This window comes from Streptomyces sp. Ncost-T10-10d, from assembly GCF_900091955.1.
In the GTDB taxonomy this organism is placed as follows: Bacteria; Actinomycetota; Actinomycetes; order Streptomycetales; family Streptomycetaceae; genus Streptomyces.
Map to the genome: position 1 here is coordinate 1 of NZ_FMDF01000099.1, position 57,671 is coordinate 57,671.

Annotated in this window: 47 protein-coding genes, 1 pseudogene and 1 riboswitch (1 of these 49 running past the window's edge); of the genes and pseudogenes, 15 read left to right on the forward strand and 33 right to left on the reverse strand. The window is 70.6% G+C overall.

The genetic code is table 11. The annotated features are described in order from the left end of the window. On the forward strand, positions 1-478 hold a 478-nt coding region (locus GA0115254_RS14560), incomplete at its 5' end, for a DUF1349 domain-containing protein (protein WP_107451333.1). 84 nt (positions 479-562) lie between these two features. Here GA0115254_RS14560 and GA0115254_RS14565 read toward each other — a convergent pair. After that, positions 563-763, reverse strand: coding sequence for a DUF397 domain-containing protein (locus GA0115254_RS14565; protein ID WP_093895696.1), 201 nt, complete (start codon positions 761-763; stop codon positions 563-565). Next, entirely contained in the window at positions 760-1,638 is an 879-nt protein-coding gene (locus tag GA0115254_RS14570) for a helix-turn-helix domain-containing protein (protein ID WP_256102580.1), read from the reverse strand. The genes GA0115254_RS14565 and GA0115254_RS14570 overlap by 4 nt, the downstream gene beginning before the upstream one ends. 129 nt (positions 1,639-1,767) lie before the next feature. Here GA0115254_RS14570 and GA0115254_RS14575 point away from each other — a divergent pair, with 129 nt between their 5' ends. Beyond that, on the forward strand, positions 1,768-2,250 hold the full coding sequence (locus tag GA0115254_RS14575; protein ID WP_093895698.1) for an ATP-binding protein: 483 nt from the start codon (positions 1,768-1,770) through the stop codon (positions 2,248-2,250). A gap of 657 nt (positions 2,251-2,907) precedes the next feature. Continuing rightward, complete coding sequence (locus GA0115254_RS14585; RefSeq protein ID WP_093895700.1) at positions 2,908-4,500, forward strand: ABC transporter substrate-binding protein; 1,593 nt, start codon at positions 2,908-2,910, stop codon at positions 4,498-4,500. Positions 4,501-4,690: 190 nt separating this feature from the next. Here GA0115254_RS14585 and GA0115254_RS14590 read toward each other — a convergent pair whose 3' ends face one another. Continuing rightward, on the reverse strand, positions 4,691-6,097 hold the full coding sequence (locus tag GA0115254_RS14590; protein WP_093895701.1) for an MFS transporter: 1,407 nt from the start codon (positions 6,095-6,097) through the stop codon (positions 4,691-4,693). 70 nt (positions 6,098-6,167) lie between these two features. Here GA0115254_RS14590 and GA0115254_RS14595 point away from each other — a divergent pair, with 70 nt between their 5' ends. Together GA0115254_RS14595 and GA0115254_RS14600 are read left to right on the forward strand one after the other, a co-directional pair. Beyond that, complete coding sequence (locus GA0115254_RS14595; protein WP_093895702.1) at positions 6,168-7,175, forward strand: GlxA family transcriptional regulator; 1,008 nt, start codon at positions 6,168-6,170, stop codon at positions 7,173-7,175. A gap of 17 nt (positions 7,176-7,192) precedes the next feature. Further along, positions 7,193-7,903 (forward strand): hypothetical protein, encoded by a 711-nt coding sequence (locus tag GA0115254_RS14600; RefSeq protein ID WP_093895703.1) that lies wholly within the window; start codon positions 7,193-7,195, stop codon positions 7,901-7,903. 104 nt (positions 7,904-8,007) lie between these two features. Here the strand turns inward: GA0115254_RS14600 and GA0115254_RS14605 are convergent, their stop codons facing one another. From GA0115254_RS14605 to GA0115254_RS14615, 3 genes are read right to left on the reverse strand one after another with little or no spacing between them, the layout of a single operon-like run. Beyond that, on the reverse strand, positions 8,008-10,761 hold the full coding sequence (locus tag GA0115254_RS14605; RefSeq protein ID WP_093895704.1) for a bifunctional YncE family protein/alkaline phosphatase family protein: 2,754 nt from the start codon (positions 10,759-10,761) through the stop codon (positions 8,008-8,010). 4 nt (positions 10,762-10,765) lie between these two features. Continuing rightward, positions 10,766-12,130, reverse strand: coding sequence for an ABC transporter permease (locus GA0115254_RS14610; protein WP_093895705.1), 1,365 nt, complete (start codon positions 12,128-12,130; stop codon positions 10,766-10,768). Further along, positions 12,127-13,068 (reverse strand): ABC transporter ATP-binding protein, encoded by a 942-nt coding sequence (locus tag GA0115254_RS14615; RefSeq protein WP_093895706.1) that lies wholly within the window; start codon positions 13,066-13,068, stop codon positions 12,127-12,129. The genes GA0115254_RS14610 and GA0115254_RS14615 overlap by 4 nt, the downstream gene beginning before the upstream one ends. Before the next feature lie 886 nt (positions 13,069-13,954). Here GA0115254_RS14615 and GA0115254_RS14620 point away from each other — a divergent pair. Together GA0115254_RS14620 and GA0115254_RS45235 are read left to right on the forward strand one after the other, a co-directional pair. Next, positions 13,955-14,674, forward strand: a complete 720-nt coding sequence (locus GA0115254_RS14620) for a DsbA family oxidoreductase (protein WP_093895707.1) — start codon at positions 13,955-13,957, stop codon at positions 14,672-14,674. A gap of 141 nt (positions 14,675-14,815) precedes the next feature. Then, entirely contained in the window at positions 14,816-15,199 is a 384-nt protein-coding gene (locus tag GA0115254_RS45235; RefSeq protein ID WP_218105544.1) for a transposase, read from the forward strand. On the opposite strand, the gene GA0115254_RS14630 is transcribed toward GA0115254_RS45235, so the two are convergent. The 4 genes from GA0115254_RS14630 to GA0115254_RS14645 form a co-directional block, all read right to left on the reverse strand. Beyond that, on the reverse strand, positions 15,132-15,719 hold the full coding sequence (locus GA0115254_RS14630; protein WP_093895708.1) for a hypothetical protein: 588 nt from the start codon (positions 15,717-15,719) through the stop codon (positions 15,132-15,134). The genes GA0115254_RS45235 and GA0115254_RS14630 overlap by 68 nt on opposite strands. Next, a complete protein-coding gene (locus GA0115254_RS14635) occupies positions 15,716-17,401 on the reverse strand; it encodes a PHP domain-containing protein (protein ID WP_256102581.1) in 1,686 nt (561 codons plus the stop codon). Before GA0115254_RS14635 ends, GA0115254_RS14630 begins: the two co-directional genes overlap by 4 nt. A gap of 206 nt (positions 17,402-17,607) precedes the next feature. Beyond that, a complete protein-coding gene (locus GA0115254_RS14640; RefSeq protein ID WP_093895709.1) occupies positions 17,608-17,889 on the reverse strand; it encodes a hypothetical protein in 282 nt (93 codons plus the stop codon). A 705-nt stretch (positions 17,890-18,594) separates the two neighbouring features. Then, positions 18,595-19,449, reverse strand: a complete 855-nt coding sequence (locus GA0115254_RS14645; protein WP_093895710.1) for a hypothetical protein — start codon at positions 19,447-19,449, stop codon at positions 18,595-18,597. 1,290 nt (positions 19,450-20,739) lie between these two features. On the opposite strand from GA0115254_RS14645, the gene GA0115254_RS14650 reads away from it, so the two are divergent. Beyond that, complete coding sequence (locus tag GA0115254_RS14650; protein ID WP_093895711.1) at positions 20,740-21,801, forward strand: aminotransferase class V-fold PLP-dependent enzyme; 1,062 nt, start codon at positions 20,740-20,742, stop codon at positions 21,799-21,801. A gap of 89 nt (positions 21,802-21,890) precedes the next feature. On the opposite strand, the gene GA0115254_RS14655 is transcribed toward GA0115254_RS14650, so the two are convergent. From GA0115254_RS14655 to GA0115254_RS14680, 6 genes are all read right to left on the reverse strand, one after another. Beyond that, a complete protein-coding gene (locus GA0115254_RS14655) occupies positions 21,891-22,913 on the reverse strand; it encodes a VOC family protein (RefSeq protein ID WP_093895712.1) in 1,023 nt (340 codons plus the stop codon). A 105-nt stretch (positions 22,914-23,018) separates the two neighbouring features. Then, positions 23,019-23,912, reverse strand: coding sequence for an ectoine hydroxylase (gene thpD, locus GA0115254_RS14660; protein ID WP_093895713.1), 894 nt, complete (start codon positions 23,910-23,912; stop codon positions 23,019-23,021). A gap of 3 nt (positions 23,913-23,915) precedes the next feature. Next, positions 23,916-24,314, reverse strand: coding sequence for an ectoine synthase (locus GA0115254_RS14665; protein WP_093895714.1), 399 nt, complete (start codon positions 24,312-24,314; stop codon positions 23,916-23,918). Positions 24,315-24,381: 67 nt separating this feature from the next. Continuing rightward, positions 24,382-25,650, reverse strand: a complete 1,269-nt coding sequence (ectB, locus tag GA0115254_RS14670; protein ID WP_093895715.1) for a diaminobutyrate--2-oxoglutarate transaminase — start codon at positions 25,648-25,650, stop codon at positions 24,382-24,384. 94 nt (positions 25,651-25,744) lie between these two features. After that, on the reverse strand, positions 25,745-26,275 hold the full coding sequence (gene ectA, locus GA0115254_RS14675; protein WP_256102582.1) for a diaminobutyrate acetyltransferase: 531 nt from the start codon (positions 26,273-26,275) through the stop codon (positions 25,745-25,747). Positions 26,276-26,603: 328 nt separating this feature from the next. Further along, a complete protein-coding gene (locus tag GA0115254_RS14680) occupies positions 26,604-27,710 on the reverse strand; it encodes a pyridoxal-phosphate-dependent aminotransferase family protein (protein WP_093895717.1) in 1,107 nt (368 codons plus the stop codon). Between the two features lie 132 nt (positions 27,711-27,842). Here GA0115254_RS14680 and GA0115254_RS14685 point away from each other — a divergent pair, with 132 nt between their 5' ends. Together GA0115254_RS14685 and GA0115254_RS14690 are read left to right on the forward strand one after the other, a co-directional pair. Continuing rightward, the gene (locus GA0115254_RS14685; protein ID WP_093895798.1) at positions 27,843-28,919 is read left to right on the forward strand and encodes an amidohydrolase family protein; all 1,077 of its coding nucleotides are present in this window, start codon (positions 27,843-27,845) and stop codon (positions 28,917-28,919) included. Between the two features lie 335 nt (positions 28,920-29,254). After that, on the forward strand, positions 29,255-30,313 hold the full coding sequence (locus tag GA0115254_RS14690) for an SCO1860 family LAETG-anchored protein (protein WP_093895718.1): 1,059 nt from the start codon (positions 29,255-29,257) through the stop codon (positions 30,311-30,313). Between the two features lie 139 nt (positions 30,314-30,452). Here the strand turns inward: GA0115254_RS14690 and cobC are convergent, their stop codons facing one another. From cobC to cobM, 6 genes are read right to left on the reverse strand one after another with little or no spacing between them, the layout of a single operon-like run. Then, on the reverse strand, positions 30,453-31,547 hold the full coding sequence (cobC, locus tag GA0115254_RS14695; protein ID WP_093895719.1) for an Rv2231c family pyridoxal phosphate-dependent protein CobC: 1,095 nt from the start codon (positions 31,545-31,547) through the stop codon (positions 30,453-30,455). After that, positions 31,531-32,442, reverse strand: coding sequence for a sirohydrochlorin chelatase (locus GA0115254_RS14700; protein WP_093895720.1), 912 nt, complete (start codon positions 32,440-32,442; stop codon positions 31,531-31,533). Before GA0115254_RS14700 ends, cobC begins: the two co-directional genes overlap by 17 nt. Then, positions 32,439-33,047 carry a precorrin-8X methylmutase gene (locus tag GA0115254_RS14705; protein ID WP_093895721.1) on the reverse strand — a complete coding sequence of 203 codons (609 nt, stop codon included), beginning with the start codon at positions 33,045-33,047 and terminating at the stop codon, positions 32,439-32,441. The genes GA0115254_RS14700 and GA0115254_RS14705 overlap by 4 nt, the downstream gene beginning before the upstream one ends. Beyond that, entirely contained in the window at positions 33,044-34,930 is a 1,887-nt protein-coding gene (gene cobJ, locus GA0115254_RS14710) for a precorrin-3B C(17)-methyltransferase (protein WP_093895722.1), read from the reverse strand. Before cobJ ends, GA0115254_RS14705 begins: the two co-directional genes overlap by 4 nt. Beyond that, positions 34,927-36,183 carry a precorrin-6y C5,15-methyltransferase (decarboxylating) subunit CbiE gene (gene cbiE / locus GA0115254_RS14715; protein WP_093895723.1) on the reverse strand — a complete coding sequence of 419 codons (1,257 nt, stop codon included), beginning with the start codon at positions 36,181-36,183 and terminating at the stop codon, positions 34,927-34,929. Before cbiE ends, cobJ begins: the two co-directional genes overlap by 4 nt. Beyond that, positions 36,180-37,028 (reverse strand): precorrin-4 C(11)-methyltransferase, encoded by an 849-nt coding sequence (gene cobM, locus GA0115254_RS14720; RefSeq protein ID WP_093895724.1) that lies wholly within the window; start codon positions 37,026-37,028, stop codon positions 36,180-36,182. Before cobM ends, cbiE begins: the two co-directional genes overlap by 4 nt. Before the next feature lie 202 nt (positions 37,029-37,230). Between cobM and GA0115254_RS47565 the strand changes: the two are divergent. Beyond that, positions 37,231-37,377: pseudogene (locus GA0115254_RS47565) on the forward strand (permease); the annotation flags it as partial. 23 nt (positions 37,378-37,400) lie between these two features. Here GA0115254_RS47565 and cobI read toward each other — a convergent pair. From cobI to GA0115254_RS14770, 9 genes are all read right to left on the reverse strand, one after another. Then, complete coding sequence (gene cobI / locus GA0115254_RS14730; protein WP_093895726.1) at positions 37,401-38,147, reverse strand: precorrin-2 C(20)-methyltransferase; 747 nt, start codon at positions 38,145-38,147, stop codon at positions 37,401-37,403. Continuing rightward, a complete protein-coding gene (locus tag GA0115254_RS14735; protein ID WP_093895727.1) occupies positions 38,144-39,601 on the reverse strand; it encodes a cobyrinate a,c-diamide synthase in 1,458 nt (485 codons plus the stop codon). The genes cobI and GA0115254_RS14735 overlap by 4 nt, the downstream gene beginning before the upstream one ends. A 10-nt stretch (positions 39,602-39,611) precedes the next feature. Next, positions 39,612-40,211 (reverse strand): cob(I)yrinic acid a,c-diamide adenosyltransferase, encoded by a 600-nt coding sequence (gene cobO / locus GA0115254_RS14740; RefSeq protein WP_093895728.1) that lies wholly within the window; start codon positions 40,209-40,211, stop codon positions 39,612-39,614. Beyond that, a complete protein-coding gene (locus tag GA0115254_RS14745) occupies positions 40,211-42,226 on the reverse strand; it encodes a putative cobaltochelatase (RefSeq protein ID WP_093895729.1) in 2,016 nt (671 codons plus the stop codon). The genes cobO and GA0115254_RS14745 overlap by 1 nt, the downstream gene beginning before the upstream one ends. Positions 42,227-42,326: 100 nt before the next feature. After that, positions 42,327-45,992 (reverse strand): cobaltochelatase subunit CobN, encoded by a 3,666-nt coding sequence (gene cobN, locus GA0115254_RS14750; protein WP_093895730.1) that lies wholly within the window; start codon positions 45,990-45,992, stop codon positions 42,327-42,329. A gap of 8 nt (positions 45,993-46,000) precedes the next feature. Further along, a complete protein-coding gene (locus GA0115254_RS14755) occupies positions 46,001-47,518 on the reverse strand; it encodes a cobyric acid synthase (RefSeq protein ID WP_093895731.1) in 1,518 nt (505 codons plus the stop codon). Beyond that, positions 47,515-48,528 (reverse strand): cobalamin biosynthesis protein, encoded by a 1,014-nt coding sequence (locus GA0115254_RS14760; protein ID WP_093895732.1) that lies wholly within the window; start codon positions 48,526-48,528, stop codon positions 47,515-47,517. The genes GA0115254_RS14755 and GA0115254_RS14760 overlap by 4 nt, the downstream gene beginning before the upstream one ends. A 144-nt stretch (positions 48,529-48,672) precedes the next feature. Beyond that, positions 48,673-48,804: riboswitch (cobalamin riboswitch) on the reverse strand. 171 nt (positions 48,805-48,975) lie between these two features. Further along, positions 48,976-49,206 (reverse strand): hypothetical protein, encoded by a 231-nt coding sequence (locus GA0115254_RS14765; protein ID WP_093895733.1) that lies wholly within the window; start codon positions 49,204-49,206, stop codon positions 48,976-48,978. Between the two features lie 35 nt (positions 49,207-49,241). After that, positions 49,242-50,507, reverse strand: a complete 1,266-nt coding sequence (locus tag GA0115254_RS14770) for an inorganic phosphate transporter (RefSeq protein ID WP_093895734.1) — start codon at positions 50,505-50,507, stop codon at positions 49,242-49,244. 446 nt (positions 50,508-50,953) lie between these two features. Here GA0115254_RS14770 and GA0115254_RS14775 point away from each other — a divergent pair, with 446 nt between their 5' ends. The 3 genes from GA0115254_RS14775 to GA0115254_RS14785 all read left to right on the forward strand — a co-directional run bounded on the left by GA0115254_RS14775 (position 50,954) and on the right by GA0115254_RS14785 (position 54,351). After that, on the forward strand, positions 50,954-51,613 hold the full coding sequence (locus tag GA0115254_RS14775) for a class II aldolase/adducin family protein (RefSeq protein WP_093895735.1): 660 nt from the start codon (positions 50,954-50,956) through the stop codon (positions 51,611-51,613). Positions 51,614-51,727: 114 nt separating this feature from the next. Continuing rightward, the gene (locus tag GA0115254_RS14780; protein ID WP_093895736.1) at positions 51,728-52,855 is read left to right on the forward strand and encodes an alpha/beta hydrolase; all 1,128 of its coding nucleotides are present in this window, start codon (positions 51,728-51,730) and stop codon (positions 52,853-52,855) included. Positions 52,856-53,040: 185 nt separating this feature from the next. Next, a complete protein-coding gene (locus tag GA0115254_RS14785) occupies positions 53,041-54,351 on the forward strand; it encodes a hypothetical protein (protein ID WP_093895737.1) in 1,311 nt (436 codons plus the stop codon). A 56-nt stretch (positions 54,352-54,407) separates the two neighbouring features. Here GA0115254_RS14785 and GA0115254_RS14790 read toward each other — a convergent pair whose 3' ends face one another. Together GA0115254_RS14790 and GA0115254_RS14795 are read right to left on the reverse strand one after the other, a co-directional pair. Beyond that, positions 54,408-54,821, reverse strand: a complete 414-nt coding sequence (locus GA0115254_RS14790; protein ID WP_093895738.1) for a VOC family protein — start codon at positions 54,819-54,821, stop codon at positions 54,408-54,410. Between the two features lie 103 nt (positions 54,822-54,924). Next, positions 54,925-55,815, reverse strand: coding sequence for a KPN_02809 family neutral zinc metallopeptidase (locus tag GA0115254_RS14795; protein WP_093895799.1), 891 nt, complete (start codon positions 55,813-55,815; stop codon positions 54,925-54,927). Positions 55,816-56,084: 269 nt separating this feature from the next. On the opposite strand from GA0115254_RS14795, the gene GA0115254_RS14800 reads away from it, so the two are divergent. Then, on the forward strand, positions 56,085-57,671 hold the 5' portion of the coding sequence (locus GA0115254_RS14800; RefSeq protein ID WP_093895739.1) for an ABC-F family ATP-binding cassette domain-containing protein. The gene runs 12 nt beyond the window's last position; only the first 1,587 of its 1,599 coding nucleotides appear in the window; the start codon lies at positions 56,085-56,087; its stop codon lies beyond the right edge, outside the window.

A 57,671-nucleotide genomic window follows, 5' to 3' on the forward strand; every position in this document is an offset into this window, starting at 1 on the left:
CGCCCTCGACAGCGTGAGCGACGCACCGCGCCTCCTCGGCCCCGCTCCCCGGGGCGACTTCCAGCTGATCGCCCGGGTGAGGGTCGGCTTCGCCGCGGCCTTCGATGCCGGAGTGCTCTACCTCCACGTCGGGGAACGGGAGTGGGCCAAGATCTGCCTGGAACTCTCCCCGGACCACCCCACCGTCTGCACGGTCGTCACCCGCGGCCACTCCGACGACGTCAACTCCTTCGTCGTGGACGGCGACAGCTGCTGGCTCCGCCTCAGCCGCACGGGGAACGCGTTCGCCTTCCACGCCTCGGCCGACGGCGAGAAGTGGACCTTCGTCCGCGTCTTCGCCCTCGGCGGGCCCGAGCAGGCGGCCGAGGCGTCGGTCGGCTTCCTGGTCCAGTCCCCGACGGGCGAGGGCTGCGAGGCGACGTTCGACCGGATCGCGTTCCGTACGACGGGACTTGAGGATCTGCGCGACGGCAGCTGACGCTCGGACGCCTTCACCGTCACCCTCGCTCTCCGGTCCGGAGGGCGAGGGTGTTCGTTTGCGGGTGTCTGGTGGTCCCTCGACTCAGGCCCCGGCCGCGTACCGCACGAAGTGCGCCCAGCCGGTGCGGGTGAGGGTCAGGTGGGGGAGGGATGTGTCTTTTGAGTCGCGGACGAGGACCGCGTGATCGGTGGTGGCGACCTCGATGCACTCGCCACCGTCGCCAGCGCTGTAGGTGCTCTTGAACCAGTTGAGCCCGTTGATCGGGGTGCGTTCGATGTTCATCGCTCTCCCAGCAACTCCTCAATCAGCGCCAGGGACTTGTGGGGACTGAGAGCCTGGCCGCGAATGCTTCCGTATCGTGCGGCCAGGATACGTACCTCTTCCGCGTCGGTGATCAGCCGGTTCACGCTCTGGACCTCGACGTAACCAACCTGCTGTCGGCCCTTGGGTGTGAGAAGGATGAACGGCCCCTCCAACGCAGTGTGGTCTTCGCAAGCCATCGGGAGCACCTGGATTGTTGTGCTGCGCAACCGCGAGAGGTGCTGCAAGTGCTTCAGCTGACCTTGACGTACGTCGTGCCCGCCCACCGCCCTGCGTAGCACGGACTCGTCAATGACCGTGCTCACCATGGGAGATGGCCATGTGGTGAGGATTTCCTGCCTTGCGAGCCGGGCGGTGGCACGCTGCTCGATCGTGGCTTCATTGAGCGGCGGCTGACGCGACATAAAGGTTGTCCTCGCGTACGCCTCTGTTTGCAGAAGTCCCGGAATGGTCAGCGTGCTGAAGAAGTTGAGCTCCACGGCCTTGCGTTCCAACTCCGCGTAGTCCTTGAACCACGCCGGGTGCTTCACCCGCGCCCGCGCCTTCGCCCGCGCCACCTCCTCCTTCGTGGCTCTCAGCAGCCCGCCCGCCTCCAGCAGGTCGTCCGCCGCGTCCAGGAACTCCGGCTGCGGTGTCCTGCGCCCCCGCTCCAGAGACCGGATCAGGTCTTCGCTGTACCCGAGCCGGTCGCCCACTTCCCGCTGAGTGAGGCCGGCCCGCTCCCGTAGCAGCCGGAGCTGGCTGCCGATCACGCGGAACAGGTCCGTGGCTCCCTCCGAGTCGTCGTCGCCACCGATCACACCGTCCAGCTCCATTGCTGCCCGCTTTCGTTCCATGGGCCGACCGCGTGCGCCGTAACGACACGGCGGACAGCCTGTACCGGTTGCCGTGCGTACTGGTACGCGCACGCTACGTACCGCTGTCGTTGCTGGTCAGCGTACGGTCACTTGGCCACGCTGAGTGGTGTGACGAGCGAATCCGTAGAGATCGAAATCCCGCAACCGGCAGCTTCCGCACCGCAGTTCACACAACTGTTCAGTGCCACCCGCCGAGGCGCCCGCCTGGCTCGCCTGCTGGCCGTGGAGCAACTGGTGGCCTGGGGATGGCCGCGTGACGGCGAGCGCACCGACGCGGCCGCGCTCGTCGTCGCCGAACTGTCGGCGAACGCGGTCACGCACGGGCGGCTGGACGGGCGGGGATTCCGCCTCGGGCTTGCTCTCCTCCCGAGCGAACGGCTGCGGATCGAGGTCACGGACCCGCGCGGCGAACACCTCCCCGCCGCGTCGCGGGAAGCCGTTGAAGGAGGCCGGGGACTGATCATCGTCGATGCCCTTGCGGCGGACTGGGGCGTACATCCGTACCCGCCGTCCGGGAAGACGGTCTGGGCAGAGGTCTTCGCGACGCGAACGGGTAGCGGATATCCGGTATTGGGCGACACCTGCCAGTGATTGCGCACTCCGCCCCGACGGTCAACGGGCCCCGGGCGGCGAGTGAGTGCACCCGCACCTCGTCGGACCGGGAAAGGTGCCCATGGTCTGCCGAGGGATTTCAGGAGCTCGCATGTTCCGTGGTTGATCCGACGATTTTCGGCCTCGATGGTGCAGTGACGGACGTGACGGCGGTCTGGAGCCGTTGGGCGGTCATGGTTTCCAGGAGGGTGGCTCGCAGTGGTGCCATGAGGCCCACGTACCGCCGCTTCGGGGCCTGTTCGCCGGTCGGTCGGGCGGGGGTGGCGACCGGGTCGGTCAGCTTGAAAACCTTGATCCGATACCAGGCATACCAGGCCAACAGCACCGGCTGTCCGGGGGCGATTTTTGGCGCACGATGCGCCACCGCGCAGTGAGGTGTACTACTAGATTGCCAACGGCACCACGTGGCCGACTATGACATGCCCCTGTCGTTCACTGCTGATGTTTTCTGACGGCCAGTCACCATGCTTGGAACTCCCGGTGCAAGCCGAGTCCAGGCAGGCTGTCGGTCCGCACCACCGCGCCCGGCCGGGCTGACAGGGCTGGACGGTCGCGGCTTTCGCAGTATTTCCCGACCTGATCCGGTTGTCCGGGGACACCCCCCATGGGGCCGGCCGAGAGTATGAGGCACGTTCTGTGAAGGTTCGTACGAGGCGGTCGAGCATTCTGATTGCCGGGGGATTAGCAGGGGTGCTGCTGACGGGTTGCGGCTCCCAGGGTGAGATCTGGCCATTCGACGAGGACAAGGGAAGGATGGTCGTCGGGATGTCCGACGGCATCCTTGCGACAGATCCGGCCGCGGGGTATGACCCAGGGTCCTGGCTGCTGTTCAACAACGTCTTCCAGTCCTTGTTGAGCTTCCCGCCCGGGAGTTCCACCCCTGTACCGGAGGCCGCCGAGGAGTGTCATTTCTCGGACGGCAGCAAGACCTACACCTGCACCCTGCGTGGCGGGTTGAAGTTCAGCAACGGCAACAGCCTCACCTCGGCGGACGTCAAGTACTCCTTCGACCGGGCGATCGAAATCAACGACCCGGCGGGCCCGGCGCCGCTGCTCTCCACCATCTCGTCGATCAGCACCCCGAGCGAGAAGACCGTCGTCTTCCACCTCAAGGTGCCCGATGCGATATTTCCCAGCAAGATCGCATCGGGTGCCGGTTCCATCGTGGACCGTCACGTCTACCCCAAGGACAGGCTGCTCAAGGGCGGCAAAACGGTTGGCTCCGGTCCCTACATGCTGGACTCCATCGACAAGTCGAAGGCCGTCTTCTCCGTCTACTCCGGCTACCACGGAACCGCCGAGGTGAAGAACTCCGGCGTGACGCTGCGACTCTTCCAGGGCGACCAGCAGGCCCTCAAATCCTCCCTGGAGAAGGGCGAGGTCGACGTCGCATACCGTGGCCTCACCGCCAAGGCGATAGCCGCCCTGGATGCCTCGCCCACCGCGGGGAAGGACGGCATCGACGTGGTCCAGGGCAGCAGCGCCGAGGTCCAGCACATGGTCTTCAACATGGCCGACCCCGTGGTCGGCAAGATCGGCGTGCGCAAGGCCATCGCCTATCTCCTCGACCGCAACGCACTGTTGAGCGAGGTCTACGAGTCCACGGCGGCGCCGCTCTACTCGATCGTCCCGGTCGGCATCACGGGCCACGGCACCTCCTTCTTCGACATGTACGGCGACGGCCCGCAGCCGCAGAAGGCGAAGGACGCCCTGAGGGACTCCGGTATCACCCGCAAGGTGAAACTCACCCTCTGGTCCACCCCGAGCCGTTATGGACCCGCTACCGACGACGAACTGCGGACCATCGCCGATCAGCTGAACAAGAGCGGACTCTTCGACGCCAGGATGGAGACTGTCCCGTTCGACCAGTACGAGAAGGACATCGCCGACGGCGTGTACGGCGTCTACGTCAAGGGATGGGTGCCGGACTATCCCGACCCCGACAACTTCACCCAGCCGTTCTTCGGTAAGGGCAACGTCCTGTCGAACCATTACGAGAACGGCGAGATAACCGATCGGATCATCCCGCAGACCTCGTCCATGACCGACCGCGCGAACACCCGGCAGAAGTTCATCGAGCTGCAGGACATCGTGGCACGCGAGCTGCCGCTCCTGCCGCTCTGGCAGGGCAAGCAGTACGCAGTCGCCCACGAGAACGTCCGGGGGCTGCAGAACTGCCTGGACACATCGACTGTCTTCCGGTTCTGGGAACTCAACACCGCGTATTAGGCACTGAGCCCCGGCAGTCCCCGTGACCGCCGGGGTTCTTCCGCGCCCGCGCTCGGGGCGAGCGGGGCGAGGCGGCCCAGCGCGGTCGGAGTGAGCAGGAGCGCTTGCGCCGGCGAGCTGTGCAGACCCTGTGCGGGGTCGGGCCCGGCCCAGTACGCGCCGTTCCGGCATTCTCGACGCTCCCGGCAGCTCAGTCGCTGTCCTTCGACGGGGCGGCCGGCCCGCCACGTGCCAGCCGGGTCGTTGCCAGTGCCGTCAGCGTCAGCAGTGCGGCGCTGATCGCCAGGCTCGTCCGGAGGCCGTCCTCGAAGCCGGTCGCGACCAGGGCGCCGAACGCCGCCACGCCCAGGCCGCCGGAGACCTGGCGGGCGGCGTTCAGGACGCCCGCGGCGACACCGGCCCGGTCCGTCGGCACGGCCTCCATCATGGCCGCGGTCAGTGGTGGCAGAGCCAGGCCCGCGCCCAGGGCCAGCGGCACGAGGAGCATGGACGTCAGGACCAGCGACGTGTCCGTGTCGACGAGCTGCAGGAGCAACAGGCCGCCGACCGCGAGCAGTTGACCGGTCAGCATCGGCAGCCGGGGGCCGTGACGGTTGGCCAGCCTGCCCGACAGCACGTTCACCACCACGAGCAGTCCGGTCATCGGCAGGAACATCAGGCCCGCGGCCAGCGCCGACTGGTCGCGCACCTGCTGGAAGAAGAGGCTGAAGACAAAGATCATTCCGTAGAAAGCGACGCTCAGCGCGGAACCGGCCGTCACCGCCATCGCCACCGTCCGGTTACGGAACAGGCCCAGCGGTACCACCGGATGCGGGTGGCGCGACTCGATGCGGAGGAATGCGGCCAGCGACAGCACCGCCACCCCGAGCGCCACCAGGGCCAGGGTTCCGTGCTCGATCATCGCGAAGGCCAGCGCGGCCAGTGCGAGTACGGCGGTCAGCTGGCCCGGCAGGTCCAGCGGCGCGGGACGGCGGGCCGAGCGGGGTGCGCGGAACGTCAGCGCGAGGGCGATCAGACCCACCGGCAGATTGATGAAGAAGATGGCCCGCCAGTCCCAGGCCGTGGTCAGCGCACCGCCCGCGACGGGGCCCAGCGCCGCCGCCGTCGTGCCGCCCGCCGCCCACAGTGACACCGCACGGCCGCGCTGCGCGGGATCGGCGTACGCCTGCCGCACCAGGGCGAGCGTCGTCGGCAGTACGACCGCCGCCGCGATGCCCTGCACCACTCGGAAGCCGATCAGCGCCGGGAGGTTCGGGGCCAGGCCGCAGGCGACGGACGCCAGCGTGAACAGGGCTATCCCGGCGGTGTACGCACGGGTCGCGCCGATCCGGTCCGAGAACGCGCCCGTCGACAGCAGCAGTGCGGCGAAGGCGATCGTGTACGCGTCGACCACCCATTGCAGCCCCGCCATCCCGCCGCCGAGGTCCGAGCCCATCGACGGGAGCGCCACATTCACCACCGACGCGTCCAGCATGATCAGCGCGAAGCCGAGCAGGGAGGCCACCAGGGACAGGGCGGGGGAGGGGCTCTGCGCGCGTCGGCCGCGGGGCAAATCGACGGCGGAATCCGGTGCTTGGACAAGGTTCTCTGCTGGCATGTGTCAAGCCTGGCGATCGACCCCGGCGTACAGTAGTGGCCTGAATGCCATACCTCCGGAGGTTCTGGCCATGTCACCTGTGCACCGTGTCGTCGTCATCTCGACGCCGCCCGTGTCGATGTTCAACATCGCCATCCCCGAGATGCTGTTCAGCAAGGTCGAGATCGACGGCGCCCCGGGATACGAGACGCTCTTCTGCACCGCGGAACCCGGTCCCGTCCGCACCAGCAGCGGACTCGACGTGCACATCCCGCACGGGCTGGACGTCATCGACACCGCGGACACCGTGATCATCGCCGGTGCGGGCTCCCGCGAGGAGCCCGATCCGCGTATCCTCGCCGCGCTGCGCAGGGCCGCCGCCGACGGCAAGCGCATCGCCTCCATCTGCACCGGCGCCTTCGCCCTCGCCGAGGCGGGGCTGCTCGACGGGCGCGCCGCCACCACCTACTGGACGTACACCGGTGAACTCGGCGACCGCTACCCCTGCGTCGATCTCCAGAAGGACGTCCTCTTCGTCCAGGACGGCACGGTCCTCACCTCGTCCGGCTACGCCGCCGGGATCGATCTCTGCCTCCACATCATCCGTACCGACTACGGCGCGGCCGTCGCCAACGGCGTCGCCCGCCTCACCCTCGTCGCTCCCGTACGGCCCGGTGGGCAGACGCAGTTCACCGACACCCCGCTGCCGCCCGAGCGCGGCGTCTCCTTCGCCTGCACCCGTGCCTGGGCGATGCAGCACCTCGACGAACCGCTGACCCTCACCGACCTGGCCCGCAACGCGGACGTCTCCGTACGGACGCTCTCGCGCCGCTTCCATGCCGAGACCGGACTCAGCCCCCTCCAGTGGCTGCTCCACCAGCGCATCGAGCGGGCCCGCGAACTGCTGGAGACCACCACCCTCCCCATGGACCGGGTCGCACGCGCCAGCGGCCTCGGTACCGCCGACTCGATGCGCCAGCACATCCAGCGCCGCCTCGGCGTCACCCCGAGCGCGTACCGTGCTTCTTTCAGCAGGCTGACCGCGACCCCGGTCGCGGCGGCCACGGTCCGATCCGGCCCGGGGCGGGTTCGGGCGTAGGGCGTCGGAGGCAGGACATGCGACGTGTGGTGCGGGGCTTCTGGGGGCCCCGGGAAGAATCCGCCGAGGCGCTGACCCGGCGATGGAAGCTCACCCTGGACCGGCTTGCCGAGATCCTTCCCGTGGGCGGCTCGGGAGCTGTGTGGACGTGGCGGCAGATCCAGTCGGCCGGGCCCGCCACTGATCTCGCGCCGGACGAGGACTCTCTCCTCGCCGCTCTGCGCGCGGCCCGGGATGCCGACGGCTGGTCGGACCGTGTCGGGTTCGGACTGCGACTCGTCCTCGCGGGCGAGCCGGGCTGGGAGACCGAGGTCAGCGGGAACGGGGGCGGCGCCTCGGAGTTCCTTCTCCAGTCGATGGTGATCGGTATCGGATCGCCGGACAACGCCGAGATCTCCGACGTGAGTCTCCTTGCTGCTGTCGCCGAGGCATGGGAGCCCGACTTCGGCGACGTCACCGACGACGATGTGCTCGACGCCCTGGAGGGCGATGCGGGTTTCGTTGTCGGTGAGCCCTGCGTCGGCCGGGCCGGCTATCTTTCCCCGGCGCGCGCGGCCCTGCTGCCGGAGGGCATGACGGCCGGTCGCAAGGAGCTCCGCGTCGGAGGCGTACTCCTCGACATCGCTCCGCAAGGCAATGTGCAGGACGTACTGCAGGCCTACCTGCGGCTGCGCGACGCCGGTGCGCTGCAGCCGCTGCCGTGCCCGATGGACCGGTCCGTGCTGTGACCGTCCGGAACGACGGGGCGGCCGGGTTGCCGTACAGGAGACAGAAGACGGCCCCTGGCCGGCGGTGACTCCGGCCAGGGGCTCCTTCCCGCGATCAGCCTGTGTCAGCCGTCGGACTCCGCCGACGGGATGTAGGCGCCCGGCACGTCCTCCGGCGCGAAGATCTTGTCCTCGCCGGGGTACGGCTTCGACCACTCGTGCGTCTGGTACCACGTGAAGTGGTTCATCTGCGCGGGGTTCGCGAAGTCCGGCTTGGCGTTCGGCCCGGTCAGCCGCTGCTTCGACTTCCAGGTGTCCCACTTCGCCGCGAGCGCCTGCTTGGCGGCCGGCACCTTCGCCGACGGCACAGGTGCCGCGCTCGGGTTCGGCGGCGCCGGGGTGTCCAGGCCACAGGACGGCGCGGTCTTCAGACCGTCGGTCAGCGACGTCCGGTTGGGCAGCGCCTTGAACGGTGTGTAGTCCGGCTTGTTGGTGAAGGCCGCACGCATCGGGGTGGCCGCGCTGTCCTTCTGGTTCATCGGGTGGACCCCGAGGATCTGCTCGATGGTGCGGATCATCGTGATCTGCGAGTAGTAGTGGCTGTCCACGGTGCCGTGCCGGGCCCAGGGGCTGATGATCTGAACCGGGGCACGGTGGCCGTCGACGTGGTCGAGGCCGGCCTGGGAGTCGTCCTCGACCACGAAGATCGCGGAGTCCTTCCAGTACTTGCTGTGCGAGATCTCGTCGACGATCCTGCCGGTGGCGAGGTCGTTGTCCGCGACCTGGGCGGGCGAGTTCGCCGGACCGCCGGTGTGGTCGCTGGAGAGCCAGAACATGTTCAGGTTCGCCGGCCCGTTCTTCTCGAAGTCACGCTTCCAGATCTCGGCCCGGTAGACGTCCGGGACGCTGGTGTCGAACTTCGGGAAGCCGTGCACCGACACGTCGTTGAGCGACGGGATCGGCGACGACGAGTTCAGGGTGTAGGCGGTGTCCTGGCCGGTCGCCGCCATGTTCTTGCTGTCGCAGTACAGGTTCTGCCAGCTCGCGCCCGACGGCTTGGTCAGGAACTGCTGGAACTCGCCGAAGTTCCGCACGGTCTTGCCGGCCGCCTGCGCGCCGGTCCAGATGAAACCGGTCCGCTGGTGGCCGAGCGCGTCGTCCTCGGTGTCGTAACTGCGCGCGTACTCACCGGCCGAGGACTCGGTGTACTCCGGGTTGTCGGCCTGCATCAGCCAGTTGTGGCCCTCGGCGGAGTTCGTGCCGATGTCGTACGTGTTGTCGTACAGGCCGAACTGCTTCGCCAGCGCGTGCTGGTTCGGCGTCACGTTCTCGCCGAACTCCGCGAGCGACGGGTCGCCGTTGCCCTCGGGAACGTCACCGAAGACCTGGTCGTAGGTCCGGTTCTCCTTGACGAGCAGGAAGACGTGCTTGATCGTCGAGGGGTCGCCGATCCGGTTCGGGACGGCCACCGCCTTCGCCTTCTTGCCCTTCGCCAGCTTGACCGAGTTGCCGGTCCAGCCGTTCTGCTCGAAGACCTTGGGCGTCTGGGACCTGACGACGCTGTCGTCCGGCAGCGTGAACCGCGTCAGGCTGGACGTCGTGTCGTGGGTGGCTTGCCCGGCCTTGCTGGTGGGGCGACGTGCGTCGATACCACGGGTGTTGGAGACGACGACCTGCTTGCCGACGGTGGCGATCTCCGCGGGGAAGTAGTCCGTCGGCAGCAGACCGACGTAGCTGACCGGCTCCTGCGGGGTGGTGTACCGGTAGACGGCGACCGCGTTGGCGCGACCGAGCGTCACCAGCAGGTGACCGTCGTCGGTGAGCGTCACCGCGTCGGGCTCGTAGCCCACGGACGCTTCCGGCCACGGCTGGGTGGAGATGGTCTGGACGACCTTGTCGGTGGCGGTGTTGATCACCGACACGTCGTTGGTGGCCGTGTTGGTGACGAACAGCGCGCCCTTCTTGGCATACAGCGCGGTCGGGTGGAGGCCGACGTCGATGCTCCCGGGGGCGGCGGACGGGTTCGCCAGGTCGATGACGCTGACCGTGCCGGTGGTGGTGGCAGCGGTCTTCGGGTCGGCCGGCACCTGGGTGCCGTACGAGTTGATGGTGGTGTCGCCGGCCTTCGCCGGACGCCCGCCCTCGTTGCTGACGTACAGCTTGGAGCCGACCACGGTCATGTCGCGCGGGGCGTTGCCCACGGACCAGCTCTGCTTGATGGCCCCGGTCGCCGCGTCGATGGCGACCACCCGGTTCTGGCCGTTGACCGCGGAGTACACGGTGGAGCCGTCGGACGAGAACACGGCCTCGCCGACCAGCGCGTGCTTGGCGCCGTCCGCCGGGATGTTGACGGACGTCGGGTTGGCGACGCTGCCGTCGGCGTTCACGGTGAACCGGGTGTAGCCGTCGGTCTGGCCGAGCCACAGCTGGGAACCGTCGGGCGAGTACGTGGGGCCTTCCTGGCCCACGCTGTTGTTGCTGATGCGCGGGGTCGACGACGCGGCGTTGCTGACGAGCTGCTGCACCTTCCAGCTGTTGAGGTCCACGATGGACAGCGCCGCACCGCCGTCGGTGACCGCGGCGGCAAGGTGCGTGCCGTCCGGGCTGACCGAGGACGACATGATCTTGCCGTTGTTGATGACGAGACGGTCACCGTACGGGGCGATGTACTGGTCGCTGGAGATGACCTGGCCCCGATCGGTGGTCTGGCCGACCTGATCGGTGCCGAACTGGTGCGTCTGGGCAAAGGCGGTGCCGGTGGCGGCCAGGGCGACAGCGGTGACGCATGCGGTTACGAGCGTGGGCCGGCGGCCGACGCTCCTGCCGAGAAAGGTGAAATGCTCCTTCTCGACACGCCGACGGCGGCGTGTTACCTGCATGGAGTTATCCCTTCGGAGTGGCGTTGAGCAGTTGGACGTTGCCGTCGAACTGCCAGAGTGGGTTCGGTGTGTCCCCGGTCGGGGTGCGCACCAGGAAGTAGCCGTTCACTTCCTTCGGCCCGTCGCCATCGGCGACGAACCGCCCGTCTGAGGTGGCGTCGAGCTGGTAGACGGCCGTTCCTGCGGCCTCGACACCGGGGAGGTGCCAGGTGACGACGCAACGCCAGTCGTTGCCCGGCCCATGGGCGGCGACCTGGCCTGCGCCCTTGTTGCACGCCGCCGTGACCCGCAGCTGCGCCTCGGTGACGTCGGGGCGGTTGAGCTGCTTGGCCTGGATGCGGTAGAGGTGGGCGAATGCCGTGGCGACCGACCGCTGCACCTTGTCCTGCTCGATTCCGGAGCCCATTGACGGCGTCGCCACTGCGACGACCGCGACCGTGAGGACGCCCAGTCCGGCCAGCGGCAGGAGTCCGGTGGTGATGGCGCGGCGCGCGGTGCCGTCGTGGTTCAGGTTGGTGAAGTCGCGCCGCAGGAAAAGGAGGTAGGCCAGCGCTGTTGCGATCACGGCCCACACCAGACTGACCGCGATGCCGATCAGGAGCGGGCCGACCTGTGCCGGGCTGGTGAACAGACCGTTCCAGGCGATGAAGGCGTAGCCGGGCAGGGCGAGGCGTACCGCCACGGGCAGCGGCAGCATCTGGGCGAGCTGCATCACGAGCGCGACGAGCGCGGGCAGCAGCAGCCCCATCGGGGACCGCCCCAGCGCGACCGACCCGAGTAGTCCGATCGCGGCGAGGGCCACCGTCGGGGCGAGCACGCACACCCAGGCGAGGAGGACCCCACCGGCGGACTCCGACAGCGTCAACAAGTGGCCGTCGAGTCCGACCAGCGGCTGATTGCCGACCGCCAGGACCCCACCGACAGCGCTGGAACACGCCATCCCCGCCACGAGCAGCAGGATGACGGTGAGGCTGGCCAGTGCCTTCGCCACGAAGATCCGCCGGGGCGACCGGACCGCCACCAGCAGGTGGCGCCAGGTGCCGAGCCGGTCCTCGGAGGCGAACACGTCGCCGGCGACCAGCGAGGTCAGCAGCGGGAGCGCCCAGGTGCCCGCGAAGCCGAGCACCACCAGCGATCCGGCCCACCCGGTGGTGAGCATCCAGCGACCGAAGAGTGTGTCGGAGGGGAGCGAGCTCTGCTGGCTCACTGCGGCGACGAAGAGCGCGGGCGCGATCCAGCAGGTGAGAACCAGCAGACGGATACGCCACTGCGAGACCAGTTTGACCAGCTCGAAGCGGTAGCTGCGTGCCACCGAAACGGGGTGGACCTCGGCAACGGCAACGTTGTCGTCAGCAATGGTCGCGGTCATCGGCCGGCCTCCTGCTGCTCGGTGAGGGCAAGGAACGCGGCCTCGAGCGGTGACACCACGGGGGCGAGCTCACGCACCGCGATGCCCCCGTGTACGAGCCGCACGACCAGTTGGTCGAGGGCGGGCACCAGCGCGCGCACGACGAGCACCTCGGCGCCGTGCCATGCGCCGACGTCGTCGACGACGCCGATGCCGGCCATGTCGGCAGCCAGCTCGCGGGCGGCCTGCGGGTCCGAGGTGAGCAGCCGGTAGTCGAGTTCACGGTTCTCGGCGGCCAGCTTGCTCAACGGACCGGTGAAGACGACCCGTCCGGTGGCGAGGATGGTGACCTCGGAGCACAGTGCCTCGAGGTCGTCCATGCGGTGGCTCGAGAGCACGACGCTGGTTCCGTCCGCCGCGAGCCGGGTGAGGACACCGTGGACGTGCTTCTTCCCGGCCGGGTCGAGGCCGTTGGAGGGTTCGTCGAGCACGAGCAGCCGGGGCTTGGTGAGCAGGGCGGCGGCGAGCCCGAGCCGCTGACGCATGCCGAGGGAGAAGCCGCGGGCCCGGTCGTCGGCGACGTCGGTGAGCCCGACCTGGTGGAGCACGTCATCGATCCCCGTCGTCCGCGCGTCGCGGCCGCGGAGAGCGGCCAGCGCGGCGAGGTTCTGCCTGGCGGTGAGCGAGGGGTAGAGACCGGGCCCGTCCACGAAGCCGGCGACACCGTCGGGAGCGGTGAGCGACCGACCCACCGGCCTGCCCAGGATCTCGAGGCGACCGCGGTCGGCGACGGCCAGGCCCAACAGGAGTCCGAGCAAGGTCGTCTTGCCGGCACCGTTCGGTCCGACCAGGCCGTGGATCTGACCCTGCGCCACGTCCAGATCGATGCCGTCGAGTGCGACGACATCGCCGAAACATTTCGTGATCCCGCGAGCCCGGGTTGCGAAGCGTGTGTCCATGAACCCCTCCTTTCGAAACCTCCAGAGACCTTAGGGACGGCGCACCACGCCGACAGGGACGACCGATTGAACGTTCATGGAACGGGAGACGACTGGCATCCGCTGTGCCGGTATCGAGCCCATAGCCGTCGAAATTTCGCCCGGCACCCGTCGTTGGCCGGATCGCGGAGCACACCGGGCCATCAGGTACGTGCGATCGTGAGCATCGCCGCCGGTTGGATCGTGATCACGACAAGGCGTCGGCAAGTCGCTGCGCATGAAGTGGGTGGCATCGAGCCGGACTTGGGCCACATCTGGATGCAGCGACTCCGTACGAAGTGCCGTGCCCGCAATCCGGTGCGCTCCAGGCACGAAGCGTGCCCGCGGCGCACTGTGCAGGCACTGCACCAGTGTCGAAGGCGGCTGGTTCGGCAACACCCCTGATCTACAGGGGCACTTGCATGCCCACCGCGAGATCCCGCACGCAGGCGAACAGCAGACCATGCCGCCCTCGTGCGGTCCGCCGCGCGGGACGGCGCGGCGGGACGGCCGGGCGCGCGGGGGCCGGCACCGCTGCCGGCCGGCACGGTCGTGGGGAGCGTGACGCCGGTGAATCAGGGCCTGTCTCCGGTTGTGATCGCAATCGGCGGAATGTCCCCTCGCCGGAGCAGGAGGAGGATCAGGAGTGAGTCACGTCACATCTCTCGCATCCGGGTGTGGGAGTGCGGGGCCCGCGGAGCCGTCCTCGACCGGGACACCGACGCGGCGGTTCACGTCGCGCCGCCCCCGGGACCGGCCGTGGGCAACCGGGGGAATGAGGGCGTCCGATCCTGCGTTGTGACAGGAGCGGAGGGTGGCTCCGCGCTGCCTGAGCCGTACGTACGAGAACACGGAGAGAAGAAGAGACATGCGCGTCGAGATCTGGAGCGACATCGCCTGCCCCTGGTGCTACATCGGGAAGGCCCGCTTCGAGAAGGGCCTGGCGGGGTTCGCCCACCGCGACGAGGTCGAGGTCGTGCACCGTTCCTTCGAGCTCGACCCCACGCATGCCAAGGGCGACACCGTGCAGGTGATCGACATGCTGGCGCAGAAGTACGGGCGCACCCGCGAAGAGGCGAAGGCCATGGAGGCGAACGTCGCGGCCAACGCGCAGGCCGAGGGCCTCGGCTACCTCACGGAGGGCCGCGACCACGGCAACACCTTCGACATCCACCGGCTGCTCCACCTGGCCAAGGCCCGCGGCCGCCAGGACGAGCTGCTGGGCCTCGCCTACCGGGCGAACTTTGCCGAGGAGCGTTCCGTCTTCGACGGTGACGTACTGGTCGAGCTGGCCGTCGAGGCCGGGCTCGACGCCGACGAGGCACGCGCCGTTCTCGCCGACCCGGAGGCGTATGCCGCCGAGGTGCGGGCCGATGAGCGCGAGGCGTCCGAGCTCGGGGCCAACGCGGTGCCGTTCTTCGTGCTCGACCGTCGGTACGGGATCTCCGGCGGCCAGCCCGCCGAGGTCTTCGCCCAGGCACTCGAACAGGCGTGGAAGGACCGGCCGCTGACCGCGATCGGCGGGGACGCCGCGGCATGCGACGCCGGCGGTGCCTGCGAGGTCCCGCAGACCGGCAGCGACGCCTGAGAGCCTGTCAGGTGGCTGATCATGCGCGGAGCGTGACGGTCACGATCTGCCCTTCGGGCATGGCGACGGCCCCGGAATGATCACGTGGTGTGTGCCAGTGCGACAACTCCGCCATGCTACCCATCCAGCCTGACCGATGGGATGCGGGAGATCACCCAGCCGCTTCTCCCCGTGCGTGACCTGCGAAAAGGCGGCGGAGTGCGCAAGTACGGAGACCGGTTGGTGCTCGACTCGATCTTCTACGTGCTGCGCTCGGGCTGCCAGTGGCGGATGCTCCCGCGCGACCTGATGCCCTGGGACGCGGCCCACCGCTGGCTCACGAGGTGGCGCCGGGACGGCACCTGGGACCACATCCCCAGTCCGTCCGCGGCAGGGTGGCCGTCGTTGATCGCCTGGGGCCGCGTGGGCAAGGCCCGCGGGGCCCGCGCGGACGGTCGCACGGGCCCCGGGGTGCCGGTCAGTGCCCGCAGATGTGCTGGTCCCGCAGTTCCAGCGGGATTACCGTACCGCCGGCCGCCGGGGTGACCTCCAGTACCAGGGCGCCGTCATGGAAGACCGGGCGGACGAAGTCCCGGGTGTCCACCACAGTGTCGGAATCCACCTCGGTCCCCAGCGGATCGACCCGGTCCACCGCGCCCGTCGCCAGCGCCCGCGCGATCGTCAACCGCCCGCGCAGTGAATCCTGGCCGGGGAACCGGACTGCGCGGCCCGCCTGCCTGGTCAGCAGTGCCCGGCGGGCCTGAAGCGCACCGGGCAGGTGCTCCTGCGCTCCGCGGGCCGGACCGTCGTCCGGGCCCGCCACGGCGGCGCCCAGTTCCACCAGACGGGCCGCCAGGGCGGTGAGCGCAGTGGGTCCGGTGGTCGCCGGGAGCTCGACCGACACGGCATGGTGTGCCTGGCCGGTGCGAATCGGATGCGTGCACAGCAGGACCGCCCGAGGGCAGCCGGTCTCCCGCAGTGCCTCCAGCACCAACCGCTCCAGCGCTGCCCGGTCGCGGTGACCGCTGTCGATGCCGAGGACCGGGCCGCGTGCGGGGGGTGTCACCGGACGTCCACGAAGACCGGGTTGGCGTAGAACCACAGGTCGCTCCAGGGATCGGCGTCACCTTGCACGTCCATCAGTGGTTCGATGCTGCCGCTCGCCTGGCGCTTGCCGTCGGTACCGCGCAGCCGGACGTAGAACGGCTCCCGCACATTGCGGAAGGTGTGCGTGAAGACCACCTGGGCACCGTTTGTGCGCCGGCCCGGCTCGAAGGACTCCACCACGGACACGTCGGGCGCCGTGAAGGTGTCACGGTCGGCCGCCGCACCGGTGACCGCGCCGCGAATGAGGTCCACCCGGGCGAGCCGGGGGATCTCGCCGTGTCCCCCCGGCTGGGTGGCCAGTTGGATCGCGATGCGGACCTTGACGTTGCCGCCGCGACGTACCGATACCCGGCCGCCGAGGGTCGCCGGGTAGTCGTGGCCGTCGCTGCTCACCCGCAGGTCCAGCCCCTGGATCAGGCCGCCCATGCCGACCCACACCCGGCCGCTGCGGATGCCGTCCATGACGCCGCGGAAGTTGCGGCGTGCCGTGCCGACCACGGTCCGGCTGAACTGGCCGGGCCAGAAGTCCGCGTGGATCTGCGGCGTGCCGGTGTCCACCGGGTCGGGGTACTTGCCGTGGGTGGCGTACCAGTCGTCGGAGACCGGAGGACGGTCCATTGTGGAGCCGTTGGCACGGTGGATGTCGGAATTGGTGGTGATCCACCAGCCCTTGCCTTCAGCGAGCATCGAGTCCCACAAGCCGCCGAGCTTGGCGGTCATCCAGTCGAAGCCGCCCCAGGTGCGGTACGCCTCCATCGGAAAGCCCGGCCAGGAGTCCGTACCGGGGCTGTTGCCGTACCCGCCGCGGAACCCGCCTCCGCCCGCCGGCACCGGCGCGCCGTCGTTCTGTGCGCCGGGAGCGCCCTCCATGCCCACCGCGATGTGCGGGGCCGTGTCGCGGTAGGCGCGCATCTCATGGGGGGAGTAACGGCCGTTGCGCGAGGTGTGGTTGGCGATCATCAGCGCGGAGTCGATGGCCCCCTTGTCGATCTGGGCCGACATCCACCGCAGACCGTCCAGCGCGAGGGCCTCGTGCGCGTCGGACGAGGGGTTGGTGCCGTTGACGTTGCCGTCGAAGAGCCGCTCGAAGGCGTGCAGGGCGGTGAGCTCGTCCTTGGACGCCTCGAAGAAGACGGTGGCGTGCTCGCCGCCGGGGACGTTCCACTCCAGACCCTGCCACAACAACATATCGCGGTGCTTGTCGCGGGCGGCGAGCACATCGGCGTAGGTCTGCTCGACCGCGAACTTCTCGTGGGCGGTATGGCCGTGATCGGTGATGACCATCCAGTCGAGCCCGTGCTCCGCACCTGCCTCCACCTGCTGCATGACGGTGTGCAACGCGTCATAGCTGTACTGGGTGTGGACATGGTGGTCGCCGGCCAGCCACTGATACCGCCGGGGGTCGACACCCGACAGCGGTTGCTGCGACGCGGCCATCGCCGGACCTGCCAGGGGGCCACCGAAGACACCGCTGCCCGCGGCTGCGGCTCCCACCAGTCCCAGTCGGCGCAGGAACTGGCGGCGGCGCAGGTCCACCGGGCGCAAGTCGCCGTCCGCAACGGTCGAGTCGGCGTACGGCATCCGGTCATGCGGCCGGTCTGCGGCGTGGTGATGGTGCTCGTGGTAATGGGCTCTGCCCACCTGGACTCCTCTGTCGGTACGTGGCACGCACGGTAGGCCGCCACGGCGACCGTGGAGGGTACGGCAGGTGACATCTAATACTGCAACCGCATGTGGGGGTCATGGCCTCGGCGTTGGTAGTGGCAGCGGCGGGCTCGGGCTTGGCTGACGGCGTCGGAAGCGGTGCTTGTTGGGATGGCAGTGGGGCGTGATGGCGACGTGCCCGATCAGCCGGCGGATCTCCGGGACGCTGAGGGGTATGAGGTCTTGCTCGTCGTTTCCGCTGCCCCTTGGGCGCCGCGCTTGTAGAACACCCGCAGCTCCTCACCACCCGCGACACGGACAGACACCCGATAGTCCCCCCGATCCGGGTCGTACTCGCCCAGAAGCGGATTCGCTGTGAGCCTCGGCAACCGCTCCCCCACCGCATCCTCGGCCTGCGAGCCGAGCCCCCACAGTGTGGCGCGGATGCGGCCCGGCACCTCGACCGCAGACTTCTCATCGCTCATCGCTTCCCCTTGACGGCCGCCCGTTCAGCGGATTCTTCCAGCGCGGAGCACGAAAGGCACTGGCGCGAGCACCGGGCACGGCGGCATGAGATCTGCCCACACGGCTTGTTGGTCCGGCTCTGTCGGATCCGGCTGGCGCTTGGGCGGTGGGTATCTTCGCCGGCGATCCGCTGGATCGCCCCCGAAGGGCCCGGGCGCCATCGGCAACTGCTCCGAAAAGCACATCACCTCCCCATGGCCCGAAACAGCTTCGCGCCGTACCCGCAGAACGGCACGGGTGAGGTCCGCCGCACGCCGGTGGGCACCGATTCTTCCAGCCTCCGGCGCGTGCAGCCAAAGCACGCTTGCCCGAACCGGACAGCTCGTTGTCAGTGTCCTGCGGCGTAATCCCGTTCGTGATCAACGAACTCGACGGCGTCGGCGCGGCGGCCCCCACCTGGCCGTTCACCAGCGCGGCGCCGACCGTGGCGAGCAGCGGTACGAGTGCGGCGATGCGAACGCCCGGGTCATGTTCTGCGTGCCGGTGAACTGGCCGACCCATTGCGGAGCCTGCGGTGAGGCGACGGCGGCCCGGCCTGCCAGACGGGGCGGGGCACAGCCGCATCCTCACCGCGGAGATGCCCGGCAGGAACTGAGCCCCGGGGCCGGTTCGGGCAGTCCGCTGCCCGACCCGGCCCCGGGCTGAAAACCGGGCCCGGAACGGCCTCAGTGGGTGCTGTATGTGTAGACGGCGGTGGAGGCGGCGCACTCGCCGGGCGGGATCACCTCGACCCGCAGGGTGCCAGTACGGGCGTCGTAGTCCACGCCTTCGGTCTCGAAGCCGGTTCCCGCGCAGGCGGAGCGCTGCGGGAGGGGGAGGATGACGGAGACGCGGCCCGTGACGGGCTTGCCGTCGAGCGCGCGGTCGAGGTCCACCTGGAACAGCGGGCGCTCCACCGGCCACAGCGACAGGGTGCTGTCGTCGGAGGCGCACACCAGGCGCCTCGCCGAGACGAAGTCGCAGCCCTGGATGTCCCGGACCGGGTGGTCCAGGGAGATCCGGCCTGCCTCGGGAAGCTCGCCGCCACCCGAGGGGGCCTGGGCGTTGAAGAGCGGTGCGGGGAAGACCAGGAGCCGGTCCTGCTGGTCCCATTCGCCCGAGATCAGCCACTGCGCGTCGGGGGAGACGGCGGCGAAGGAATTGTTCATCCGCTCGTCGCCTTGGAGCTGATGCGTGTAGACGAGGCGCTTCCCGCCCGGGGTGGTGACGGCGAACATCTTGGCTGTCGCACCGCCATTGCCCTGGTAGGCGTCGAAGATGTGCTGGCGGGCGATCTCCGGATCGCCGACGTGGGTCCATCCCTGGTCTCTGAGGTCCTGGGGGATGGAGCCGTTGCCGCGGAACAGCAGGCTGTGGTTGCTCCAGGACGCCAGGCCCTGGCCGCCGGCCTGCGAGTTGACGTACGAGACGCCGGTCTCGGTCCACTTGTCGGAGGAGGGGGAGCAGGAGGCGACAGCGGTCGCCGTTCCACTGGCGGCGGCCAGGGCCAGTGCCCCCAGGAGTACGAGGAACTTCTTCATGGCTTTTCAGCCCTTTCGTCTCAATGAAGATGGAGTTGGTGCAGAGCCACGTGTCGAGCCAGGGGTTGCCGTCGCCCGGCACGTGCGGAATCGGTCCGTTGGGGTCGATCGAGGCGCCCAGGTAGCCTGCCTGTTGCGCTTGCCGTCGCTGCCGCTCAGCCGCAGTCTGCAGATCGGCCCATTGGGGGCAGGGGGTGGCGCTGTGCGGGCGTGGCGGGTGTGTCTCTCCTCTTCGGGGGAACGACGGGTGCTGGAGCGAAAAGAGGGTCCAGTCCGTGCGGTGGGCACCCCGGCGCGACAGGACGCGCCGACAGGAGCGGGAGTCGCATGGGGGCGGGCTGAAGTCGCCGAAGGCGACGCGGGTGTGGATCACCGGCAGTCGAGCGATTTCGGTTCGTCGTGGTGCATGGCTTCGCCGTCACACAAGGGCCGTCACAGAGCGCCGTGGCCGCACCCGGAGGGGCTCGCATACGAGCGGGTCGGCGCCTCTCACGAGAGCGCTCGGCTTTCGGCACTCAGTGGGCCGCTTTCCGATCGGTGCGTGCCATCGGCTAAGACTCGGCCGGGATATTTCATGCGATTCATACCTTGCGGTCCGGGTGTCCAGTCGGGGTGGAGCAGCCTGCGCGCGATGGGGACGCCGACTATTCGGGATGCCGCCCAAGTCCCGCCGCACGTCAGGCGGTGGCCTCCGACAGCCGCTCCCTTCACATACGCGCAACGCCCGGCCACCTCACGGGGCCACTGTCGGCCGGCGCCTGCAGCCTCCCGTAGTCCCGTACCTTCCGGGTGAATCCGCCCTTGCTGTCAGGGGCGAGCCAGATGGCCGTCCGGCGCCGCCGGAACCCCGTTTGAACTCCCCCGGTGTACCGCTTCGTGTACTTGCATCTCACCTGGCATCACTTCATCTGGAACCTCATGCCCCACTCTCCAGACGTCCACCAACAAGAGGAAGCCTTACTGGTCCGAAACCGCCGGCTGGCCCGCGACTACGAACGGCTGACCGCGATCCCGAGGCCATGATCAAGGTGGCGATGATCCGCCTAATGCTCGTCCGGCCCGCCGGACAGCCATCGAGGTGGAGCCATGAACCCCACCGCAAGACCGCCCGAACCAACGCCGTCGAGGACCTCATCGCAGCGTAATCAACCGGTCACCCTACAGGCTCTGAGCGCGCAGGCCGACGCCGTCGCCCGACACCTCGCTCAGCTGCATGCATAAGCATTGCTTGGGCTCACCCCTTAAGTCTCTGTGATTGACGATGAGTCAAGGGGGCTTCAGGCTGGGCTCATGGAGACTACTTCGCTCAGGCGTGCGGTGGACGACGAGTTCGCGCCGGAGACCACCTACCTCAACACCTCCACCTGTGGGCTGCTGCCCCGGCGCACCGTGGACGCGGTGAGGGCGCTCGCCGAGGCGATCGCCACGGGCCGCAGCGCCGGCTCCGGCGACTTCGAGGCGGTGGACGCGGCCCGAGCCGGCTTCGCCCGCCTCGCCGGTGTCGACACCGACCGGGTCGCCACCGGCAGCTCGGTCTCCGTACACGTCGGGCTGATCGCGGCATCGCTGCCGACGGGGGCCGAAGTCCTGGCGCCCGAAGGGGAGTTCAGCTCCGTGGTCAGCCCGTTCGCGGTCCGTGGCGATCTCAGGATGCGCTACGTCCCGCTGGACGGGCTGGCCGACGCGGTACGGCCCGGCACCGATCTCGTCGCCTTCTCCTCCGTGCAGTCCGCCGACGGCCGGATCGCCGATCTGGACGCGGTACGTGCGGCGGCCGCCGCCCACGGCGCCCGGACGCTGCTCGACGCCACCCAGTCGGCCGGCTGGCTGCCGCTGGACGCCGGGGCATACGACTACACCGTCACCGGCGGCTTCAAATTCCTGCTCTGCCCGCGGGGTGCGTCGTTCCTCACCGTCACCGAGGAGGCGCAGCGCACCCTGCCGACCGTCTTCGCCGCGTGGGTCGCCTCCGACGATCCCGGGAACAGTACGTACGGCCCGGTCGGGCGGCTCTCCCCGACCGCCCGGCGCTACGACGAACCGCCGGCCTTTCTCTCGTACCACGGCGCCGAGCACTCCCTCGCGCTGCTGGGCGAGGTCGGCATCGACGCCGTCCACGCCCACGCCACCGGGCTCGCCGCCCGCATGCGGGCCGGGCTGGCCGGGCTGGGGCACGAGGTGGTGCCGACGGATTCGGCGATCGTGGCCGTGCCCGGACTCGGCGGGCGGGAGCCGGAGTTGGCGCGGGCCGGGGTGATGGTCTCGAACCGGGCGGGGAGTCTGCGCGCGGCCTTCCACCTGTACAACACGGAGGCCGATGTGGACCGTGCCCTGGATGTGCTCTCCGGCTGAACCCGCCCCGATACCGGTTGGACCCGCCCCGATACCGGCTGAACCCGCCCGGATACCGTGCATTTCGAGGCACCCGCGCCATCCCGCTACTAGCGGCCCGACTCCTCCAGCGGCGCACTGTGCCACTTCCACGAGGTGACCCGGAGACGGCCGGGCAGTTCGCCGCGACCGGTGGCCCAGAGCAGGACGGCCCATCGGTCGGTGTCCTTCGGGGCGTCCGGGAACAGCCGCGCCAGTACCCGGTCGCAGAGGCCGGCGGGCGGGGTCCAGGGGACGTCCAGGCTCGCGGCGAGGTCATGCACGTGCACCAGGGTCTCCACGATGCCCATGGCGGCGAAGCCCTCCGGGTCCGACACCCCGTAGGAGTGGTACGAGCGGAGCTCGGGCGAGGCCGTCCGTACCATCGCCGCGAGCAGCGCGCCGCTCGCCTCCAGCGTCTGGAGCAGCCCGGCGGACCCGGCCGACCGGTCCGCGAAGACCGCGTTCGCCGGTCCGCCCTTGCGCTCGGCACTCCAGCGGTAGGGGAGGTAGGTGTCCAGCGGCGGCTGCCGCGGGCCCAGCTGGGCCGCGTAGGAGAAGAGATCGTCGCTCAGGTGCTCCGTGGTCTCCCAGCAGTCCCATTCCAACGACCCGGCCGGGAGCAGCCAGTTGTCCACCGAGGACTCCCGGAGCGTGTCGACCGCCAGGCGGACCGCGGTGGTCACGTCGTCCGCCGTGACCGGCATCCGGGTCCCGGTCAGCGCAGCCCGTTCCGCCGCACTGCACTCGACACAGAACTCATTGCCCTCCGGATCTGCGAGCGTCGCCCAGCCCCGCCCGTTCGGCCTGCGGTGGTCGGCCACCAGGGTGGCGCCCAGGCCGAGCAGCCGCTCCACCTCCTCGTCGCGGGTGCGGTCCTGCGGCTGAATGTCCAGGTGCAGACGGTTCTTGGTGCTCTTCGGCTCCGGCACCGAGATGAACAGCAGCGCGGCACCGGGGGCCTCGACGAGTGCCTCGGGATCGCCGGGGGCGTCCTCGTCGGAGAGCGGGGCGCCGAGTACCCCGGACCAGAAACCGGCGAGCTCGTAGGCGTCGGCGCAGTCGATCGTGATGTGACGTACCAGTGAAGTCATGGGCCCCACTGTCGCCGCTCACGGCCTTCACGGTCCACCAGATTCGGCGAGGGGGTGGGACGACGGATGTCGCCCCACCCCTGCTCGGTCCAGCTCGCCGCCACGTCACCTCACCGGTGCGAAGTCCCGCGCCCCGATGAACTCCGGACGCCGCGCCGGTGCCGCGAACGGCTCCTCGGCGGCGTTCTCCACGCTGTTGAAGACGATGAAGACATTGCTGCGCGGGTACGGGGTGATGTTGTCCCCCGAGCCGTGCATGCAGTTGCAGTCGAACCAGGTCGCCGAACCCGCCTTGCCCGTGAAGAGCTTGATGCCGTGCCGGTCGGCCAGCTTCGTCAACGCCTCGTCGGACGGGGTGCCGGCGTCCTGCATCTTCAGGGACTTCTTGTAGTTGTCCTTCGGCGTCTCGCCCGCACAGCCGAGGAACGACTTGTGCGAACCGGGCATGATCATCAGCCCGCCGTTGGTGTCGTGGTTCTCGGTCAGGGCGATCGACACGGACACCGCCCGCATGTTCGGCAGACCGTCCTCGGCGTGCCAGGTCTCGAAGTCCGAGTGCCAGTAGAACCCCGAAGCGCCGAAGCCCGGCTTGACGTTGATCCGGGACTGGTGGACGTACACGTCCGAACCGAGGATCTGACGGGCCCGGCCCACCACGCGCTCGTCGCTGACCAGCCGGGCGAAGACCTCGCTGATCCGGTGGACCTCGAAGACCGACCGTACCTTCTGCGACTTCGGCTCTATGATCGAGCGCTCGTCGGCCCGCACCACCGGATCGGTGATCAGCCGGTCCAGCTCGGCGTGGTAGACGGCGACCTCGCCCGGTGTGATCAGCTGGTCCACGCCGAGGAAGCCGTCGCGCTCGAAGCCCTGCAGATCCTTCACGGCGACCGGCCCCGGGGCTCCGGGCGGGGACCAGATGACCGGGTCCTGGCGGGGCGTGATCATCTCGGCTGCGCCGCGTGTGGGGTACAGATCGGTACGTACATCGGTGGTCATGGTTCAGCCCTCCTCGCTGAGCAGTGGGTAGACACCGTTCTCGTCGTGCTCCTCCCGTCCGGTGACCGGAGGATTGAAGACGCAGACACAGCGGAAGTCGGTCTTCGGCCGCATGGTGTGGTGCTCATGGCCGTTCAGCAGGTACATCGTGCCGGGGGTGATCCAGTGCTTCTCGCCGGTCTCGTCATTGGTGAGCTCGGCCTCGCCCTCCACGCACAGGACGGCCTCGATGTGGTTCGCGTACCACATCGACGTCTCGGTACCCGCGTACATCGTGGTCTCGTGGAGCGAGAAGCCCACCTTCTCCTGCGCGAGCACGATGCGCTTGCTCTCCCAGGTTCCGGAAGCGGCCTTCACATGCCGGTCGGTGTTCTCGATGTCACTGAACGATCGGACGATCACGGTGGGTCGGTGCCTTTCTCTCTGCGGCGGTGTTCCTCGTCGGACCCGCGTCGGGGCGGGTCCGGGATCAGGCGGTCTCGCGGACTGCGCGGGCCAGGGTCCGCAGGCCCTCGTCCAGTTCCTCGGGGGTGACGGTCAGCGGCGGCAGCAGCTTCACGACCTCGCTCCGCGGACCGGAGGTCTCGAGAAGGAGGCCCAGCTCGAAGGCGCGGGCGCAGACTGCGACGGCGCGCGACTTGTCGGTGAACTCCATGCCCCAGACCAGGCCGCGGCCCCGGAACTGCGCACCGAGCCGGGCGTGTTCGTGACAGATCGCAAGGAGGGCCTGCTCGATCTGCTCGCCCCGGGCCAGGGTCTGCTTCTCCATCTGTCCGTCCGCCCAGTAGGCGTCGAGTGCGGCGGCGGCCGTGACGAACGCCGGGTTGTTGCCGCGGAAGGTGCCGTTGTGCTCGCCCGGTCCCCAGATGTCCAGCTCCGGTTTGAACAGGCAGAGCGACATGGGCAGTCCGTAGCCGCTGATGGACTTGGACAGCGTGACGATGTCGGGGGCGATGCCGGCCTCCTCGAACGAGAAGAACGCCCCTGTGCGTCCGCAGCCCATCTGGATGTCGTCGACGATCAGGAGCATGTCGCGGCGGTGGCACAGGTCGGAGAGCGCCCGCAGCCACTCGGGGCGCGCCACATTGATGCCGCCCTCGCCCTGCACCGTCTCGACGATCACGGCGGCGGGCTGGTTGAGACCGGAGCCCTGGTCCTCCAGGAGCCGCTCGAACCAGAGGAAGTCGGGTACCCGGCCGTCGAGGTAGTTGTCGAACGGCATCGGGGTGCCGTGCACCAGCGGGATACCGGCCCCGGCCCGCTTGAAGGCGTTGCCGGTGACGGCGAGCGAGCCCAGCGACATGCCGTGGAAGGCGTTGGTGAACGAGACGATCGACTCGCGCCCCTTCACCTTACGGGCCAGCTTCAGCGCCGCCTCGACCGCGTTGGTGCCGGTCGGGCCGGGGAACATCACCTTGTACGGGAGATCACGCGGGCGCAGCACGTTGTTCTGGAAGGACTCCAGGAAGGCGCGTTTCGCGGTGGTGGCCATGTCGAGGCCGTGGGTGATGCCGTCGCGCTCGATGTAGTCGATCAGCGCGCGTTTCAGTACCGGGTTGTTGTGGCCGTAGTTGAGAGATCCGGCGCCGGCGAAGAAGTCGAGGTAGGTGTGGCCGTCCTCGTCGGTCAGACGGGCGCCCTGCGCATGGTCGAACACTGCGGGCCAACTGCGGCAGTAGCTTCGTACCTCCGACTCCAGGGTCTCGAAGACACTCAGCGCGGGCGGGGTGATGGTCACAGGGAATCTCCTGCTTGAGGGGGGTGTGACGGGCGGCGGTGTGCCCAGGTGCGGCACGGGCCGATGCGCTCGGACGTGGAACGGGCCGAGGCGCTCAGGCGTGGAACGGGCCGATGCGGTACAGCACTTCCGGCAGATGCGTTCCCTCGGGGAACAGCTCGCCGTCGAAGAGCACTTCACGCTCCAGCGCCACGTCGTGGCGCAGCGCGTAGGAGGTGAACAGCCGGTCCGACGCGGTGTTGTCCGGGGTGACGGTCGTCTCGACCGAGGCCAGGCCCTGCGAGGCTGCGACCCGCGAGGTCAACGCGTCCAGCAGCTTTCCCGCCAGTCCGGTCCCGCGGTGGCCGTGGTCGACAGCCACCTGCCAGACGACGAGTGTCCCCGGGTGGTCCGGCCGGAGGAATCCCGTCACGAAGGCAACGGGCCCGCCGGTCTCGTCGCGGGCGACCACGGAGGTGGCCGCGAAGTCACGGCACCACAGCAGATAGCTGTACGAGGAGTTGAGATCCAGGACCTCGGAGTCGCGGGCGATGCGCCAGATCGCGGCTCCGTCCTCCACTCGTGGGGTGTCGATGGTGAGGAATTCGCTTCGGGCACGTGCAAAATCTGCTGGTGCGGCGGTCATGCGAATTGAATTTACCCAGCAAATTCTGAAATTGCATCGACGCAAGGGGTTGGGTGGAGTGATTCTCTGTGTTATCACGCGGGCGCGTGCACCGGCGCGACCCGGCCTCTTTTTCTTCCGTTTTGGGTGCCATTTATCCGGCATAACGGCCGCGGTGTGGAGTCGGTCACAAGGTCGTAACTCTCGGATGACGCAACGGAATTGTGTGGATCGGGCTTCTGGAAACTTGGGTGTTTAGGGTCCGGGAAAGCGGGCAGAAGAATGCGGGGAGCTGCTCTGAATGGAGCAGCTCCCCGCGTTTATGGAATATGGACGTTCCGGTGCGCTTTTACTCGCTCGGCCAGGTTTCCGAAACGGCTTTGCGGGCAGTTTCGAAGTCGACCTGCCGGCCCGCATCGGCCAGCGCCGCCCCCAGAGCCGCGAGCGAGGACTGCACCGCGCCCCGCGTCGCATCCACGCCGTAGTGATTGACCCGGATCATCTCCTTGGACAGTGCACCGCCGCCCGCGATCAGCGGCAGCGACGGGTCGGCCGCGAGTGCCCGCGCGACCAGCTCGGAGGCGTCGACGCCCGCCGGGGCGCGCAGTGTCGTGGCGACCGGCGCCGCGTCCTTCGCCTCGTGCACATATGGCGACAGACCGCCGCCGAGTGCCACCGCACCCGCACGCGTTGCCGCGGCAGCCGAGGCATGCCGGGCCATCAGCGCATCCAGGCCCTCGGACTCGATCCGTTCCACGCAGGCCTCCAGGGCCAGCATCTCCAGCTGGGCGGGGGCGTGCAGCAGCGCCCTGCGACCGCCGTCGATCCAGCGCTCCTTCCAGTCCAGGAGGGAGAGGTACGAGCGGCGCGGGGCCTGGGGGTTGGCAGCGATCCGCTCCCAGGCCCGCTCGCTCACCGACACCGCCGACACTCCGGCCGGTCCGCCCATCGCCTTCTGCGCGCCGATCACACAGAGGTCGACGCCCCACACGTCCGGCAGCAGCGGCTCGGCGCCCACCGAGGCGACGGCGTCCAGCATGAACAGTGCCCCGTGCGAACGGACCACCTCACCGATCTCGGCGACCGGATTGGTGTTGCCGGTCGCCGCCTCGGCGTGGACCAGGGAGACGAAGTCGATCTCCGGGTGCTCGTTCAGCGCCCGTGCGACCTGATCGGCGGTGACCGCCGTGTGGAACGGAACCGCCAGATCGATGACATTGGCGCCGCAGTCGCGCAGCCAGTTCCCGAAGGTCTGTCCGTACGGTCCCGTGACGACGTTCAGCGCGGTCGAGCCGGGCCGGGCGCCGCCCCGGATGCAGCCTTCGAGGGGGAGCAGTGCCTCGCCCTGCATGATGACGACGTCCTGCTCGGTGGCGAGGAGGCCGGCCACGCGCTTCTCGATGGCCGCGAAATGCGCGGCGGTGAGCGGGGCGAGGTCGAGGAACGGGTGCGTCACGGTGGTGCTCTCTTCGGATCGGGTCGGTGCGCCGCGGTGCTGCGTACGGACAGTGCTTCCGTCGAAGCGTACCCAGGGCGCCGGGCGGTGCCTCGTACAGTGCTGCTCATGAGTGATCACAGGGCACCGCAGGTGCTGCGCGTGAAGGGGCGGGTGCTCGTCGGACCGGAGGACGTCCGCGACGAACTCTGGGTCGTCGACGGGCGGATCTCGTACGGGAGGCCGGCCGGCGCGGACGAGGCGGTGACCGTCACCGGCTGGGCGCTGCCGGGGCTGGTCGACGCCCACTGCCACGTCGGGCTCGACCATCACGGCGCCGTCGACGCGGCGACCAGCGAGAAGCAGGCCATCGCCGACCGGGAGGCGGGCGCGCTGCTGCTGCGGGACGCGGGTTCGCCGGCCGACACCCGGTGGATCGACGACCGCGAGGACCTGCCGAAGATCATCAGGGCCGGCCGCCATATCGCCAGGCCCCGCAGATACACCCGGAACTACGCCCACGAGATCGAGCCGGAAAATCTGGTCGCCTACGTCGCACAGGAGGCGCGCCGCGGCGACGGCTGGGTGAAGCTGGTCGGCGACTGGATCGACCGGGAGGTGGGCGATCTGACCGCCCTCTGGCCGCGCGAGGCGGCCGAGGCGGCCATCGCCGAGGCGCACCGGCTCGGCGCCCGGGTCACCGCGCACTGCTTCGCCGAGGACTCGCTGCGCGATCTCGTCGAGGCCGGCATCGACTGCATCGAGCACGCCACCGGGCTGACCGAGGACACCATTCCGCTCTTCGCCGAGCGCGGTGTCGCGATCGTCCCCACGCTGGTCAACATCGCCACGTTCCCCTCGCTCGCGGCGGGCGGCGACGCCAAGTTCCCCCGCTGGTCGGCCCATATGCGGCGGCTGCACGAGCGGCGTTACGACACCGTGCGCGCCGCGTACGACGCCGGGATCCCGGTCTTCGTCGGCACCGACGCGGGCGGGGTGCTCGCCCACGGGCTGGTGGCGGACGAGGTCGCCGAGCTGGTGAAGGCGGGCATCCCGGCCCTGGACGCGCTGTCCGCGACGACCTGGGGTGCGCGTCGATGGCTCGGGCGGCCGGTGCTGGAGGAGGGCGCACCGGCGGACCTGGTGGTGTACGACGAGGACCCGCGGGCGGACGTACGGGTGCTGGCGGCGCCGCGACGCGTGGTGCTGAACGGGCGGGTGATCGGCTGAGCGGCGGCTCACGGAGCCGCCTCCCGACCGGGGTGTGCCGTGTTGACAGGCAGTTACCGAACCCCTGCCGTGTCGTTGAAGCACCCCTGCGCGCACCCCGGCGCAGTCGGTCTCCGTGCCGTCCACGCTCAGTGGATCGGGTGACTCCGAGGAACGAACGTACCGAGATAATCGAATACAGACGCGGAAACCCCCCTTTGGAGTGAACTCACTTCAGGTGTCTGCCAGTTCACCCTCCGTGCGTAAAGCTTTCGGGGTCGAGGTCACCGGTGCCCGCGATGTCCCCCATTGGACGGCGCCGGTGGCTCCATGTCTCTTGTGGGGGTTCCACCATCTTGAACAGCAATACCTTCCGCCTGGCCGCCCTGGCGGTCGCCGCCGCTCCCGTCGCCCTGCTGGTCGCCGTCCCGGCGCAGGCCGCGACCGCGACCACCACGACCACCGGCGACGGGAAGGCGAGCGCGGTCGTGCTCCGTACCGCACTCGACGTCTCGCTCCTGAACAAGACGATCGATGTGCCGCTCAAGGTCACGCTCAATGAAGTGCAGGCACCCGCCAGTGCCGACAGGACCGCGCTGAGCGTGCGGCTCGACGGGGTGGACCACGGACAGCCGTTCAGCGTGCTGAGCGCCGATGTGGCAACCGCCAGGGCGACCGTCGGCAAGCACAGGGCCGAGGGCTACAGCAATCTCGCGAAGGCCCGGGTCCATGTGCCCGGACTGCCGTTGCTCTCGCTGATCGAGGTCGAGAAGGTCACCTCCAAGGCGGTCTGCGAGGTGGGCAGGAAGCCGGTCGCCGAGTCGAACGTGCTGGGGCATGTGTCGATCCTCGGCAAGCGGATCACCCTCACCGCGGGCGGCAGCACACAGGTGAAGGTGCCGGGCGTCGGCGAGGTGACCCTCGACCTGTCGAAGACGCACACCACCTCACGCACCGCAGCGGCGGCCGCGCTGCAACTGAAGGTCTCGGTCAACCCGCTCAAGCTGAATGTCGCCGATGTACAGGGTGAGGTCACGCTCGCCGAGGCGACCTGCGAGACGCCGAAGTCGACCGGAGGCGGCGACAACGGCGGTTCCGGCAACGGGGGCTCCAGCACCGGCGGTTCCGGCACCGGCGGTTCCAGCAGTGGCGGTTCCAGCGACGGCGGTTCCGGCAACGGCGGGACGAGTGGCGCAGGCACCTCCGGCAGCGGTGGCAGCACGTCCGGGGGCACGGGCGGTGACGGCGGCCATGTGAAGCCCCAGACCGGCACCGGCCACGCCCCGGCCGTCGACTCCAACCTCGCGGAGACGGGCGGCAGTTCCACGACCCCGTACATCGCGGGCGGCGCAGCCGTACTACTGGCGGTGGGCGCCGGGGCGATGGTCGTGGCCAGGCGCCGCGCCCAGGACTGACCTCCCGGCCAAGGCCCGAGGGGGGAAGTCGTAGGTCAGGAGGGGAGCGGGGAGCGGCGTTCGCGTGACGGAACGCCGCTCCCCGCGAGCGTGAGGAATAACCCTTCCCGTCGGCGTGAGACGGAGCGCGGCCGTCCCGTCAGCGCGTGACCGCGGTCAGCGTCTGCAGTGCCTGGTCGAGTGCCTGCAGGAAACGGTTGGTCGTCGCACGGTCGCGTACCGCCAGCCGCAGCCACTGCGGGCCGAGCCCCGGAAACGTATCTCCGCGCCGCGCCGCGAACCCCAGTGCCCGCAACCGCTCCCGTACCTGGGCGGCCCCCTCCAGCCGCACCAGGACGAACGATCCCTCGGCCGGTTCCACCACCCGCACTTCGGTGAACTCCCGCAGCCCAGCGACCAGATGGGCCCGGTCCACCGCGATCCGCTCCGCCGCGGCAGCCGCCTCTGCCAGGGCCCGTGGCTCCACGCACGCCTCGGCCGCAGCCAGCGCCGGGGACGACACCGGCCACAGCGGCTGCGCCTCCTCCAGCGCGCGGATCGTCTCCGGAGCGGCCAGTACGTAACCGATCCGCAGCCCCGCGAGCCCCCAGGTCTTGGTGAGGCTGCGCAGCACGACGAGCCCCGGGACGTCCGTACGTCCGCACAGCGCCTCGCGCTCGCCCGGCACCGCGTCCATGAACGCCTCGTCGACCACCAACGTGCGCCCGGGGCGCGCCAGTTTCTCCAGCGCGGCCGCCGGATGCAGGACCGACGTGGGGTTCGTCGGATTGCCGACCACCACCAGATCCGCGTCCTCGGGCACCGCCGCCGGGTCCAGGCGGAAATCACCCCCGGCCGACAGCAGCACCCGCCGCACCTCGTGCCCGGCCGCACGCAGCGCCGACTCGGGCTCGGTGAACTGCGGATGGACGACGACCGGACGACAGGACGGCAGTGCCCGTGCGATCAGCACGAACGCCTCCGCCGCACCGGCCGTCAGCAGCACGCGCTCCACCGGCAGCCCGTGCCGGGCCGCGACCGCCGCCCGCGCCGGACGGCCGTCCGGATACGCGGCGAGCGTGCCCAGCGACGCGGCTACCCGCGCCTTCAGCCAGGCCGGAGGCGTATCGGCCCGTACGTTGACGGCGAGATCGGTCAGATCCCGGCCCCGTCCCCGTACTTCCGCGTCACCGTGGTGTCGCAGATCGTGCGTGCCCGCGCCTGTCGCGTCGGGTCTTTCAGTGGGAGTGTGCATGACCGCCGTGGGGGTGGTGGTGATGATGGCCGTCGTCGTCGGGGTGGAAGTGCGGCTGCTGCGGCAGCCCCACCTTGTCCTCGAAGCCCGGCAGCGCGATCCGGTACACGCATGAGTCGCAGTTCATCCGCAGATCGCCCTTGACGGCCTCCCGGTAGCGCTCCATGACCAGGTCGTACAATTCCTCGGCCGCACCGATGACTTCGGCCGAACGGACATCGAGCTCCGGATGGGCGGCGGCCCACTCCTCGGTCTGATGACGCACCCGGTCCGGCAGGATGCCGGTGAAGAGGAAGTACGGCAGAACGACTATGCGCCCGGCACCCAGCTTCACGCAACGGTCGAGACCGGACGGTACGTCCGGCGCCGCGAGCGAGACGAACGCCGTCTCCACCCCCGCGTAACCACGGCCCTCCCAGAACAGCCGCGCCGCCTTGTACACCTCGGCGTTGGCGTCCGGGTCGGTCGAACCGCGCCCGACCAGCAGCACCGTCACCTCGGACCGGTCGGTGTCGCCCAGCACCGCGTCGACCCGGCGCTCCAGCACCTTCAGCAGCGCCGGGTGCGGGCCGAGCGGGCGGCCGTAGGTGTAGGAGATGCCGGGGTGGCGCTCCTTCTCACGGGCCAGCGCCGCCGGAATGTCCCCCTTGGCGTGCCCGGCCGACACCAGCATCAGCGGCACGGCGGCGAAGCGCTGCACACCGCGCTCGACCAGCTCGGTCACGGCGTCGCCGAGCGGCGGCGGGGACAGCTCGATGAAGCCGCCCGCGACGGACAGTTCGGGGTGGCGCTCGCCCAGCTCGGTCACGAAGTCACGGAACGCCGCGGCCCCGCCCTCGTCCCTGGTGCCGTGTCCGGCGATGAGCAGTGCAGGCTGGGTGGACGGGGTGGTCACAGGTTCTCCTCGGTGTTCGTGGGGGGTACGGGGTGGTACAACAGGGCGTTGAGAGCGGCGGCCGCAACCGCCGAGCCGCCCTTCTCGGACACATTGCTCACGGCGGGCAGACCGCTCTCGCGCAGCGCCGCCTTCGACTCGGTCGCGCCGACGAAACCGACCGGCAGCCCGATGACGAGCGCGGGCGCGGCATCGAGGACGAGCAACTCCTCCAGCGCGGTCGGCGCGTTGCCGATCACCCAGATCGCGCCCGGTCCGACCTGCTCGTAGGCGAGCCGGATCGCATGTGCCGAACGGGTCAGCCCCGGGCCGGACCTGGCCTCCTTGAGACGGCACACGGTCTCGCGCCGGGTGATGCCCGCCGCGACCATCTCCACATCGGTGACGACCGGAGCGCCGGCGTGCAGCGCCGCATGGGCGACGACGAGCGACGCCTCGTCGCAGACCAGGTCCGTCGCGTACTCCAGATCCGCCGCGGAGTGGATGACCCGCTCCACGACGGCCCGGGTCAGCGGTGCGAAGTGCGAGGTGTCCAGGCGGGCGCGCAGCCGCCGGAACGACTCCTGCTCGATGGGGTGAACGGTTCTCTCCCAGGGCCGGTTCACTCGGCTCCCTCCTGTGCGGGGGCCGTGGGGGCCGACTGCCAGCGGTAGCCGCGCGGTGTCACCATGCGGCCCGCGATCTCCCGGGTGGCCGTGTTGCCGACCGTCACGACCGTCATCATGTCCACCGTCGCCGGGTCCAGAGCGGCGAGCGAGGTCACCCGGCTGCTCTCGTCAGGGCGCGAGGCGTTGCGTACGACACCGACCGGTGTCGCCGGTTCCCGGTGCTCGGACAGGATCGACAGGGCCTTCGGGAGCTGCCAGTCGCGGCCCCGGCTGCGCGGGTTGTAGAACGTCACGATGATGTCGGCCTCGGCCGCGGCCCGTACCCGGCGCTCGATGACCTCCCACGGCGTGTGCAGATCGGAGAGGCTGATCGACACATGGTCGTGGCCCAGCGGGGCGCCCAGGATCGCGGCAGCCGCCAGCGCGGCCGTCACCCCCGGCACACCCACCACATCGATATCGGCGCCGGCCTCGGCGAGCGCGGGTGAGGCCATCGCGTACACGCCGGCGTCACCGCTGCCGATCAGCGCCACCGCATGCCCCTTGCGCGCCTCGGCGACCGCCGTACGGGCCCGCTCCTCCTCGGCGCCGAGCCCCGACTCCAGAACGGTGGTTCCGGGCCGCAGCAGGTCCCTGATCTGATCGACGTACTGATCGAGCCCGACCAGCACCGAGGCCCGCCGCAGCTCCTCACGGGCCCGCGGGGTCAGCAGATCGCGCGCACCCGGGCCGAGACCGACGACGGCCAGGCGCCCGCGCGGGCTGCGGCGCACCACCGCGCACGTGGCCATCGCGGCCCGCCCCGCAGGGCCAGGGGGTGGCCAGCCGGGCAGGCCGGGCTCGCGTGCCCCGGGGTGCGCATCTGCGGCGTTGTCGTCGCTCGCCGACGCTCCGCGTCGACTCCCTCCTCCGCCTTGCAGCTGCACACCCCGGACCCCGCTCCCTGGTCCGGCCTGCCCGGCTGGCCACCCCCTCGACTTCCGCTTCGGTACGAGGAGTTCGCCCCCCGCGGCGAGTGCGGCGGCCTCCGCGACGGAAGGCGTTCCGACGGCGGCGAGCGGCGCGCCGGACGGATTGGGCACCTCGATACGGGCCAACTCGTCGGCGGCGTACGTCCGCAGTGGTACGCCGAGCCACGAGGCCGCGGCGACGATCCCCGGCTCGTCCGCCTTCGCGTCGACCGTCACCAACTCCGCGATGCTCAGCGGCGACAGCCCGGCCTCGCGCAGAACGTCCCGGATCAGCCCGACGACCTCCTCGGCCGGCACATCTTTGGACGCACCGACCCCGACAGCGAGTGACGCGGGCCGCAACACGGCGGTCCGCGCACCGAGTTCCACGATGCGGTCGGTGACACGCAGCACCGCACCATCCCCGGCGCCGGGGGAAACATTCGCCGGCAACGGCGGCAACGGCCACACCGCATCAGCCCGCAGCTCCACCCCCGCCCCGTCGAGCATCGCGCGCGACACCCCCGCCACATCGCCCTCCACGGGGAGGCCCAGCATGTCCAGCCCCGGCACCCCCGCCGCGTCCGTCGCCGTCGTCACGACCGGCGCCGCGCCCAGCACCTCACCGACCGCCCCGGCCAGCGCGTTCGCCCCGCCACCGTGCCCGCCGAGCAGCGCGACAGCATGGCGGCCCGCCTCGTCGACACAGACGACACCCGGGTCCGAGGCCTTGTCCGACAGCAGCGGCGCGAGCAGCCGCACCACGGCCCCCGTCGCCAGGAAACACACCAGCTGCTCGCACTCGGCGAACGCCCGCTGCACGGCCTCGCGCACCGGTCCCTCGTAGACCACGGTGCGGCCGGGCCAGGCCGCGGCCAGCCGGTCGCGGGCGACGGTGCCCGCCGCCGTGGCGGAGATCAGGCCGATCACTGGGTTGCTCCTTCACTTGCACGGACCGCGGGGCGGGTGCCCCACAGCAGAAAGACCGGGTTGGTCGCGGAGAGCCGCGTCACCTCACCGGGCAGCGGCGCCAGCCGGGAGGACTGCAGCAGCACGCCCTCGGGCACGAGCCCGGCACCGGCCAGCGCCGCACGCACCTGAGGCACCCGGTCCAGCGCCGCCAGCGCCACCACCACCGAGCGCCGCGCCCGCCGGGCACACGCCGTCACGATGGCGGGCAGCTCACGCCCGCCGCCCCCGATGAACACCGCGTCCGGTTCGCCCAGACCGTCGAGCACGGCGGGCGCGGAGCCGTGCACTGCACGCACATACACCGCGTGCGCGGCCGCGTTCGCCCTGATCCGCTCGACCCCGTCCGAGGTCTTCTCCACGGCGACGGCGGCCGCGCCGAGCCGCGCGCACTCCACCGCGACCGAACCCGAACCCGCACCGATGTCCCACACCAGGTCACCGGTGCGCGGTCCCAGCCGCGCCAGCGCCAGCGCCCGTACTTCGAACTTGGTGATCATCGAGTCGCGGTGCTCGAACTCCGTCTCGTCCAGCGCCCACCGGCCGGGCCCCGCGGGCGGCCCCGCGACGGTCCGTACCGCGGAGAGCACCCGGGACTCGTCCAGACACAGCACCACACTCACCGGATCCGGCCAGTCGCGGGCCACCGCCTCGGCAGGGGTCAGCCGCTCGATGCGCTCCCGCTCCGGATCTCCGAGCGCCGTCGCCACGACCAGGGTGCGCCCCTCGGCTCCGTGCACCAGCCCGGCCGCCAGCTCCGCGGGCCCGGCGCCGGGCCCGGTCAGGACGGCCACCTTCGGGTGCGCCAGACATGTGTTCACCGCGGTACGCGGGTCGCGGCCGTGCGCACTGACCACGACCGCGTCGTCCCACGCCAGCCCGAGCCGGGCGAACGCGACCGCGACGGAAGGCGAACCCGGCCGCACATCGAGCGCGCTCGCCCCGAAACGCTCAGCCAGCGCCCGCACGATCCCGAAGAATCCGGGGTCGCCGGAGGCCAGCACGACCACCCGCGCCCCGCCCCCGTGCGCATGCTCCGCGATCCGGTCGAGCGCCGGCCCCAGCGGGCCGAGCACGATGCGCTCGACCTGCTCCGGCGGCCCCGCGGCTGCCAGATGACGCCGGGCGCCGACCACCAGCGTGGCCCCGGCCAGCGCGTCCTGGGCCTCGGGACCGAGCGGCTCGCCCGTCCCCGTACCGAAGACCCGGATCACGAGCCGGACCGCTGGGCGCGCAGTTCGGCCCGTGCCGCCTTGTCGGCCTTGCGGAAACCGTGGAAGTGCCCCGGGTGGTAGAGGTGCGAGCGTGTCCCCGAAGCCGAAAGCGCCGGGCCGACCAGGAAGAGGGTGTGCTTCCAGAGCTTGTGCTCCTTGACCGTCTCCTCCAGGGTCTCGATCGTGCAGTGCAGGATCAGCTCCTCCGGCCAGGTCGCCTGGTACGCGATCACGACCGGCGTCGACGTGGGATAGCCGCCCTCCAGCAGCTCCTGGGTGAGCTGGCCGGACCGGGCGGCCGACAGGAACAGCGCCATCGTCGTGCCGTGGCGCGCGAACTCCCGTACTTCCTCGCCCGGCGGCATCGGCGTCTTGCCGCCGCCGAGACGGGTCAGGATCACGGACTGCGCGACCTCCGGAATGGTCAGCTCCCGCTGCGCGATCGCCGCGACGGCCGAGAACGACGAGACCCCCGGCACGATCTCGACCGCGACCCCCAGCCCGGCACACCGGTCGACCTGCTCCTGCGTGCCGCCCCACAGCGCCGGGTCGCCGGAGTGGATACGGGCCACCTTGAGCCCCTCGGCGGCCGCGCGTTCGTACACGGCGACGACCTGCTCCAGCGACATCTGCGCCGAGTCGAGGATCTCCGCGCCCTCCCGGGCGTGCTCCAGAACTTCCGCCTGCACCAGGCTGGCCGCCCAGATGACGATGTCGGCATCCGCGATGGCCCGCGCCGCCCGGAAGGTCAGCAGATCGGCGGCGCCGGGGCCGGCACCGACGAACGTCACTTTGCCGTGGGTGGGCGCGGCGACCGTGCCGGTTGCGTCGACTGCTTCGGACATGGGACGGGGTCCTTTCGGGAAACGGGAAACGGGAAAACGGGACAGAAGGGCGGGAAGGACGGCAGGGCGCGGTGAGATGCGCGCACCGGGGTCAGTCGGCTAGCAAGAGCGCATGGCGGTGTTCGTGGCGCTCGGCGCGTTCCTGATGACCCTGGCCGGCGGGTGGGTCGCCCAGCGCGTCACCGACCGCCGCCACCTGGTGCTCGGCTTCTTCGGCGGCGCACTGCTCTACCTGGCCGCCGCCGAGATCCTCCCCGAGGCACACCACGAACACCCGGCCCGCTCCACGCTGCTGTGCACCGTGGCCGGGGTGGGCTTCATCTGGCTTGTGGTGGGCATCGCGGACTGACCACCGCGCCGCACCCGGGCGCCTCACAATTTCCCGCCCCGCCCGCCGTCGCGCGGCGCGGGTGCGATCAGCGTCGACAGATACGGCAACGGGCCCTCGGCCAGCTCCGCCGCCGGCCGGATCGACTCCTCGGGCAGCCCGAGCGCCGAACCCCACACCGCGTCCTCGGTACGCCCCGTCTCACGCAGTGCCGTGGCCACCTCGGCGGCCAGCCGCCCGAACTTGTACGCGACGACCGTCCCGGGACCTTCCAGAGCCTCCTTGAGCACCGCGGCCCCGGCGGTCACCGGTACCAGGGTCAACGGCTCCGTGCCCTCCGTCAGCACCGCACCGCTGCGGGCGGCCAGATCCTGCATGGCCGTGATCCCCGGAACGGTCTCCACGGCCGTACCCGGCAGCAGCTCACCTATCGTGTGCGCGAGATACGTGAACGTCGAGTACACATTGGGGTCGCCGATCGTCGCGAACGCCACCGAACCATGCGTACGCAGCAGCTCCGCGACCCGTTCACCCGCCGCGTCCCACGCCGCCTCCCGGCGCGCCCGGTCCGTCCGCTCGTTCAGCGCGAACACCACACGTACGACCTTCTCGGCCGCCACGTAATGCAGGACGGTCGCCTCGGCCCGCCCCCGCTCACCGGTGTCCATCACCGGTACGACGACGACCGCGGCACCACGCAGCGCGTTCACACCCTTGACGGTCACCAGCTCCGGGTCACCGGGCCCGACACCGACGCCGACCAGCCTGCTCGTACCGTGACCGTGGTTCATCCCTTGCACCTCTCAACGAATCGGCGGGCCATACCGGGCGCCGAAGCCCAATGCGTATGCAGATAACTCGCGTGCACGCCCTGTTGTACGAACCCCTCCACGCGGCGCTCCGGCTGATGCAGACCCCACGCCGGTTCGGCCCCGGCGCCCGGCTCCAGCACGGTCCGGTGGAACTCGTGCCCGCGCACCCGCGTCCCGGGCGCCGCCAGCACACTGTCGGAGACCGCCACGGCCTCCCGGTAGCCGAGCGTCAGCCGCTCGGACATCCGGCCCTCGGCATCGAGGACCCCGCACATCGGCAGACCGTCGAGCGAACGCGCCAGATAGAGCAGCCCCGCACACTCGGCAGCCACCGGAGCCCCGGACTCCACCAGCTCGACAACGGCTTTGCGCAGTGCCGCGTTGGCGGACAGCTCCGAGGCGTACACCTCCGGAAATCCGCCACCGATGACCAGCCCCCGAGTGCCCTCGGGCAACGCCTCGTCCCGCAACGGATCGAACGGCACGACCTCGGCCCCGGCGGCGGCGAGCAGCTCGGTGTGCTCGGCGTAGGAGAAGGTGAACGCTGCCCCGGCAGCGACAGCGACCACATTCGACCCCTCCGGCACACCCTGGCCCGCCCGGCGACCGATGGCATCTTTCAGCCCGTCCGGCGCTTGAGGACCGCCGTCCGGGGCGGCGCCCCGGTTGTGGGAAGGGGCGGGCAGGGGAACAGTCCCGCCGCAGGCGCCCGACGCATCCCACACCTCACCCGGCACCGCAGGCGCAGACCGCGCCAACGCCATGACCGCGTCCAGGTCACACCCCGCCCGCACCCGATCGGCCATCGCCGCGACAGCGCCCACCGCGTCGCCCCGCCGCTCGGCCACCGGCACCAACCCCAGATGCCGCGACGGCACAGCCACCTGCTCGGCCCGCCGCAACACCCCCAGCACCGGCACACCCGACTCGTCCAACGCCTCCCGCAGCAGCACCTCGTGCCGCTGGGAGCCGACCTTGTTCAGAATCACGCCACCGATCCGCACCTGCGGATCCCACGAGGCGAAGCCGTGCACCAGCGCGGCCACGGACCGCGACTGCGACGACGCGTCGACCACCAGCACCACAGGCGCCCGCAGCAGCTTCGCGACCTGAGCGGTCGACGCCAGCTCGCCCTGCCCCGACGCCCCGTCGTACAGCCCCATCACGCCCTCGACGACCGCCAGATCGCAGCCGCGCGCCCCGTGCGCGAACAGGGGAGCGACCAGCTCAGGACCGCACATGTAGGCGTCGAGATTGCGCCCCGGCCGCCCGGTTGCCAGCGTGTGATAGCCGGGATCGATGTAGTCGGGCCCGACCTTGTGCGCGGACACGGCAAGCCCTCGCCCCGCAAAGGCCGCCATCAGCCCCGTGGCCACGGTCGTCTTGCCGCTCCCCGACGAGGGCGCGGCAATCACCAGACGCGGAACGTTCACCGCGGGCCCCTCACCATTCGATGCCCCGCTGACCCTTCTGACCCGCGTCCATCGGGTGCTTGACCTTCGACATGTCGGTCACCAGGTCGGCGGCCTCCACCAGTTGCTCGGGCGCGTTGCGCCCGGTGATGACCACATGCTGCGTACCGGGACGGTTCCGCAGCACCTCGATCACCTCGTCGGTGTCGACCCAGCCCCAGTGCATCGGGTACGCGAACTCGTCGAGGACGTACAGCCGGTACGTCTCGGCGGCCAGGTCGCGCTTGACCTGCTCCCAGCCCTCGCGCGCCGCCTCCTCGTTGTTCAGCTGCTTGTCGCGCTGCACCCACGACCAGCCCTCGCCCATCTTGTGCCAGGCGACGGAACCGCCTTCGCCACTGGCCCCGAGGACCTTCAGCGCGTTCTCCTCACCGACCTTCCACTTCGCCGACTTGACGAACTGGAAGACCCCGATGGGCCACCCCTGATTCCAGGCGCGCAACGCGAGCCCGAAGGCCGCCGTCGATTTCCCCTTCCCGATGCCGGTGTGCACCACCAGCAGCGGGCGGTTGCGGCGCTGACGGGTGGTGAGCCCGTCGTCCGGCACGGTGGTCGGCTGTCCCTGCGGCATTACGCGGCCCTCCTGCTGGTTCCCTGAACGTCCTTGACGAGCCCGGCGATCGAGTCGGCCCGCAGTTCGTCGAGCGTGACGGCGGTGCCCCCCAGGTCGCGCGCGAGACTTCCCGCGAGACCGAGCCGTACGGGCCCCGACTCGCAGTCCACGACGACGGACGCGGTGCCCTCGACCTCGTGCAGCCGCGCCGCCCGCGACGCCAGCGCCACCGGCTCGGGCCCCCCGGTCGCCCGTCCGTCGGTCACCACGACCAGCAACGGCCGCCGCGACGGATCACGCAGCCGCTCCACCCGCAGCACGTCATGGGCCTTCAGCAGCCCGGCCGCCACGGGGGTACGCCCACCGGTCGGCAGCGTCTCCAGCCGTGCCGCCGCAGCGTCCACCGACGAGGTCGGCGGCAGCACCACCTCGGCATCCTTGCCCCGGAAGGTGATCAGCCCGACCTTGTCCCGCCGTTGATACGCGTCCAGCAGCAGCGAAAGGACGGCACCCTTCACGGCACTCATACGCTGCCGGGCAGCCATCGATCCCGACGCATCCACCACGAAGAGAACGAGGTTTCCCTCGCGTCCCTCCCGGGTCGCCTGCCGCAGATCGTCCCGCCGGACCACCAGTCCCCGCCCCGTCCGCCCCCGCGCCCGCTGATGCGGGGCAGCGGCCTGCACGGTCGCGGCCAGATGCAATTTGGTCAGGGCGCCCTGAGGGCGCCGCGCACCGGTCGTACGCCCGTGTTCGGTACGCGCCCGGGACCGCCGCCCCGCCGCGCCCTCGCCCAGACCCGGCACGCTCAGCATCTTCGTACGGAACGGCTCGCCGGCGCGTACGGGCTGCTGCTCGCCGCCCCCGGAAGACTGCTGTTCCTGTCCCTGCCCCTGCTCGGGAACGGACTGCGCGGGCGTGTCGCCCGCCTCGCCCTCGGGCTGCGGCGGCGTGTCGGGCCCGTCGCCCTGCGGGGGCCGGCCGCCGCCACCGGGGCCGTCCGGGTCCGGATCGTCGTCCTCGCCGCTGTTCTGCTCCAGCGTGTCGTCGAGCTTGTCCTCGTCCAGGCCCGGCGCGTCGAAGGGATTGCGCCGACGCCGGTGGGGGAGCGCGAGCAGAGCGGCCTGCCGCACATCCTCGGCGAGCACATCCGTACGTCCCGCCCACGCGGCCAGGGCGGTGGCCGTCCGTGCCATCACGATGTCCGCGCGCATCCCGTCGACCTCGAAGGCCGCGCAGGTGGCCGCGATCTGCCGCAACGCCCCGTCCCCGAGCCGCACTGCGGGAAGCAGCGCACGCGCGGCGACGATCCGGGCCCGCAACGCGCCTTCCTCGTCGGCCCACTCGGCGGCGAAGCCCGCAGGATCGTCGTCGTACGCGAGACGCCGCCGCACGACCTCGACCCGCAGATCGGTCTCGCGGGACGCGGCGACCTCGACGGTCAGCCCGAACCGGTCGAGCAACTGCGGCCGCAGTTCGCCCTCTTCGGGGTTCATCGTCCCCACGAGCAGGAAGCGCGCGGCATGCCGTACGGAGACGCCTTCGCGCTCCACGTACGAAGCGCCCATGGCGGCCGCGTCCAGCAGCAGGTCCACGAGGTGGTCGTGGAGCAGGTTGACCTCGTCGACGTACAGAATCCCGCGGTGCGCATCGGCGAGCAGCCCGGGCTCGAACGCCTTCACGCCCTCGGCGAGCGCCCGCTCGATGTCGAGCGCCCCGACGAGCCGGTCCTCGGACGCGCCGACGGGAAGCTCGACCATCCGCGCATCCCGCGACACGCCGGTCCCGGCCTCATGGGGGCCATCGGGACACGCCGGATCGGGCGACGCCGGGTCGCACGAGAACCGGCACCCGGAGACCACGGGGACCTCCGGCATGAGCGCGGCGAGCGCACGCACGGCGGTGGACTTGGCGGTGCCCTTCTCGCCGCGCACCAGCACGCCGCCGACGGCGGGCGAGACGGCGTTCAGCAGCAGCCCGAGCCGGAGATCGTCCTGTCCGACGATGGCGGTGAAGGGGTACGGCGTACTCACGATGCCTCCTTGGGTGAACGGCGTGATGTCGGCCGCTTCGGCGTTCGAGGAGCCGGGGTCCGGGGGCGGAGCCCCCGGACAGCAGGCGTGCGCACTCCGCTCACTCGTCCCCCTCCAGGTCGCCCTCGAGCTCCAGATACGTGGCCCGCAGCCGCTCCAGCGTCTCCGCGTCCGGCTCCGCCCACAGCCCCCGCTCGGCCGCCTCCAGCAGCCGTTCCGAAATCCCGCGCAACGCCCAGGGGTTGGACGTCTTCATGAAGTCCCGGTTGGTTTCGTCGAAGACGTACTCCGCCGACAACTTCTCGTACATCCAGTCGTCGACGACCCCCGCCGTGGCGTCGTAGCCGAAGAGGTAGTCCACGGTCGCGGCCATCTCGAAGGCACCCTTGTACCCGTGCCGCCGCATGGCCGCCATCCACCGAGGGTTCACCACCCGCGCCCGGAACACCCGGTGCGTCTCCTCGCCCAGTGTCCGCGTCTTCACCTGGTCGGGCGTGGCGCTGTCGCCGACGTACGCCTCGGGCGACTCGCCGGTCAGATGCCGCACCATGGCGACCATGCCGCCGTGGTACTGGAAGTAGTCGTCCGCGTCGACCAGGTCGTGTTCCCTGGTGTCGACGTTCTTCGCCGCCACCGCGATGCGCCGGAACGCCGTCTCCATGTCCCCGCGCGCCGCCCGCCCGTCGAGCCCGCGCCCGTACGCGTAACCGCCCCACACCGCGTACACCTCGGCCAGATCCGCGTCGCTCCGCCAGTTCCGCGCGTCGATCAGTGGCAGCAGCCCCGCCCCGTACGCTCCCGGCTTCGACCCGAAGATGCGTGCCGTCGCCCGGCGCCGGTCGCCGTGCTCCGCCGTGTCCTCGTCGGCGTGCGTCCGTACGTAGTTGGCGTCCGCCGGCTCGTCCAGCTCCGCAACCGTTCGTACCGCATCGTCGATCAGCCCCACCACATGCGGGAACGCGTCGCGGAAGAACCCGGAGATCCGCACGGTCACGTCGATGCGCGGGCGCCCCAGCTCGCTCACGGGCACGACCTCGAAGCCGGTCACCCGCCGCGACGCGTCGTCCCACACCGGCCGGCAGCCGAGCAGCGCAAGGATCTCCGCGATGTCGTCGCCCTGGGTACGCATGGCGGAGGTGCCCCATACGGTCAGGCCGACCGACTTCGGGTAGTCGCCCGTGTCGGCGAGATACCGGGCGATCAGGGAGTCGGCGAGCGACTGCCCGACCTCCCACGACAGCCGGGACGGAATCGCCTTCGGGTCCACGGAGTAGAAGTTGCGGCCCGTCGGCAGCACATTGACGAGCCCGCGCGTGGGCGATCCGGACGGGCCGGCCGGTACGAAGCCGCCGTCCAGTGCCCGCAGAATGTGGTCGATCTCGTCCGTCGTCCGGGCCAGACGCGGTACGACCTCCTCGCACGCGAAGCCCAACACGGCCACCGCATCCGGGAGTTCGACGCCCAGTACGTCCTGGACCAGCCCCGCGGCGGCCGTGATGTCCCAGCCGCGCCCCTCCATGCCCTCAGCGAGCCGGCGGCACAGCTGCTCCAGCAGGTCGATCGCATCCGCACCGGTGCGCGCCGGGCCGTCCACCAGTTCGGTCAGCTCGACCGGCACCTTCACCGCAGCACCGGGCTCGGCCAGCAACTCCTTCTCGCTGAGCCCGAAGTGCTCGGCGATCGACGCCCGCAGCCCCGGGAGCGCGTTCGCCGTTCCGCCCCACACCTGGGAGGCGCGCAGCACGGCCAGCACCAGGTTGACCCGCGCCTCGTCGACGGGACCGCCGCCCAGGATGTGCAGGCCGTCGCGGATCTGGACGTCCTTGATCTCGCAGAGGTAGCCGTCGATGTGCATGACGAACGAGTCGAAGTCGTCGTCGCCGGGCTGTTCGTCGACATGGAGATCGTGGTGCAGCTCGGCGGCCTTCACCAGCGTCCAGATCTGCGCCCGCACCGATGGGGCCTTCGTCGGGTCGAGATCACTGACCAGTGCGTACTCGTCGAGCAGTTGCTCCAGCTTGGCCAGGTCGCCATAGGTGTCGGCGCGCGCCATCGGCGGCACCAGATGGTCCACCACCGTGGCGTGCCCACGGCGCTTGGCCTGGGTGCCCTCGCCCGGGTCGTTGACGATGAACGGGTAGATCAGCGGCAGTTCGCCGAGCACCGCGTCGGGGCCGCAGCCGGCGGACAGGCCGAGGCCCTTGCCCGGCAGCCACTCCATCGTGCCGTGCTTGCCCATGTGGACGACGGCGTCCGCGCCGAAGCCCCCCTCCGATGTTGCGGCCTCCAGCCAGCGGTACGTCGCCATGTAGTGGTGGGACGGCGGCATGTCCGGGTCGTGGTAGATCGCGATCGGGTTCTCGCCGAAGCCGCGCGGCGGCTGGATCAGCACCACCACGTTCCCGAACTGCAACGAGGCGAGGACGATGTCGTCCCCGTCCACGTACAGCGAGCCCGGCGGCTCGCCCCAGTGTTCCAGCATCGAGTCGCGCAGCTCCGGTTCCAGCTTGTCGAACCAGGCCCGGTAGTCGGCGAGCGGCACGCGCGCGGGGGCTGCCGCGAGCTGCTCCTCGGTCAGCCACTCCACGTCGTGGCCACCGGCGTTGATGAGACGGTGGATGAGCTCGTCGCCGTTGTCGGGGTGCCCGTCGACTCCGTAACCGGCGTCGCGCAGGGCGTCCAGGACCCGCACCGCCGATGCGGGCGTGTCCAGACCGACGGCGTTGCCGACGCGCGAGTGCTTGGTCGGGTAGGCGGTGAAGACGAGGGCGAGCTTCTTCTCGGCGTTCGTCCTGTGCTTCAGGACGGCGTGGCGCACCGCGATTCCGGCGACGCGCGCGGCCCGTTCGGGGTCGGCGCGGTACACCGGTACGTCGTCGGGACCCTGCTCCTTGAAGGAGAACGGGACGGTGATCAGACGGCCGTCGAACTCGGGGATCGCGACCTGCATCGCGGCGTCCATGGGGGAGAGCGCAGCGTCGGAGGCGTCCCACGCGGCGCGCGCGGAGGTCAGGCACAGGCCCTGCAGCACGGGGACGTTCAGATCGGCGAGCGCACCGATGTCCCAGGCCTCGTCGTCGCCCCCGGCGGAGGCGTCCGACGCACGGGTGCCGCCCGCCGCGAGCACCGTGGCGACCAGGGCGTCGGCCCTGCCGAGCAGCTCGTAGAGACCGGCGTCCGCGCCGCGCAGCGAACCGCAGTACACGGGCAGGGCGTTGGCGCCACGGGCCTCCACCGCGTCGCAGAGGACGTCCACGAACGAGGTGTTCCCGGACAGCTGGTGCGCCCGGTAGAAGAGCACGCCGACGGTCGGGCGGCCCTCGACGAATTCACGGCTGCCGTGCAGGCCCCACTCGGGCATCTTCTGCGGCTCGGCGAAGCCGTGGCCGGTCAGCAGGACGGTGTCGGAGAGGAAGCGGGCCAGTTCCACGAGGTTTCCGGGGCCGCCCTCCACGAGGTAGCGCAGCGCCTCGGCGACGACACCGGCGGGTACGGATGACTCGGCCATCAGTTCCGCGTCCGGCACGGCCTCGCCGCCCAGCAGCACGGTGGGGATACCGGACGCCTTGAGGACGGCCAGCCCGTCCTCCCAGGCACGTTTGCCGCCGAGGAGGCGGACGACGGCGACGGAGGAACCCTCGATCAGTGCGGGGAGTTCCTCGTGGGCGTCGAGGCGGGTGGGGTTGCCGATCCGGTACGGCGCGCCGGAGGCGCGGGCGGCGAGGAGGTCCGTGTCGGCGGTCGACAGCAACAGCACGGTGCTCATGGGGGCGTTCATGCGGGTGCTCCAGGTGCTCCGGGGGCGATGAAGGGAAGTCCTGACGGTGCGCCCGACTCGATGAGCCGCAGCAGCGCGTCGGTGTCCGCGTGTTCTTCGATGAGGTCGCCGAGGCGGTCGAGCTGTTCCTCGCGCAGCGCGGCGAAGGCGGTGTCGGGGGCGGGGACGAAGCGCCGGCCGACGGCCCGCGCGACCTCGCTCAGGAAGCGGCGGCGGAATTCGTCGCTCTCCAGCGAGCCGTGCCAGTGGGTGCCCCACACGGCGCCGACCCGGCAGCCGTCCAGGAACGGTTCGCCGCCGCGTACATCGGCGACGCCGTGGTGGATCTCGTACCCCTCGACGGCGGCGCCGAGCGCCTCGCCGACGGGGCGGGCGAGGGTCTTCTCGCGGTCGAAGCGGATGCGTACGGGCAGCAGGCCGAGACCGTCGATGTGTCCGGCCCTCGACTCGACGTCGTCCTCGATGTGTTCACCGAGGAGCTGGAAGCCGCCGCAGATGCCGAGGACCGGCCGGCCCTCGGCGGCACGCCGCACCAGGGCGTCGGCGAGGCCGCGCTCGCGCAGCCAGGCCAGCGCGTTCACGGTGCCGCGGGTACCCGGCACGATGACGAGGTCGGCGTCGGCCAGCTCCTCGGCGCGGTCCACGAACCGGACGACGACGCCCGGTTCGGCGGCCAGCGCGTCCACATCGGTGAAGTTCGACATCAGGGGCACGGCGCACACCGCGACGCGCAGCACGTCGTCGCCGTGCGGCGGCGCGACGACCGATTCGCGTACGGTTCCGCGCAGCGAGACCCCCATCCCGTCCTCCTCGTCGATGCCGAGGCCGTGGGCGAAGGGCAGCACCCCGAAGGTCTGCCGCCCGGTGATCCCGCGCAGCATTTCCAGGCCCGGTTCCAGCAGCGACACGTCGCCGCGGAACTTGTTGACGAGGTAGCCGGCGATCAGCGACTGGTCCTCGGCGTCGAGCAACGCCGTCGTACCGAAGAACGAGGCGAAGACGCCGCCGCGGTCGATGTCGCCGACGACCACCACCGGGAAGCGTGCCGCCCGCGCGATGCCCATGTTCACGATGTCCGTGCGCCGCAGATTGATCTCGGCCGGACTGCCTGCCCCCTCGCAGATCACTGCGTCATACGTGCCCCGAAGCTGCTCCAGGCAGTCCACGACCGTGCCGAGAAGCGCTTCCTGCCTGCCTCCGTGGTAGCCGCGTGCGCTCATCTCGCCCACCGGTCTGCCCATCAGGACGACCTGGCTGGAGCGGTCGCTGCCGGGTTTGAGGAGGACCGGGTTCATCAGCGCGGTCGGCTCCACCCGGGCGGCCTGGGCCTGCATGGCCTGGGCGCGCCCGATCTCGGCACCCTCGCGGGTGACGAACGAGTTCAGCGACATGTTCTGCGCCTTGAAGGGCGCCACCTTCACGCCCCGGCGCACGAGCCAGCGGCAGATGCCTGCCGTGACGACGCTCTTGCCCGCGTCCGAGGTGGTTCCGGCGACCAGCAGCCCGCCGCTCATGTCCGTCTCCGTCCTGCGATCCGACGTCCTGTGACCTGAAGTCCTGCGGGCCGAATGCCTGCGATCCGTCGTGCGGCCAGGCCCGCACCCAGTCGTCCCGCCACACACACGCCGAGGGCCAGAGCAGTCACCCGGCGCGACAGCCGTACCGCGTGTTCGATGTCCTCGGTCTCCACCGCCCGGCCCGTCTCCCCGTTGAGGACGGGTCGGTGTTCGACCCGGCCGCCGTACGCGAGGGTCCCGCCGAGCCGTACGCCGAGCGCACCCGCGAACGCGGCCTCCACCGGGCCCGCGTTGGGGCTCGGGTGCTTCGCCGCGTCGGCCCGCCACGCCCGTACCGCGCCGTGCGGCCGCCTCCCGGCGGCCACGGCGAGCAGGGCTGTGAGCCGGGCGCCGGGCCAGCCCGCGAGGTCGTCGAGGCGGGCCGAGGCCCAGCCGTAACGCCGGTGGCGGGGTGACTTGTGGCCGACCATGGCGTCGAGGGTGTTGGCGGCCCGGAAGCCGACGAGCCCGGGCACACCGGCCAGCGCACCCCACACCAGGGCGCCGACCACGGCGTCCGAGGTGTTCTCGGCCACGGACTCCACCACGGCGCGGGCGATCTGCGGTCCGTCGAGCGCGTACGGGTCGCGCCCGCACAGATGGGGCAGACGCTCGCGGGCCGACTCGATGTCACCGGCGGCCAGGGCGCCGCCGATCGCCCGGGCCTCACGCCCCAGGGACGTACCGCCGACGACGGACCAGGTGGCGGCCGCGGTCAGTGCGACGGAGGCGGCGGGGTGGCTGCGTACGGCACGGGTGATCAGCGCGGCACCACCCGCGGCGCCTCCGACGCAGACGAGCGTGTGCAGCGCGCCCCACCCGCGGTGGTCGCGCCACAGACGGCGCTCGGCACCCGCTGCGGCCCGCCCGAAGGCGGCGACCGGATGTCCCCTGCGGGGGTCACCGAGCAGCAGATCGCCGATCAGACCGGCCGTGGCGCCGTACGCGAAAATGCGGTCGGCACGCACGGCTCAACCGGCCGTTACGCCTCGAAGGACCTTCGTACAGGCGGCTCTCGTCGAGAGCACCACAGCAACGGACGCACGGCAGCCAGGCATGGCGATATGTCCTCACTCAGGGTCCGCGCCCTGGTTCGACGTGACCGGCGACGAGAGTCTCCTGGCTCCCGGATCCGCAGTTCCCCCGGCCTTCCAACCCGCTCGCGCGTGCCGTGACTTCCGGTGTGGGGGACTGCTCCCCGGTGACAGTGGCGGGACCGCGCCGGATTCGCACCGGCTTCCTCTGCTGTCGCCGTAATTGGCTCCGGCAGTCCACCACGCTCCGCGAACGCCCGTCAACTTGCCGTTGACCTGCGACAGTGCAGTGTGCTGAGCCCCACATCGGGCCGGGCACACCACAACGGGCCGGACACACGAGGTGTGTCCGGCCCGATGGGGGAGTGCGCGGAGGAGGGCTCAGGCGACGATCAGATAGATCCCGTACGCGACCGCCGCAGCGCACAGCGCGAAGCAGACGTACGCGCCGGCGCGGGCCAGCAGCAGTGAGCCGCCGGAGCCGCCCTGCGCCGCCGGTTCGGGCTGCTTGGAGAGACCGACGATGCCCAGGGTGAACAAACCCACCAGCGCGACGGTGACGACGAGGGAGACGCCGAAGACGGAGCCGAGGGCTGCCCAGTCGATGTTCATGCTGAATCCTTAGACGGCCTGCCTAGGCGGCTGACCTAGACGGTGGCGGGTCGCGCCGGGTCCTGGGTGGTTCCGGCCGGAGCCGGAATGGTGGTCTTGAGGTCCTGGGCCGCTGCCTGGGCCGCGGTGGGCGGCGGGCTGACGGCGGCGATGGCCGTGGTGACGACGCCCGCGGACTCGGCGTCGCCGCCCGTCGGCGCGACATCGCCGTGGCCGACCGGCTTGCGACGCGATACCACCCAGATCGCCCCGGAGCCCACGACCAGCAGCGCCGCGACGACCACGACACCCCAGGTGCCCTGCTTGGTGAGGAGCTCCGCGCCCGCGCCGACCAGTCCCGCGGCCGGCAGGGTCAGACCCCAGGCGACGAACATCCGGGTGGCGGTGGACCAGCGGACCACGCCGCCCTGGCGGCCGAGGCCCGCGCCCATCACGGCGCCGGAGCAGGACTGGGTGGTGGAGAGGGAGAAGCCGAGGTGCGAGGAGGCCAGGATGACCGTGGCCGCACTGGTCTGGGCGGCGAAGCCCTGCGGCGGCTTGAGGTCGGTGAGGCCGCTGCCCATGGTGCGGATGATGCGCCAGCCGCCCAGGTAGGTGCCGAGCGCGATGGCCGTACCCGCACAGACGATGACCCAGACCGGCGGGTTGGAGCCGGGGTGCAGGACGCCACCGGTGACCAGGGCCAGGGTGATGATGCCCATGGTCTTCTGCGCGTCGTTGGTGCCGTGGGCCAGGGAGACCAGTCCGGCCGAGGCGATCTGGCCGGCGCGGTAGCCCTTGGCGGTGGCCTTCTCCTGGGCGTCGTTGCGGATCTTCCCGCCGATCCGGTACGTCAGCCTGGTGGCCAGCAGCGCGGCCAGACCGGCGACGACCGGGGCGGCGACCGCGGGGAGCAGCACCTTGGTGACGACGGTGCCGCCGTTGACCGACGACCAGCCCGCCGACATCACGGCCGCACCGATCAGACCGCCGAACAGGGCGTGCGAGGAACTGGACGGCAGTCCGACCAGCCAGGTCAGCAGATTCCACAGGATGGCGCCGACGAGTGCCGCGAAGATGACTTCTGTCCGCAGCCCGTCCTCGTTGATGATCCCGCCGGAGATCGTCTTGGCGACCTCGACCGACAGGAACGCGCCGACGAGGTTGAGAACGGCGGACATGGCCACCGCTGTCTTCGGTCTGAGTGCACCGGTCGAGATGGTGGTCGCCATCGCGTTGGCGGTGTCGTGGAAACCGTTCGTGAAATCGAACACTAGAGCTGTCACGATCACAATCGCGAGTAGCAGCGTGATGTGTTCCATTTACCCAGGCAATCGTTCGACGTCATTGGCATGTGGACCGTAGGCAACCTGGATGAACGGAAGGTGAACTGGGCAGGGCGCTGTGGTGACTCAAACCGGAGTCGGGGCGTTCCGTTTGTCCCTCGCGGGGCGGTGCGGGCCGGGCGCAGGGCCGATTCGGTCCCCCGTGACCCCTTTTGCGAACTTCTCCGGTTTGTGACTTAGACCGACCGGCAAATGGGGGGCGGCGTCGCGGGGGTGGGCACGCACACCTGCGGCGTTGTCGTCGGTCAACAACTCCCCCATAGCCCGAAAGGCATGGGAGGGGCCCCCTTCGCGTTGCCTCCCTCCTCCGCCTTGCAGCTGCACGCACCCACCCCCGCTCCTTCTCCCACCCCCCATTTGCCGGTCGGTCTTATCCCGCCGATCGCATGCCCGTTCGCCTCCAGGGCTGACAGGATCTCCGCATGAGCGATCAGCAACGGGACGCGATCGGACGTGCCTGGGACGGTGTCGTGGCAACCGCCCGCAGGACGGCGGCGGACGGCCTCGTCGTCGGGACCTCGGGAAACGTGTCGGCACGGGTCGGCGGGACGGTCCTGGTCACCCCGAGCGGAGTGCCGTACGACCGGCTCCGCCCCGAGGACGCCGTCGGCGTCGATCTGGAAGGCAACCGCGTCCTCGGCGAACTGGCCCCGACCAGTGAACTCCCGCTCCATCTCGCGGTCTACCGGAACAGCGACGCGGCCGCCGTCGTGCACACCCACGCGGTGCACGCCACAGCCGTCTCCACCCTGGTCCCCGAGGTCCCTTCGGTCCACTACGCCGCCGCCATGCTCGGAGGCCCCGTCCGGGTCGCGGCCTATGCGCGCTACGGGACCGAGGAGCTGGCCGAGAACATGCTCGCCGCTCTGCGGGGCCGTACGGGCTGCCTGCTCCGGAACCACGGAACCGTGACCTACGGAGCGACCCTGGACGAGGCGTACGACAGGACCGCCCAGCTGGAATGGCTCTGCCGGCTGTGGCTCACCGCAAGCTCCGTCCCCGGACACACCCCGGCCCTGCTCTCCCCGGCCCAGCTGCGCGACGTACAGGAGGCACTGAAGGAATACGGGCAACCGGGCTGACCCGACCCCTGCCCGTCCCCGCCGTCCCGGCTGTCCCGTCCGTCCTGCCCCGGCGGGTCACCGGACGGCCCCTGTCCGCTGGCAGGGCGCGGCGCACCCCACGACACTGGAGCGGTGCGCCCGGCAACAGTCACGGCAGCAGCCGTCACCACGATCCTCGGCGTCGGTGCGGCAACGGTCGCGGCCGGCCGGTACGCCAGCGACGCCGCCCTCAAAGTGCCGTCCGGGCGACCGCTCCCCGCCGACGGCAGACTCACCGTGCACGCCACAGCGGCCGGGCAGGTCACCCTGACCCGCTCCTTCGCCGCCCTGCGGCCCGGTACGTACGGACTGGAGGGCGACGACGTCCACGCCGTCGTCGGCCCGGTGGTCGAACACGCCCACCACGCCCCCGACACCGTCGTCCGCAGACTGGAACGAGTCGACCGCGGCAGCCTGGAAACCGGCGCCGAGGTCCGCATCACCCCGCAGCTGCACAGCGGCGACCCCTCATCGGCCCTCGGACTCGATCACGAGGAAGTCGAGATCCCCGGCGAACTCGGCGCCCTGCCGGCCTGGTTCCTGCCCGGCCCCCGCGACACCTGGGTCATCACCGTCCACGGCCTCGGCACCACCAGGGAACACCCCATGAACGTCATGGAGTTCCTGCACGATCTGCGCCTGCCCGTGCTCGACCTGGCCTACCGCGGCGACGCCGGAGCCGCGCGTTCCCCGGACGGCCTCGCCCACCTCGGCGAGTCCGAATGGCGCGACCTGGACGCGGCGGTCCGCTTCGCCGTGCGGTACGGAGCCGAGAAGGTCGTCCTGCACGGCTGGTCCACCGGCGCCTCCATGGCGCTGCACGCGGCCGTCAACTCCGCGCTCCGCCACCGGATCTGCGGTCTCGTCCTCGACTCCCCGGTCCTGGACTGGGTCACCACGCTGCGCGCACTGGCCGTCGCCCGCGGTGTCCCGACGGCACTGCTGCCGCTCGCCGTCCGCGCAGCCCAGGGGCAGACCGGGCTGCGCGGCGCCCGGCTCCTGGACGGCTCCCTCGCAACGGCGCTGCGTGTCCCGACCCTGATCTTCCATGGCCCGGACGACACCCTGGCCCCTTGGCAGCCGTCCCGCGATCTCGCCGCCCGCCGCCCGGACCTGATCACCCTGCGCGCCGTACCGCAGGCTCCGCATGCGGCGATGTGGAATGCCGACCCGGTCCACTACGAAGAGGCCCTGCGCCGCTTCCTCACGCCCCTGATGTGACCTGATGCGAGGGATCGGTCGATTGGTGCCGGACCTGCCCGCCATCCCCTTCCCCCGCGAATTCGGGTTCCGTTTGGGCTTTCGGGCCGTCAGGGGCAAGACTGCTCCCCGTGACGTCCCGTACCCCGCGCGACTCCAGGCTGCGACTTGTCCGCCCGCGACCCCTTGCCACCGCTCGCAAGGCCGTGACCACCCGGCGCACCAGGCCGGCTCCTCGCCCCCCGGAGGGCACCCCACCCAGGGCGGAACTCGCCCGCCAGGCCAGGACGGCCCTCGCCGACGCCGTGCGGATCGCCCGCTGGGCAGCCGACGGCGCGATCCCCGGCGCGCCGCCCCTGGCCGCCCAGGCCCTCGAACGGGCCGCGACAGCCCTGGAGTTGTCCCCGGCCCAGGTGCGCTCCGGCTGGGACCGGGCCCGGCTCGCCGGTCTGGTCGAACTGCACGGCGACACCGCACGCCCCGGCTGGCGGCTGCGAGCCTGGGACCGCGACGACTCCGCCGTGCTCCGCGGCTGGGTGGCGCTCTTCGACGCCTGGTCGCTCGTCCACCCCGCGCCCGAAGGTATCGAGTCCACCGCGGTCGCGGAGGCCGTCGAGGCCGTGCCGCAGGTGCTCTCCCTCCTCCAGCTCTCGGCGGGCCCGGTCACCGTGCCAGCCCTCCTGGACCTTCTCGGCCAGCGTGTCGCGGAACTCCACGAGGAGCGCTGCGAGGTGCCGTACGGGCCGCAGGCGCCGCCCGCACCGGCCGAATCCGCCCCCGCGGCACACCCCGCAGCCCTGGTCGCCCTCCTGCTCGACTGGGCCCTCGAGGGACTGGCCGCCGTAGGCGCGCTCACCCTCGGCGCCGGACATGCCACCCTCACCCCACTCGGCAACTGGGCGGTCTGGGTCAAGCTGGAACAGATCTGCGTCGCGGCCCAGAGTCCGGCCGGGAACATCGAGCAGTCCGCCGCGGACATGCTGCTCGGCTGCGCCCGGCTCACCCCCGGCCCGGCCCGCGCCGAATACCGGGCCTGGCTCGCCGCCCGCCCCGTCGGCAGCGCCGTTGCCGAACTCCTGGGCGTCGCCCGCGGGGAGGACGCGCTGCTGCGCGGGCTCGCCTTCGAGGCACTCCGGGTTGTCGGCGCACCCGCAGAGCCCGAGGTGCGCTCCGTCGTGGGCGACCCCTCGCTGCGCCCCTACGCGCTGCTGTGGCTGGCCGAGTACGGCGGAACGGACCCTGAGGACGCCCAGGACGTCCTCAGCCGCGAGGAAGCCACCTGGCTCTGGGTCGACACCGCGGCGGCCGTCGCGGACCACGGCGAGACCGGGCTGCTGGTCCGCCATCTCGACTCGGCCGTCCAGGGCACGGTGCCGGCGCTGCTGGACGAGGTACGGGCAGTCGGCCACCCGCGGACCGTGCAGGTCCTGGTGGCCCTGGCCGCCGCGCACCCGGACCCCGCGCTGGCCAAAGCGGTTCGCCGGGCCGCGTTCCAGGTGCACACGGGCGGCGCGTAGCGCGCGGGTCCGCGTCGGACGGGCTCGGCCCCGAAGCCCGTCCGACCGACCGCCCGTCAGTCCGCCGACCCCGGTGCGTACGTCCCGAAGCTCCACACATTGCCCTCCGCGTCCCGCGCAATGAAGTCGCGGGAGCCGTAGTCCTGGTCCGTGGGCGGCATCAGGATCTCCACCCCGTACGCCACGGCCCGGGCGTGGTGCTCATCGACCTCGTCCACCACGACGTAGACACCGGCCGGGCCCGCGCCCTGCATCGCCTTGGCGAAGACACCCTCGCGGCCCTTGGAGCCCAGCATCACCCTGCCGTTGCCGCAGGACAGCTCGGCATGCAGCACCGTGCCGCTCTCGCCCTCGTACACCGCTTCCTCGGTGAAGCCGAGGCCCTCCGTCAGCGTCCTGATCGCGGCCTTCGCGTCGTCGTACAGAATCGTCGGATAGATCGTCGGAACGCCGGCCGGTGCGCCTGCCATCGCGCTCACCCCTTCTCGTACTCCCGGGTCCTGCTTCTGTGATCTGCGTCTCAGTCTTCCACCGGCCGCTGACAACGGCTCGGCTCGGCCCGAGGGGCCCGGCTCAGCGGAAGGTGTTGCAATCGGCCATGTCTCCACTGCGGAAGCCGGTGGTGAACCACTGCTGCCGCTGCACGGCCGAGCCGTGCGTCCAGGACTCGGGCGTGACCCGGCCCTGGAACCTCTCCTGGATCCGGTCGTCGCCGACAGCGGCCGCCGCATCGAGTCCGTCCCGGATGTCCGCCCGTGTCAACGAGGTGATCAGCGGCCGCCCGGTCGATTCGTCGGGCGTGGTCGTCGCGTGATGCGCCCAGACCCCGGCGTAGCAGTCCGCCTGCAGTTCCACCTTGACCGCATTGCTGTTGGCGCCGGTCCGGCTGTCCTGCGAGCGGCTCAGCGTCCCCATGAGGTCCTGCACATGGTGCCCGTACTCATGGGCGACGACGTATGCCTGGGCGAACGGGCCGCCGCTGGAGCCGAACTCCGTCCGCAGCTCGTCGAAGAAACCCAGGTCCAGATAGACCTTTCGGTCCCCCGGGCAGTAGAACGGCCCGACTGCCGAGGTCGCGGTGCCGCACGCGGTGGCGATCCGGTCGGTGAACAGGACCGTCGACGCATCCGTATACGTCCCGCCGCGCCGCCGGAACTCCTGCCCCCAGTAGTCCTGCACGCTGTTGACCACCGCGACGATCCGGCAGTCCTCCCTGGTGTTCGCGTCCTGTCCGGTCCGGCAGGACTGCTGCACCTGCGCCGCCGAGGACGCCGTCGCCGTCGTGCCCGAGCCGCCGGACGACAGGCCGAGCTGATCGGGGCCGACGCCGAAGAGCAGTCCCAGGATCAGTGCGACGAGACCGGCGATGCCACCGCCCACGGTGGCCTTGCCGCCGGGGATGCGGCTGCCGCGCACATCCTGGACCTCGGACGTGTCCAGATCGGCGTCGTCGTCGAACTGCATCGGCACCACCCTCTGCTCCGGCCGCGGTGGTCTCACCACCTCCGCCGAGTATTAGGTAGTTCACACCGCAATGCCCCTTTTTGGTCGCGCGGTGGAGTGGAGCGGCAGCGCTGAGCGAGATTTCGGCAGGTGCCGTGAACGCACGCGGAAAAGCAGTTGCACACCGCCAGTAGAATGACCCCTATGGCAAAGCTCCTTGTGCAATAGACGGCGTCGAGACACCTCCGCCCTCGTCCCGTCCGCCGTCCACACCGCCCTGGAGTTTTACCGTGATCACCGCCTCCGGCATCGAGCTGCGCGCCGGCGCCCGCATCCTCATCGAGTCCGCCTCCTTCCGTATCGCCAAGGGCGACCGCATCGGCCTCGTCGGCCGCAACGGAGCGGGCAAGACCACCCTCACCAAGTGCCTCGCAGGCGAGGGCAACCCCGCCGGCGGCACCATCGCCCGATCCGGCGAGGTGGGCTACCTCCCGCAGGACCCGCGTACCGGCGACCTCGACGTACTCGCCCGCGACCGCATCCTCTCCGCCCGCGGTCTCGACGAGATCCTGCGCAAGATGCGCGAGAACGAGGAGCGGATGGCGAACGGCAAGGGCGCCACCCGTGAGAAGGCGATGAAGAAGTACGAGCGCCTGGAGACGGAGTTCCTCACCAAGGGCGGATACGCCGCCGAGGCCGAGGCCGCCACCATCGCCGCCGCGCTCAGCCTGCCCGACCGGGTGCTCGGACAGCCGCTCCATACGCTCTCCGGCGGTCAGCGCCGCCGCGTCGAGCTGGCCCGCATCCTGTTCTCGGACGCCGACATCCTGCTGCTCGACGAGCCGACGAACCACCTGGACGCCGACTCGATCGTCTGGCTGCGCGACTACCTCAAGACCTACCGCGGCGGCTTCATCGTGATCTCCCACGATGTCGAGCTCGTCGAGACGGTCGTCAACAAGGTCTTCTACCTCGACGCCAACCGTTCGCAGATCGACATCTACAACATGGGCTGGAAGCTCTACCAGCAGCAGCGCGAGGCCGACGAGAAGCGCCGCAAGCGCGAGCGGCAGAACGCCGAGAAGAAGGCCGCGGCCCTCAACTCGCAGGCCGACAAGATGCGCGCCAAGGCCACCAAGACCGTCGCCGCGCAGAACATGGCCAAGCGCGCCGAGCGGCTGCTCTCCGGCCTGGAGGCCGTCCGGGTCTCCGACAAGGTCGCCAAGCTGCGCTTCCCCGAGCCCGCGCCGTGCGGCAGGACCCCCCTGATGGCGGAGGGCCTGTCCAAGTCGTACGGTTCCCTCGAAATCTTCACCGATGTGGATCTCGCCATCGACAAGGGCTCCCGGGTCGTCATCCTCGGCCTCAACGGCGCGGGCAAGACCACGCTGCTCCGGCTCCTCGGCGGCGCCGAGAAGCCCGACACCGGCCAGGTCATCGAGGGCCACGGACTCAAGCTCGGCTACTACGCCCAGGAGCACGAGACCCTCGACCCGGAGCGCTCCGTCCTGGAGAACATGCGCTCCGCGGCGCCCGACCTCGATCTCGTCGACGTCCGCAAGACGCTGGGCTCGTTCCTCTTCTCCGGCGACGACGTCGACAAGCCCGCCGGCGTTCTCTCCGGCGGTGAGAAGACCCGTCTCGCGCTGGCGACCCTGGTGGTCTCCTCCGCCAATGTGCTGCTCCTGGACGAGCCGACGAACAACCTCGACCCGGCCAGCCGCGAGGAGATCCTCGGCGCGCTGCGTACGTACAAGGGCGCCGTCGTCCTCGTCACGCACGACGAGGGAGCGGTCGAGGCGCTTCAGCCGGAGCGCATCATTCTGCTGCCGGACGGTGTCGAGGACCTGTGGGGCGCGGACTATCAGGACCTCGTC

What these genes read in the sequence shown, in the direction of transcription:
- GA0115254_RS14565 (WP_093895696.1), bottom strand. Translation starts at nt 763, where the DNA reads ATGAACATCGAACGCACCCCGATCAACGGGCTCAACTGGTTCAAGAGC.
- GA0115254_RS14655 (WP_093895712.1), bottom strand. Translation starts at nt 22,913, where the DNA reads ATGACTTCACTGGTACGTCACATCACGATCGACTGCGCCGACGCCTAC.
- cobO (WP_093895728.1), bottom strand. Translation starts at nt 40,211, where the DNA reads ATGCCGCAGGGACAGCCGACCACCGTGCCGGACGACGGGCTCACCACC.
- GA0115254_RS45235 (WP_218105544.1), top strand. Translation starts at nt 14,816, where the DNA reads ATGCGGGAGATCACCCAGCCGCTTCTCCCCGTGCGTGACCTGCGAAAA.
- GA0115254_RS14615 (WP_093895706.1), bottom strand. Translation starts at nt 13,068, where the DNA reads ATGGACACACGCTTCGCAACCCGGGCTCGCGGGATCACGAAATGTTTC.
- GA0115254_RS14765 (WP_093895733.1), bottom strand. Translation starts at nt 49,206, where the DNA reads ATGAACATCGACTGGGCAGCCCTCGGCTCCGTCTTCGGCGTCTCCCTC.
- GA0115254_RS14770 (WP_093895734.1), bottom strand. Translation starts at nt 50,507, where the DNA reads ATGGAACACATCACGCTGCTACTCGCGATTGTGATCGTGACAGCTCTA.
- GA0115254_RS14645 (WP_093895710.1), bottom strand. Translation starts at nt 19,449, where the DNA reads ATGAAGAAGTTCCTCGTACTCCTGGGGGCACTGGCCCTGGCCGCCGCC.
- ectA (WP_256102582.1), bottom strand. Translation starts at nt 26,275, where the DNA reads ATGACCGCCGCACCAGCAGATTTTGCACGTGCCCGAAGCGAATTCCTC.
- cobC (WP_093895719.1), bottom strand. Translation starts at nt 31,547, where the DNA reads ATGCACACTCCCACTGAAAGACCCGACGCGACAGGCGCGGGCACGCAC.
- cobM (WP_093895724.1), bottom strand. Translation starts at nt 37,028, where the DNA reads ATGTCCGAAGCAGTCGACGCAACCGGCACGGTCGCCGCGCCCACCCAC.
- GA0115254_RS14570 (WP_256102580.1), bottom strand. Translation starts at nt 1,638, where the DNA reads ATGGAACGAAAGCGGGCAGCAATGGAGCTGGACGGTGTGATCGGTGGC.
- cobI (WP_093895726.1), bottom strand. Translation starts at nt 38,147, where the DNA reads ATGAACCACGGTCACGGTACGAGCAGGCTGGTCGGCGTCGGTGTCGGG.
- GA0115254_RS14610 (WP_093895705.1), bottom strand. Translation starts at nt 12,130, where the DNA reads ATGACCGCGACCATTGCTGACGACAACGTTGCCGTTGCCGAGGTCCAC.
- GA0115254_RS14790 (WP_093895738.1), bottom strand. Translation starts at nt 54,821, where the DNA reads ATGGCAGGCGCACCGGCCGGCGTTCCGACGATCTATCCGACGATTCTG.
- thpD (WP_093895713.1), bottom strand. Translation starts at nt 23,912, where the DNA reads ATGACCACCGATGTACGTACCGATCTGTACCCCACACGCGGCGCAGCC.
- GA0115254_RS14600 (WP_093895703.1), top strand. Translation starts at nt 7,193, where the DNA reads ATGCGACGTGTGGTGCGGGGCTTCTGGGGGCCCCGGGAAGAATCCGCC.
- cobN (WP_093895730.1), bottom strand. Translation starts at nt 45,992, where the DNA reads ATGAGCACCGTGCTGTTGCTGTCGACCGCCGACACGGACCTCCTCGCC.
- GA0115254_RS14795 (WP_093895799.1), bottom strand. Translation starts at nt 55,815, where the DNA reads ATGCAGTTCGACGACGACGCCGATCTGGACACGTCCGAGGTCCAGGAT.
- GA0115254_RS14620 (WP_093895707.1), top strand. Translation starts at nt 13,955, where the DNA reads ATGCGCGTCGAGATCTGGAGCGACATCGCCTGCCCCTGGTGCTACATC.
- GA0115254_RS14650 (WP_093895711.1), top strand. Translation starts at nt 20,740, where the DNA reads ATGGAGACTACTTCGCTCAGGCGTGCGGTGGACGACGAGTTCGCGCCG.
- GA0115254_RS14640 (WP_093895709.1), bottom strand. Translation starts at nt 17,889, where the DNA reads ATGAGCGATGAGAAGTCTGCGGTCGAGGTGCCGGGCCGCATCCGCGCC.
- GA0115254_RS14775 (WP_093895735.1), top strand. Translation starts at nt 50,954, where the DNA reads ATGAGCGATCAGCAACGGGACGCGATCGGACGTGCCTGGGACGGTGTC.
- GA0115254_RS14755 (WP_093895731.1), bottom strand. Translation starts at nt 47,518, where the DNA reads ATGAGCGGCGGGCTGCTGGTCGCCGGAACCACCTCGGACGCGGGCAAG.
- GA0115254_RS14595 (WP_093895702.1), top strand. Translation starts at nt 6,168, where the DNA reads ATGTCACCTGTGCACCGTGTCGTCGTCATCTCGACGCCGCCCGTGTCG.
- GA0115254_RS14605 (WP_093895704.1), bottom strand. Translation starts at nt 10,761, where the DNA reads ATGCAGGTAACACGCCGCCGTCGGCGTGTCGAGAAGGAGCATTTCACC.
- GA0115254_RS14590 (WP_093895701.1), bottom strand. Translation starts at nt 6,097, where the DNA reads ATGCCAGCAGAGAACCTTGTCCAAGCACCGGATTCCGCCGTCGATTTG.